63 protein-coding genes, 2 pseudogenes and 2 riboswitches (1 of these 67 running past the window's edge) are annotated in these 57,671 nt (G+C 31.1%); of the genes and pseudogenes, 55 read left to right on the top strand and 10 right to left on the bottom strand.

All coding sequences use genetic code 11. From position 1 onward, the window contains the following. From AC1RRU_RS06165 to gcvPB, 16 genes and pseudogenes are all read left to right on the top strand, one after another. Positions 1–364: the 3' portion of a 5-formyltetrahydrofolate cyclo-ligase gene (locus AC1RRU_RS06165; RefSeq protein WP_011275662.1), read on the top strand. 173 nt of this gene lie to the left of the window's left edge; the window shows 364 of its 537 coding nt (coding positions 174–537); its start codon lies beyond the left edge, outside the window; it ends in the stop codon at positions 362–364. Positions 365–379: 15 nt separating this feature from the next. Continuing rightward, the gene (locus AC1RRU_RS06160) at positions 380–1,837 is read left to right on the top strand and encodes a rhomboid family protein (RefSeq protein WP_011275663.1); all 1,458 of its coding nucleotides are present in this window, start codon (positions 380–382) and stop codon (positions 1,835–1,837) included. After that, positions 1,821–2,024 (top strand): YqgQ family protein, encoded by a 204-nt coding sequence (locus AC1RRU_RS06155; RefSeq protein ID WP_011275664.1) that lies wholly within the window; start codon positions 1,821–1,823, stop codon positions 2,022–2,024. Before AC1RRU_RS06160 ends, AC1RRU_RS06155 begins: the two co-directional genes overlap by 17 nt. Beyond that, positions 2,021–3,007: an ROK family glucokinase gene (locus AC1RRU_RS06150; protein ID WP_037558191.1), complete on the top strand. Its 987-nt coding sequence runs from the start codon at positions 2,021–2,023 to the stop codon at positions 3,005–3,007. The genes AC1RRU_RS06155 and AC1RRU_RS06150 overlap by 4 nt, the downstream gene beginning before the upstream one ends. Beyond that, on the top strand, positions 3,007–3,330 hold the full coding sequence (locus tag AC1RRU_RS06145; RefSeq protein WP_011275666.1) for an MTH1187 family thiamine-binding protein: 324 nt from the start codon (positions 3,007–3,009) through the stop codon (positions 3,328–3,330). The genes AC1RRU_RS06150 and AC1RRU_RS06145 overlap by 1 nt, the downstream gene beginning before the upstream one ends. Before the next feature lies 1 nt (position 3,331). Beyond that, positions 3,332–3,958: an MBL fold metallo-hydrolase gene (locus AC1RRU_RS06140; protein WP_011275667.1), complete on the top strand. Its 627-nt coding sequence runs from the start codon at positions 3,332–3,334 to the stop codon at positions 3,956–3,958. Between the two features lie 51 nt (positions 3,959–4,009). Next, on the top strand, positions 4,010–4,984 hold the full coding sequence (gene comGA / locus AC1RRU_RS06135; RefSeq protein WP_011275668.1) for a competence type IV pilus ATPase ComGA: 975 nt from the start codon (positions 4,010–4,012) through the stop codon (positions 4,982–4,984). Beyond that, positions 4,956–6,020, top strand: a pseudogene (comGB, locus tag AC1RRU_RS06130) (competence type IV pilus assembly protein ComGB). The gene comGA and the pseudogene comGB overlap by 29 nt, the downstream one beginning before the upstream one ends. A 13-nt stretch (positions 6,021–6,033) precedes the next feature. Then, positions 6,034–6,354: a competence type IV pilus major pilin ComGC gene (gene comGC / locus AC1RRU_RS06125; protein WP_037558197.1), complete on the top strand. Its 321-nt coding sequence runs from the start codon at positions 6,034–6,036 to the stop codon at positions 6,352–6,354. Continuing rightward, entirely contained in the window at positions 6,335–6,787 is a 453-nt protein-coding gene (gene comGD / locus AC1RRU_RS06120; RefSeq protein ID WP_370444504.1) for a competence type IV pilus minor pilin ComGD, read from the top strand. Before comGC ends, comGD begins: the two co-directional genes overlap by 20 nt. After that, positions 6,768–7,067: a hypothetical protein gene (locus tag AC1RRU_RS06115; protein ID WP_037558199.1), complete on the top strand. Its 300-nt coding sequence runs from the start codon at positions 6,768–6,770 to the stop codon at positions 7,065–7,067. The genes comGD and AC1RRU_RS06115 overlap by 20 nt, the downstream gene beginning before the upstream one ends. Continuing rightward, positions 6,985–7,476, top strand: a complete 492-nt coding sequence (locus tag AC1RRU_RS06110; protein WP_370741056.1) for a prepilin-type N-terminal cleavage/methylation domain-containing protein — start codon at positions 6,985–6,987, stop codon at positions 7,474–7,476. Before AC1RRU_RS06115 ends, AC1RRU_RS06110 begins: the two co-directional genes overlap by 83 nt. A gap of 159 nt (positions 7,477–7,635) precedes the next feature. Next, on the top strand, positions 7,636–8,154 hold the full coding sequence (locus tag AC1RRU_RS06105) for a shikimate kinase (RefSeq protein WP_037558203.1): 519 nt from the start codon (positions 7,636–7,638) through the stop codon (positions 8,152–8,154). Continuing rightward, a riboswitch (glycine riboswitch) is annotated at positions 8,151–8,266 on the top strand. It overlaps the preceding gene by 4 nt. Before the next feature lie 76 nt (positions 8,267–8,342). Continuing rightward, positions 8,343–9,434, top strand: coding sequence for a glycine cleavage system aminomethyltransferase GcvT (gene gcvT / locus AC1RRU_RS06100; protein WP_011275675.1), 1,092 nt, complete (start codon positions 8,343–8,345; stop codon positions 9,432–9,434). 16 nt (positions 9,435–9,450) lie between these two features. Then, a complete protein-coding gene (gcvPA, locus tag AC1RRU_RS06095) occupies positions 9,451–10,803 on the top strand; it encodes an aminomethyl-transferring glycine dehydrogenase subunit GcvPA (protein WP_046464806.1) in 1,353 nt (450 codons plus the stop codon). Next, entirely contained in the window at positions 10,790–12,268 is a 1,479-nt protein-coding gene (gcvPB, locus tag AC1RRU_RS06090; RefSeq protein WP_037536554.1) for an aminomethyl-transferring glycine dehydrogenase subunit GcvPB, read from the top strand. The genes gcvPA and gcvPB overlap by 14 nt, the downstream gene beginning before the upstream one ends. Before the next feature lie 176 nt (positions 12,269–12,444). On the opposite strand, the gene AC1RRU_RS06085 is transcribed toward gcvPB, so the two are convergent. Further along, positions 12,445–12,831 carry a rhodanese-like domain-containing protein gene (locus AC1RRU_RS06085; RefSeq protein WP_011275678.1) on the bottom strand — a complete coding sequence of 129 codons (387 nt, stop codon included), beginning with the start codon at positions 12,829–12,831 and terminating at the stop codon, positions 12,445–12,447. Positions 12,832–12,982: 151 nt separating this feature from the next. Between AC1RRU_RS06085 and AC1RRU_RS06080 the strand changes: the two genes are divergently transcribed. After that, positions 12,983–13,813: a lipoate--protein ligase family protein gene (locus tag AC1RRU_RS06080; protein WP_011275679.1), complete on the top strand. Its 831-nt coding sequence runs from the start codon at positions 12,983–12,985 to the stop codon at positions 13,811–13,813. 43 nt (positions 13,814–13,856) lie between these two features. Here AC1RRU_RS06080 and AC1RRU_RS06075 read toward each other — a convergent pair whose 3' ends face one another. Beyond that, positions 13,857–14,072: an SA1362 family protein gene (locus tag AC1RRU_RS06075; protein WP_011275680.1), complete on the bottom strand. Its 216-nt coding sequence runs from the start codon at positions 14,070–14,072 to the stop codon at positions 13,857–13,859. A gap of 14 nt (positions 14,073–14,086) precedes the next feature. Further along, on the bottom strand, positions 14,087–14,668 hold the full coding sequence (locus AC1RRU_RS06070) for a putative periplasmic lipoprotein (RefSeq protein ID WP_011275681.1): 582 nt from the start codon (positions 14,666–14,668) through the stop codon (positions 14,087–14,089). Positions 14,669–14,771: 103 nt separating this feature from the next. On the opposite strand from AC1RRU_RS06070, the gene AC1RRU_RS06065 reads away from it, so the two are divergent. From AC1RRU_RS06065 to AC1RRU_RS05980, 18 genes and pseudogenes are all read left to right on the top strand, one after another. After that, entirely contained in the window at positions 14,772–15,830 is a 1,059-nt protein-coding gene (locus AC1RRU_RS06065; protein WP_493196468.1) for a M24 family metallopeptidase, read from the top strand. A 27-nt stretch (positions 15,831–15,857) separates the two neighbouring features. Beyond that, positions 15,858–16,415 carry an elongation factor P gene (efp, locus tag AC1RRU_RS06060; RefSeq protein WP_011275683.1) on the top strand — a complete coding sequence of 186 codons (558 nt, stop codon included), beginning with the start codon at positions 15,858–15,860 and terminating at the stop codon, positions 16,413–16,415. A gap of 216 nt (positions 16,416–16,631) precedes the next feature. Further along, positions 16,632–17,117 carry an acetyl-CoA carboxylase biotin carboxyl carrier protein gene (accB, locus tag AC1RRU_RS06055; protein WP_011275684.1) on the top strand — a complete coding sequence of 162 codons (486 nt, stop codon included), beginning with the start codon at positions 16,632–16,634 and terminating at the stop codon, positions 17,115–17,117. Continuing rightward, positions 17,117–18,472, top strand: coding sequence for an acetyl-CoA carboxylase biotin carboxylase subunit (gene accC, locus AC1RRU_RS06050; protein ID WP_011275685.1), 1,356 nt, complete (start codon positions 17,117–17,119; stop codon positions 18,470–18,472). Before accB ends, accC begins: the two co-directional genes overlap by 1 nt. Positions 18,473–18,485: 13 nt before the next feature. Continuing rightward, the gene (locus tag AC1RRU_RS06045; RefSeq protein WP_011275686.1) at positions 18,486–18,845 is read left to right on the top strand and encodes an Asp23/Gls24 family envelope stress response protein; all 360 of its coding nucleotides are present in this window, start codon (positions 18,486–18,488) and stop codon (positions 18,843–18,845) included. Positions 18,846–18,876: 31 nt separating this feature from the next. Continuing rightward, the gene (gene nusB, locus AC1RRU_RS06040; protein ID WP_011275687.1) at positions 18,877–19,263 is read left to right on the top strand and encodes a transcription antitermination factor NusB; all 387 of its coding nucleotides are present in this window, start codon (positions 18,877–18,879) and stop codon (positions 19,261–19,263) included. An 18-nt stretch (positions 19,264–19,281) separates the two neighbouring features. Next, complete coding sequence (gene xseA, locus AC1RRU_RS06035) at positions 19,282–20,619, top strand: exodeoxyribonuclease VII large subunit (protein WP_037558207.1); 1,338 nt, start codon at positions 19,282–19,284, stop codon at positions 20,617–20,619. After that, positions 20,612–20,842, top strand: coding sequence for an exodeoxyribonuclease VII small subunit (locus tag AC1RRU_RS06030; protein WP_011275689.1), 231 nt, complete (start codon positions 20,612–20,614; stop codon positions 20,840–20,842). The genes xseA and AC1RRU_RS06030 overlap by 8 nt, the downstream gene beginning before the upstream one ends. Beyond that, entirely contained in the window at positions 20,820–21,701 is an 882-nt protein-coding gene (locus tag AC1RRU_RS06025; protein WP_011275690.1) for a polyprenyl synthetase family protein, read from the top strand. Before AC1RRU_RS06030 ends, AC1RRU_RS06025 begins: the two co-directional genes overlap by 23 nt. A gap of 296 nt (positions 21,702–21,997) precedes the next feature. Next, positions 21,998–22,450 carry a transcriptional regulator AhrC/ArgR gene (gene ahrC, locus AC1RRU_RS06020; RefSeq protein WP_011275691.1) on the top strand — a complete coding sequence of 151 codons (453 nt, stop codon included), beginning with the start codon at positions 21,998–22,000 and terminating at the stop codon, positions 22,448–22,450. A gap of 15 nt (positions 22,451–22,465) precedes the next feature. Continuing rightward, positions 22,466–24,151, top strand: coding sequence for a DNA repair protein RecN (recN, locus tag AC1RRU_RS06015; protein ID WP_011275692.1), 1,686 nt, complete (start codon positions 22,466–22,468; stop codon positions 24,149–24,151). A 176-nt stretch (positions 24,152–24,327) separates the two neighbouring features. Further along, positions 24,328–25,752, top strand: a complete 1,425-nt coding sequence (gene lpdA, locus AC1RRU_RS06010) for a dihydrolipoyl dehydrogenase (protein WP_011275693.1) — start codon at positions 24,328–24,330, stop codon at positions 25,750–25,752. A gap of 17 nt (positions 25,753–25,769) precedes the next feature. After that, entirely contained in the window at positions 25,770–26,771 is a 1,002-nt protein-coding gene (locus AC1RRU_RS06005) for a thiamine pyrophosphate-dependent dehydrogenase E1 component subunit alpha (RefSeq protein ID WP_011275694.1), read from the top strand. Further along, positions 26,764–27,747: an alpha-ketoacid dehydrogenase subunit beta gene (locus AC1RRU_RS06000; protein WP_011275695.1), complete on the top strand. Its 984-nt coding sequence runs from the start codon at positions 26,764–26,766 to the stop codon at positions 27,745–27,747. The genes AC1RRU_RS06005 and AC1RRU_RS06000 overlap by 8 nt, the downstream gene beginning before the upstream one ends. Before the next feature lie 12 nt (positions 27,748–27,759). Next, entirely contained in the window at positions 27,760–29,088 is a 1,329-nt protein-coding gene (locus AC1RRU_RS05995; protein WP_011275696.1) for a dihydrolipoamide acetyltransferase family protein, read from the top strand. A gap of 102 nt (positions 29,089–29,190) precedes the next feature. After that, positions 29,191–29,628 (top strand): bacilliredoxin BrxB, encoded by a 438-nt coding sequence (gene brxB, locus AC1RRU_RS05990; protein ID WP_011275697.1) that lies wholly within the window; start codon positions 29,191–29,193, stop codon positions 29,626–29,628. Positions 29,629–29,640: 12 nt separating this feature from the next. Next, positions 29,641–30,618: an aromatic acid exporter family protein gene (locus tag AC1RRU_RS05985; RefSeq protein ID WP_011275698.1), complete on the top strand. Its 978-nt coding sequence runs from the start codon at positions 29,641–29,643 to the stop codon at positions 30,616–30,618. 410 nt (positions 30,619–31,028) lie between these two features. Further along, positions 31,029–31,526: pseudogene (locus tag AC1RRU_RS05980) on the top strand (transposase); the annotation flags it as partial. A gap of 20 nt (positions 31,527–31,546) precedes the next feature. Here the strand turns inward: AC1RRU_RS05980 and prli42 are convergent. Then, complete coding sequence (gene prli42 / locus AC1RRU_RS05975; protein ID WP_011275700.1) at positions 31,547–31,642, bottom strand: stressosome-associated protein Prli42; 96 nt, start codon at positions 31,640–31,642, stop codon at positions 31,547–31,549. Between the two features lie 158 nt (positions 31,643–31,800). On the opposite strand from prli42, the gene AC1RRU_RS05970 reads away from it, so the two are divergent. The 5 genes from AC1RRU_RS05970 to AC1RRU_RS05950 all read left to right on the top strand — a co-directional run bounded on the left by AC1RRU_RS05970 (position 31,801) and on the right by AC1RRU_RS05950 (position 37,507). Further along, complete coding sequence (locus tag AC1RRU_RS05970) at positions 31,801–32,928, top strand: M20/M25/M40 family metallo-hydrolase (RefSeq protein ID WP_011275701.1); 1,128 nt, start codon at positions 31,801–31,803, stop codon at positions 32,926–32,928. Positions 32,929–33,001: 73 nt separating this feature from the next. Continuing rightward, entirely contained in the window at positions 33,002–34,408 is a 1,407-nt protein-coding gene (gene gnd / locus AC1RRU_RS05965; RefSeq protein WP_011275702.1) for an NADP-dependent phosphogluconate dehydrogenase, read from the top strand. 176 nt (positions 34,409–34,584) lie between these two features. Further along, positions 34,585–35,580 carry a LacI family DNA-binding transcriptional regulator gene (locus AC1RRU_RS05960; protein ID WP_029376657.1) on the top strand — a complete coding sequence of 332 codons (996 nt, stop codon included), beginning with the start codon at positions 34,585–34,587 and terminating at the stop codon, positions 35,578–35,580. 12 nt (positions 35,581–35,592) lie between these two features. Continuing rightward, a complete protein-coding gene (locus tag AC1RRU_RS05955) occupies positions 35,593–37,239 on the top strand; it encodes a glycoside hydrolase family 13 protein (protein WP_046464807.1) in 1,647 nt (548 codons plus the stop codon). Positions 37,240–37,411: 172 nt separating this feature from the next. Then, positions 37,412–37,507, top strand: coding sequence for a type I toxin-antitoxin system Fst family toxin (locus AC1RRU_RS05950; protein WP_011275705.1), 96 nt, complete (start codon positions 37,412–37,414; stop codon positions 37,505–37,507). A 161-nt stretch (positions 37,508–37,668) separates the two neighbouring features. Here the strand turns inward: AC1RRU_RS05950 and AC1RRU_RS05945 are convergent, their stop codons facing one another. After that, a complete protein-coding gene (locus tag AC1RRU_RS05945) occupies positions 37,669–38,532 on the bottom strand; it encodes an AraC family transcriptional regulator (RefSeq protein ID WP_011275706.1) in 864 nt (287 codons plus the stop codon). Between the two features lie 281 nt (positions 38,533–38,813). Then, on the bottom strand, positions 38,814–40,298 hold the full coding sequence (zwf, locus tag AC1RRU_RS05940; RefSeq protein ID WP_011275707.1) for a glucose-6-phosphate dehydrogenase: 1,485 nt from the start codon (positions 40,296–40,298) through the stop codon (positions 38,814–38,816). A gap of 235 nt (positions 40,299–40,533) precedes the next feature. On the opposite strand from zwf, the gene rnz reads away from it, so the two are divergent. Further along, positions 40,534–41,454, top strand: a complete 921-nt coding sequence (gene rnz / locus AC1RRU_RS05935; protein WP_011275708.1) for a ribonuclease Z — start codon at positions 40,534–40,536, stop codon at positions 41,452–41,454. Positions 41,455–41,567: 113 nt separating this feature from the next. Here rnz and proC read toward each other — a convergent pair whose 3' ends face one another. Continuing rightward, positions 41,568–42,383, bottom strand: coding sequence for a pyrroline-5-carboxylate reductase (proC, locus tag AC1RRU_RS05930; protein WP_493196467.1), 816 nt, complete (start codon positions 42,381–42,383; stop codon positions 41,568–41,570). A gap of 203 nt (positions 42,384–42,586) precedes the next feature. On the opposite strand from proC, the gene AC1RRU_RS05925 reads away from it, so the two are divergent. Continuing rightward, positions 42,587–43,342, top strand: a complete 756-nt coding sequence (locus AC1RRU_RS05925; RefSeq protein ID WP_011275710.1) for an SDR family NAD(P)-dependent oxidoreductase — start codon at positions 42,587–42,589, stop codon at positions 43,340–43,342. Between the two features lie 14 nt (positions 43,343–43,356). Continuing rightward, entirely contained in the window at positions 43,357–43,599 is a 243-nt protein-coding gene (locus AC1RRU_RS05920; protein WP_011275711.1) for a hypothetical protein, read from the top strand. A 98-nt stretch (positions 43,600–43,697) separates the two neighbouring features. Here the strand turns inward: AC1RRU_RS05920 and AC1RRU_RS05915 are convergent, their stop codons facing one another. Continuing rightward, positions 43,698–44,606, bottom strand: a complete 909-nt coding sequence (locus tag AC1RRU_RS05915) for an aldo/keto reductase (protein WP_016931103.1) — start codon at positions 44,604–44,606, stop codon at positions 43,698–43,700. A gap of 81 nt (positions 44,607–44,687) precedes the next feature. On the opposite strand from AC1RRU_RS05915, the gene AC1RRU_RS05910 reads away from it, so the two are divergent. The 3 genes from AC1RRU_RS05910 (at position 44,688) to xerD (ending at position 46,768) form a co-directional block, all read left to right on the top strand. Next, positions 44,688–45,230 carry an NUDIX hydrolase gene (locus AC1RRU_RS05910; RefSeq protein WP_016931102.1) on the top strand — a complete coding sequence of 181 codons (543 nt, stop codon included), beginning with the start codon at positions 44,688–44,690 and terminating at the stop codon, positions 45,228–45,230. Between the two features lie 104 nt (positions 45,231–45,334). Further along, complete coding sequence (gene fur / locus AC1RRU_RS05905) at positions 45,335–45,781, top strand: ferric iron uptake transcriptional regulator (RefSeq protein ID WP_011275714.1); 447 nt, start codon at positions 45,335–45,337, stop codon at positions 45,779–45,781. Positions 45,782–45,880: 99 nt separating this feature from the next. Next, on the top strand, positions 45,881–46,768 hold the full coding sequence (xerD, locus tag AC1RRU_RS05900) for a site-specific tyrosine recombinase XerD (RefSeq protein ID WP_070855455.1): 888 nt from the start codon (positions 45,881–45,883) through the stop codon (positions 46,766–46,768). 102 nt (positions 46,769–46,870) lie between these two features. Here the strand turns inward: xerD and AC1RRU_RS05895 are convergent, their stop codons facing one another. Beyond that, entirely contained in the window at positions 46,871–47,392 is a 522-nt protein-coding gene (locus AC1RRU_RS05895) for a DUF309 domain-containing protein (protein WP_016931100.1), read from the bottom strand. A 93-nt stretch (positions 47,393–47,485) separates the two neighbouring features. Here AC1RRU_RS05895 and AC1RRU_RS05890 point away from each other — a divergent pair, with 93 nt between their 5' ends. The 6 genes from AC1RRU_RS05890 to AC1RRU_RS05865 all read left to right on the top strand — a co-directional run bounded on the left by AC1RRU_RS05890 (position 47,486) and on the right by AC1RRU_RS05865 (position 52,980). Beyond that, positions 47,486–48,217, top strand: a complete 732-nt coding sequence (locus tag AC1RRU_RS05890) for a segregation and condensation protein A (RefSeq protein ID WP_011275717.1) — start codon at positions 47,486–47,488, stop codon at positions 48,215–48,217. Beyond that, positions 48,210–48,749 (top strand): SMC-Scp complex subunit ScpB, encoded by a 540-nt coding sequence (gene scpB / locus AC1RRU_RS05885; protein WP_016931099.1) that lies wholly within the window; start codon positions 48,210–48,212, stop codon positions 48,747–48,749. Before AC1RRU_RS05890 ends, scpB begins: the two co-directional genes overlap by 8 nt. Then, positions 48,746–49,483, top strand: coding sequence for a pseudouridine synthase (locus AC1RRU_RS05880; RefSeq protein WP_011275719.1), 738 nt, complete (start codon positions 48,746–48,748; stop codon positions 49,481–49,483). The genes scpB and AC1RRU_RS05880 overlap by 4 nt, the downstream gene beginning before the upstream one ends. A 151-nt stretch (positions 49,484–49,634) precedes the next feature. Beyond that, positions 49,635–50,360: a response regulator gene (locus tag AC1RRU_RS05875; protein ID WP_016931098.1), complete on the top strand. Its 726-nt coding sequence runs from the start codon at positions 49,635–49,637 to the stop codon at positions 50,358–50,360. Next, positions 50,341–52,098: an ATP-binding protein gene (locus tag AC1RRU_RS05870; RefSeq protein WP_016931097.1), complete on the top strand. Its 1,758-nt coding sequence runs from the start codon at positions 50,341–50,343 to the stop codon at positions 52,096–52,098. Before AC1RRU_RS05875 ends, AC1RRU_RS05870 begins: the two co-directional genes overlap by 20 nt. A 148-nt stretch (positions 52,099–52,246) precedes the next feature. Then, a riboswitch (FMN riboswitch) is annotated at positions 52,247–52,373 on the top strand. Positions 52,374–52,437: 64 nt separating this feature from the next. Then, complete coding sequence (locus AC1RRU_RS05865; RefSeq protein ID WP_016931096.1) at positions 52,438–52,980, top strand: ECF transporter S component; 543 nt, start codon at positions 52,438–52,440, stop codon at positions 52,978–52,980. Between the two features lie 71 nt (positions 52,981–53,051). On the opposite strand, the gene AC1RRU_RS05860 is transcribed toward AC1RRU_RS05865, so the two are convergent. Further along, a complete protein-coding gene (locus AC1RRU_RS05860; protein ID WP_002449743.1) occupies positions 53,052–53,300 on the bottom strand; it encodes a ferredoxin in 249 nt (82 codons plus the stop codon). A gap of 109 nt (positions 53,301–53,409) precedes the next feature. Between AC1RRU_RS05860 and AC1RRU_RS05855 the strand changes: the two genes are divergently transcribed. From AC1RRU_RS05855 to ebpS, 3 genes are all read left to right on the top strand, one after another. Then, complete coding sequence (locus AC1RRU_RS05855) at positions 53,410–54,363, top strand: YpbB family protein (RefSeq protein WP_011275724.1); 954 nt, start codon at positions 53,410–53,412, stop codon at positions 54,361–54,363. Further along, the gene (locus AC1RRU_RS05850) at positions 54,356–55,735 is read left to right on the top strand and encodes a RecQ family ATP-dependent DNA helicase (protein ID WP_016931095.1); all 1,380 of its coding nucleotides are present in this window, start codon (positions 54,356–54,358) and stop codon (positions 55,733–55,735) included. The genes AC1RRU_RS05855 and AC1RRU_RS05850 overlap by 8 nt, the downstream gene beginning before the upstream one ends. 143 nt (positions 55,736–55,878) lie before the next feature. Next, positions 55,879–57,492 carry an elastin-binding protein EbpS gene (ebpS, locus tag AC1RRU_RS05845; protein WP_016931094.1) on the top strand — a complete coding sequence of 538 codons (1,614 nt, stop codon included), beginning with the start codon at positions 55,879–55,881 and terminating at the stop codon, positions 57,490–57,492. Positions 57,493–57,671 lie beyond the last annotated feature (179 nt).

The raw sequence follows: 57,671 nt of genomic DNA, 5'->3' as shown, positions 1-57,671 counted from the left end.
TCCCATCATCGAAACGATGTTATCTGATGGTAAGAAAGTCTTTGTTCCTAATACAAACTACAAATTAAAAGAAATGAATTTTAAACAACTATTATCTTTAAACCGTCTTGAAAAAGATGAAAAAGGCTTATTATATGTTAATGATGACACTGAAATTACTGATCAATTAGATTTAATTGTTGTTCCTGGAGTTGCTTTTAGAGATGATGGTTATCGAATAGGTTATGGTGGAGGATATTATGATCGCTTCTTAAGTGATTCAAATGCCAATACTATTAGTTTAATTTATGACCTACAATTAACACAGTTTGAAATCGAATCCCATGATCAACCTGTTGAAAAATTAATAATTTTCAATACTTAAATTTTGGAGGAATTAATGGATACAGAAAAATACTTCTGGAAGTCAATCTATTATTTTATAAAATATCACAATTATCACATTGTAAATATTGATAAAAATGATAGTGAAATTTGGCTTATACATAAAAAGAAAAACAAGCTAGTGATATTTAGGAAAGATATCGCTTCGAACCAAGAAATTCAGTTTGATAAAGCTAAAATGTTGGATAATTATCAACAATATGAGGATGACCTCAATTTTAAATTGAAAAGCGTTAAATATTATTATTTCACAGATCAAATATTTGATAATATCAAATCCGCTGACTCTAGTCCCATTAAAATAGAAAGCATGTGTATTTCAAATAACAATGATTTACATAAATTGATTCATAATAATATATTAACTAAATTAATGTTTAGACAAGATAACAAACTATCAAATTACTATAAGCGACGTGTATTGTCACAAAATCCAATTGATAAACATATGTTGCGTTTTACACCTATGACATATGGGTTAATCATAATTAACGTTTTAATATGGCTAATAATGATTCTTTATCTAAATCATTTTTCCGATGTTAAATTGTTAGATTTAGGTGGATTAGTACACTTTAACGTCGTTCATGGCGAATGGTATCGTCTTATAACATCCATGTTTCTACACTTTAATTTTGAGCACATTCTAATGAATATGCTGTCATTATTTATTTTCGGTAAGATAGTCGAATCTATAGTCGGCCCATTAAGAATGTTAGGGATTTATGTGATTTCTGGTTTACTCGGAAATTTTATTTCACTATCATTTAATCTTCATACTGTATCTGTAGGTGCTAGTGGAGCTATTTTCGGGCTAATAGGCTCAATTTTTGCAATGATGTTTGTAAGTAAGACCTATTCTAAAAAAACAATTGGACAAATGTTAATCGCATTATTAGTGCTAATTGTTTTATCATTATTTATGTCTAATATTAATATTATGGCTCATCTAGGAGGATTTATTGGTGGTGTTTTAATCACTTTAATTGGTTATTATTTCACACACAATCGTAATTTATTTTGGATTTTCTTAATTATATTGCTTGTTTTGTTTGTTGCATTACAAGTAAGAATTTTTACTATTAAAGAAGAAAATATTTATGATAAATTAATTGAGGATGCTATATTAGACTATAATTATAAAGAGGCAAGTTCAATTGTAAACCATACAATTGACAAAGGTTATGATGACGATCGAACGTATTATTTAAAAGGGCTTATAACTGCAGCTACAAGTTCTAGAGCAGAGGGCATGGCGGATTGGGAACGTGGTTTAAAAAACCATCCAAATTCTGGTCTTTTGAACTATGAACTTGCAATTGCAAATAGAGCACTTGATGATAATGAAAAAGCACTCAAATATGTAAAAAAAGCTTTAACTATTAATTCTGACGATAATGATTATAAAAATTTAAAAAAAGAGTTGGATCAATCAAATGAATCGAGAAATTAAAAATTTCTATGATGTATTACAGCTTTTAAAGCGTTATGGATTTATTATCTATTTTAAAAATCCAAACGACATGTATGAAATGATGCTACAAGAAATAAAATCATTATATCATTATGAACTATTATCTAAAGATGAATACCTAAAATGTATTTTATTAATTAACCAAAGAAGGAATGAGGATAAATGAAAAATATTATTTTAGCAGCAGATATTGGTGGGACAACTTGTAAACTGGGAATATTCAATGGCGAACTCGAACAACTACACAAATGGTCTATTAAAACAGATACGTCTGACCACACGGGTAAAACATTATTAAAGAATATCTATGATTCATTTAACGAAACACTTTCAACTCACCAATTAAAAATTGATGATGTCATTGGCGTTGGAATTGGTGTACCAGGGCCTGTTGATTTTGAAACTGGCATTGTTAATGGGGCAGTTAATTTGCATTGGCCAGGTAGTGTAAATGTTCGACAAATATTTAGTGAATTTATTAACTGTCCTGTGTATGTTGATAATGATGCTAATGTAGCGGCATTAGGAGAAAAACATAAAGGTGCAGGTCAAGGTGCTGACGATGTAGTTGCTATAACATTAGGTACCGGTTTAGGCGGAGGTATTATCTCTAATGGTGAACTTGTCCATGGCCATAATGGATCAGGAGCAGAAATAGGTCACATCAGAACTGATTTTGATCAACGCTTTAATTGTAATTGTGGTAAATCAGGTTGTATAGAAACTGTTGCTTCAGCTACTGGTGTCGTTAATTTGGTTAATTTTTATTATCCAAAATTAACGTTTAAATCATCAATATTACCGTTAATAAAAGACAATAAAGTTACAGCTAAAGCCGTATTTGATGCCGCTAAAGCAGGTGATCAATTCTGTATCTTTATTACTGAAAAAGTGGCAAACCACATCGCTTATTTATGTAGTATTATTAGCGCAACAAGCAATCCCAAATACATCGTTTTAGGTGGAGGTATGTCAACAGCTGGTTTGATTTTAATCGAAAATATAAAAACTGAGTACCACAACTTAACATTCACTCCGGCTCAAAAAGATACTGAAATTGTTCAAGCTCAACTAGGTAATGATGCAGGAATAACTGGTGCAGCAGGGCTAATTAAAACATATATATTAGAAAAGGGTGGTGTTAAATAATGGCTATTGTTGATGTAGTTATTATTCCAGTTGGAACTGAAGGACCAAGTGTTAGTAAATATATTGCAGAGATACAAATGAAATTAGAAAGTTTTAAACAAGAAGGCAAAATTGATTATCAATTAACTCCAATGAATACTCTAATCGAAGGGGATTTAAAAGACTTATTCGAAGTAGTACAAGCAATCCATGAATTGCCGTTTAATAAAGGTATTGATAGAGTTTGCACAAACTTACGTATAGATGATAGACGCGATAAATCTCGTAAAATGAACGATAAACTAAAATCAGTTCAAAAACATATCGATAATCAAGGAGAATAATATGAAAATCTCAAGCTTAACTTTAGGATTGGTAGATACTAATGCATATTTTATTGAAAATGAAGAAAGTGTTATATTAATCGATCCAGCTGGTGAACCTGATAAGATTTTTAAAAAATTAAATCAAATTAACAAACCATTAAAAGCAATTTTATTAACACATGCGCACTTTGATCATATTGGTGCATTAGACGATGTCGTTAATAAATATGAAGTACCTTTATACATGAATAAAGAAGAGTTTAGTTTTCTAAAGGATCCTGATAAAAATGGTTCTGCTAAGTTTAAGCAATATGGTATGCCTTTAATTACTAGTGACGTTAAACCAAACCATTTAGATGAAGGTGAGTACAATATTGAAGGATTTGAATTCAATGTACTGCATACTCCTGGTCATTCTCCTGGAAGTTTGACGTATGTATTTGAGGATTTCGCTGTAGTCGGTGACACGTTATTTAACAATGGTATAGGTCGTACTGACTTATATCGCGGTGATTATGAAACACTGGTTGATTCTATTAAAGATAAATTATTTGAATTAGAAGGCGATTTACCATTATTCCCTGGCCATGGTCCTTATACAACAGTAGATGATGAGCAATTAAATCCATTTTTAGATGGCCAATAAAATAAAGTAAATTCTTCACCTCTTACGTTTATATATGTAGGAGGTGTTTTTTTGAAACTATTATTCAGAGAGATAGTTAATAAAGCTATTTCAAAAAATGCGAGTGACATACATTTTATTCCTACAGTTGATGAAGTTCATATTAAATTTAGAATTAATGATTACCTTGAACTTTATGAAATATTCAACTTAGATGTATATCAAAAATTATTAGTATTTATGAAGTTCAAATCAGGTTTGGACGTTTCATCTCATCAATCCGCTCAAAGTGGTCGTTATACTTATCAAGCTAAATCTACTTTTTATTTACGGATTTCAACATTACCTTTGTCTTTAGGTATAGAAAGTTGTGTAATTAGGATAATTCCTCAATATTTTCAAGCAAAAAAAGAATATAAAGAATTTAACGATTTTAAACACTTAGTAAATAAAAAACAGGGATTAATTCTATTAACTGGACCCACAGGATCCGGAAAAAGCACTCTGATGTATCAAATGGTTCTACATGCATATAAAGAATTAAATCTTAATGTCATCACTATCGAAAACCCAGTTGAGCAATTACTAAAGGGAATTACTCAAATATCAATTAATAAAAAAGCAGGTATCGACTACGTAAGTTCATTTAAAGCTATATTAAGATGTGATCCTGATATTATTTTAATAGGTGAAATAAGAGACGCAGAAGTTGCTAAATGTGTAATTCAAGCTAGTTTGAGTGGACATCTTGTATTATCAACTATGCATTCCACTAATTGTAGAGGTGCATTACTTCGATTACTTGAGATGGGAATTTCAATTCAAGAATTAACTCAATCGATCAATATCATTTCTAATCAAAGATTAATAACGACTACTCAGAATGAGCGTCGCTTAATTTGTGAAACAATAGATAAAAAGCAGATACAATTTTTCTTCGAGCATGAACAAACAATGCCACATAATTTTAATAATTTACAACAGCAATTAAATTTATTATCTAAAGAAGGAACAATTTGTGAAGATACTGCAAGTAAATATTTTTAAATTGTCATCTAAGAATTTAACGAGTGCACAAATGATTCACTTACTTGAAACACTGTCAAACTTATTAAAAAGTGGCTTCACACTTTTAGAGAGTTTTGAGTTCATCAACCTATATTTCAAATACAGAGATAAAGAATTAAAAAATAAAATCATAGCATCTATTAAGTCAGGTGAAACATGTTATGAAGTATTAAATTTGATAGGTTATCCAAATTCAATTACAACTCAAATCTATTTTTCACAAAAATATGGTAATTTAGAAAACGCTTTAGAGGAGTCCATTAAATATTTAAAGACAAATTTATCTGCAAAACAGCAAGTAATTAAAGCTGTTCAATATCCACTCTTATTATGCTGTATTTTTATGTGTATGATAGTAGTTTTAAACTATACTGTCATTCCACAATTTGAACAACTATACATTTCTATGGATGTAAATTTATCATTTTACCAGAAATTCTTAACCTCAATGATTACTTCTTTTCCCGCTTTTTTAATCTTTTTCATTACTATTTGAATTTTAATCTTTGTAATTTTAACCATAGTATTATTACGAATAGAAACTTCTAAAAAAATAATTATTTTATCATCAATACCTTTGTTTAATAGCTATTATAAAATTTTTAAAACTTATCAAATATCTAATGATTTAAGTCTATTTTATAAAAATGGCGTAAGTTTACAGGACATTGTTACAACATATATTAAACAAAATGATAATGAATATTTAAGGTTTCTAGGAGAATTTTTAATGGATAAAACTAATAGAGGTGAAACTTTAGCAAATAGTTTAGCTATGATGCCGTGTTTTCAAAAAGACTTAATTAAATTTATAAAGCAGGGAGAAAAAAGTGCCAAATTAGATATAGAACTTAAAATTTACTCAAGTATTTTAATTAATAGATTTAAAGAAAAATCACTTCTTCATACAAAAATCATTCAACCAATTATTTTTCTGTTTCTAGGCTTGTTCATTGTTAGTTTGTATTTAGTAATTATGTTACCAATGTTTCAGTTAATGCAAAATATTAAATGATAAGGAGTTTAATATGAAGAATCACTTTAAAAATTTAAAAAAGTTAAAAGCCTTTACTCTAATAGAAATGTTATTAGTATTACTAATTATCAGCGTATTACTAATATTAATTATTCCAAACATTGCAAAACAAACAGCTCATATCCAGTCCACAGGTTGTGAAGCTCAAGTCAAAATGATAAATAGTCAAATAGAAGCATATACATTAAAACATAATCGAACACCTTCTAATATAAATGATCTTATAAATGATGGCCTTATAAAAGAAGGACAAAAACAATGCAGATCGGGAGAAACAATTACAATATCTAATGGTGAGGCTATTGCGAACTAGTAAAATTAATGCGTTTACTCTTCTTGAAACATTGCTTACCTTATTAATTTTAATAATAATTATTATGATTTCCCCAAGCATTTATACAAAAACTAAATTAGATTTAATCGAAAGTGAATTAAAAGTAAAAAATATTATCACCCAATTAGAGTATATAAAATCAAAAGCAATTGCTGAGAACCAATCAATTACAATTGTATTTAGCAAACAAGCCACAGAAATGAATATTATTGAACAAAATGGAAATAAATACAAATTAGGATTATTTGGCACTAAAATTATTTCAGTTGCAAAAGTACACACCATAACATTCAATAATGAAGGTAAAATCAATCGTTTTGGATCAATCATTTTGAAAGCTAAAGAGAATATTTACAGAGTAATTTTTAACATTGATAAAGGAAGGATAAGATTTGTTAAATTATCAAATTAGGGGAAGTTTATTAATTGATAGTTTATTAGGCTTTATGATTATAACTATTATTACTTTAATTTTTTTACCTCTATTACAACAATTAAATTTCAATTTACGTAATCAATACGAAATTTTAGATATGAAAAGTGCTATCATCACAAGTCAAAAATATTATAATATTAAAGAATTAAAAAAGGGGATTACTATAGGAAAATATGAAATTAAAATTTATAAAAATGCGATATGCAATAATAATAGTTTATCCAAGAATAAGGTCTGTGTTCACCTCAGTAACTAAAGGATTTACTTTTATAGAAATGCTAATATCCTTATTAATTACTATAATTATTTTAACTATAATACCCCATCTATTTCGTTTGACTGATACTTACTTAAGTGCGGCCTATGAATTTGACCAATTAGAATATTCATTTTTTCAATTGGACCTTAATAAAATGACCAATTCTAAAGCAATATCTTTAAAATTAATTGATGAACATTCAATTTTACTCAAACAACAAAATCAAAATAGTTTCATTAAATATCAAAATCATAAAATTATTTTTGTAAGTAACAATAGAGGAAATATTACACTACTAAATAATGTTTTAAATGCGAAGTTCATTTCCAATCATAAAGGAATTATAGGAGTGTTTCTAAGGATTGGAAGTAGGGAGAATTACTATGACAAATCACTTTACTTATAATTATAAAGGTTTTATAAGCATATATACTATGCTCATATTTATCATATATTTATCAATCATCTCTTTTTATACAACTCAATATAGTTTAAAATTGAAGACAATTCATAACATTAATAGTTATTATGATTTGAAGATAAATCAACTATTTGAAAAAGGGTGATGCTATTGAACAAAAAAAATTCGCCAATAATTCTTATCGGCTTTATGGGCACAGGTAAAAGTACTATTGGAGAATACTTATCATTAGAAAAACAATTAAGTTTCATAGATTTAGATGTATACATAGAAATAAAGGAAAATAAAACAATACCAGAAATCTTTGAAGAAGTTGGAGAAATCGGTTTTAGGAAGATAGAATATAACTATTTAACTGAATGCACAAAAAAATACGATGTTATTGCAACAGGTGGTGGCGTTATCGAATATATTGAATCACTAAATTATTTGAAACAGTATAAATACATTTTTTGGCTAGATTGTGACATAGATGTCATCGTTAAGAGAGTAACAAACGACAAACATAGACCAAATGCAATTGATAAATCCAAAAAACAGTTAAATAACTTGTATTTATCAAGGATTTCAAGATATAATGAAATCGCATTCATGAAAGTGAATAGTGATAAAACAATCAGAGAAATTTATAATGAGATTATAAATTATCTTACTTGCGGTTGATCAGTATTAGAGAGAATAAAAATATTGTACTTAAATTTAAGTACAATGATTTTTATCGCCGAAGGTGCAAGTTAACTACTAAACTCTCAGGCAAAAGGATAATACTGCTACGCATTCCTGGATTAAGTGTATAAACAGGGTAGCTATTTGCTACTCTGTTTTTTATAAAAATTATAGGGGGTTTTCTAATGACAAGCGAATTAAAAAAAACACCATTGTATCAAAATTATGTTGACAGTGGTGCAAAAATAGTAGAATTCGGTGGATGGGCAATGCCTGTTCAATTTACAAGTATCAAAGAAGAACATAATGCTGTTAGATATGAAGTAGGTATGTTCGATGTAAGCCATATGGGAGAAATCTCTATAAAAGGCAATGATGCAAGTAAATTTGTCCAATACTTACTTTCAAACGATACTAACAACCTTACTGATACTAAAGCTCAATATACTGCTTTATGTAACGAAGAAGGCGGTATTATTGATGACTTAGTAACATACAAAATTGGCGACAATGATTATCTATTAATTGTTAACGCTGCAAATACAGATAAAGATTTTGCTTGGGTACAAAAACATGCACCTAAATTTGATGTTGAAGTATCAAATGTATCTAATCAATTCGGTCAGTTAGCTGTTCAAGGTCCTAAAGCAAGAGATTTGGTAAGCGGATTAGTTGATATAGATGTAAGTGAAATGAAACCATTTGATTTCCAACAAAACGTTACTCTATTTGGAAAAAATGTTATCTTATCTCAATCTGGTTATACAGGTGAAGACGGATTTGAAATCTATTGTGAAGCAAAAGACACAGTAGACATTTGGAACGGCTTCATTGAACATAATGTAGTTCCATGCGGTCTCGGTGCACGTGATACATTAAGATTAGAAGCTGGCCTACCATTACATGGTCAAGATTTAACAGAATCTATCACACCATATGAAGGCGGAATTGCTTTTGCTGCTAAACCACTGATTGAAGAAGACTTCATCGGTAAATCAGTGTTAAAAGACCAAAAAGAAAATGGTTCAGAACGTAGAACTGTTGGCTTAGAGTTACTTGATAAAGGTATTGCAAGAACTGGTTATCCTGTTTTAGACCTTGATGGTAATGAAATTGGGGAAGTTACTTCAGGAACACAAGCACCATCTTCAGGTAAATCAATCGCTATGGCAATTATTAAGCGAGATGAATTTGAAATGGGACGTGAATTATTAGTTCAAGTACGTAAAAGACAGCTTAAAGCTAAAATTGTTAAGAAAAACCAAATTGAAAAATAATTAAGGGGTGTGTATTGTGAGTCATCGTTATATACCATTAACTGAAAAAGATAAAAAAGAAATGCTAGATAAAATTGACGCAAGTTCAATTAATGAATTGTTCGGAGATGTGCCTAAAGATATTTTATTAAATAGAGATTTAAATATTGCTAGTGGTGAAGCTGAAACTTCTTTATTAAGAAGACTTAATACAGTTGCAAATAAAAACGTAACTAAAGAAACTCATGCATCTTTCCTAGGTGCTGGCATTTATGACCATTATGCTCCAGCTATTGTAGATGCAATGATTTCACGTTCTGAATTCTATACAGCATATACACCGTATCAACCAGAAATTTCACAAGGTGAATTACAAGCGATTTTTGAATTCCAAACATTGATTTGTGAATTAACAGATATGGATGTAGCTAACTCATCTATGTATGATGGTATTACTAGTTTTGCTGAAGCTTGTATCTTAGCATTCAATCATACTAAGAAAAATAAAATTGTAGTATCTAAAGGTCTTCATTATCAAGCACTTCAAGTGTTAAAAACTTACGTTAAAGTTAGAGAAGAATTTGAAATTGTTGAAGTTGATTTAGATGGAACAATTACAGACTTAGAAAAATTAGAACAGGCTGTAGACGATGAAACTGCTGCAGTAGCAGTTCAATATCCTAACTTCTATGGTTCAGTGGAAGACTTAGAAAAAATCCAATCATTTATTGAAGGCAAAAAAGCATTATTTATCGTTTATGCTAATCCATTAGCATTAGGCCTATTGACACCTCCAGGTTCATTTGGTGCTGATATTGTAGTAGGAGACACACAACCATTTGGTATACCAACACAATTTGGTGGACCACACTGTGGTTATTTCGCAACTACAAAAAAATTAATGCGTAAAGTGCCTGGTAGATTAGTAGGACAAACACAAGATGATGAAGGTAACCGTGGATTCGTTCTAACTTTACAAGCCCGTGAACAACATATTCGTCGTGATAAAGCCACTTCTAATATCTGTTCAAACCAAGCATTAAACGCACTTGCATCATCAATTGCTATGTCAGCTCTTGGTAAACAAGGTATTTACGACATTGCAGTTCAAAACTTAGAACACGCAAATTATGCTAAAAATCAATTTAAAGACAATGGTTTTGAAGTGCTTGATGGTACTTCATTCAATGAATTTGTTGTCAAATTCGATCAACCAATCAAAGATATAAATAAAAAATTAGCAGAACATGGATTTATTGGAGGCTTTGATTTAGGTGAAGCCTCAGCAGATTTCGAAAATCATATGTTAATTGCTGTTACTGAATTAAGAACTAAAGATGAAATTGATACATTTGTTAAGAAAGCTGGTGAGCTAAATGGTAGTAAGTAAGTCAAGTCCATTAATTTTTGAAAGATCTAGAGAAGGTAGATATGCATACTCATTACCTCAAAGCGATATAAAAACAGATTCAGTTGAAAGTATTCTTGATGATAAATTTATTCGTAAAAATAAAGCAGAGTTTCCTGAAGTTGCAGAATTAGATTTAGTTCGTCATTATACTGAATTATCAAATAAAAACTTTGGTGTAGATTCAGGGTTTTATCCACTCGGATCATGTACTATGAAATATAATCCTAAAATCAATGAAAAAGTTGCTCGCATACCTGGATTTGCAGAGTCACATCCTTTACAAGAAGAAGAGCAAGTTCAAGGTTCTTTAGAAATTGTGTATAGTTTACAAGAAGAACTTAAAGAAATTACTGGTATGGATGAAGTTACATTACAACCAGCTGCAGGTGCTCATGGTGAGTGGACTGCTTTAATGATTTTCAAAGCGTATCACTTAGATAATGGTGAAGGTCATCGTGATGAAGTTATTGTTCCTGACTCAGCTCATGGTACAAACCCTGCATCTGCGTCGTTTGCTGGTTTTAAAGCTGTTACAGTTAAATCAAATGAACGTGGTGAAGTTGATATTGAAGACTTAAAACGCGTTGTTAATGAAAATACTGCTGCAATTATGTTAACTAATCCTAACACTTTAGGTATTTTCGAGAAAAACATCATGGAAATCCGTGAAATTGTACATGAAGCAGGCGGATTATTATACTATGACGGTGCAAACTTAAATGCCATTATGGATAAAGTACGTCCTGGAGATATGGGATTTGATGCGGTTCATTTAAACTTACACAAAACATTCACTGGTCCTCACGGTGGCGGTGGTCCAGGTTCAGGTCCAGTTGGTGTAAAAAAAGAATTAGCTAGTTATTTACCAAAACCAATGGTAATCAAAGATGGAGATACTTTTAAATACGATAATGATATTAAAAACTCAATTGGACGTGTAAAACCATTCTACGGTAATTTTGGTATTTACTTAAGAGCATACACATATATAAGAACTATGGGTGCTGAAGGTTTAAGAGAGGTTTCTGAAGCAGCAGTTCTTAATGCTAATTATATTAAAGCTAGCTTAAAAGACCACTATGAAATTCCATATGAGCAATATTGTAAACATGAATTCGTATTAAGTGGTTCTAAACAAAAAGAACATGGAGTCCGTACCTTAGATATGGCAAAACGTTTATTAGACTTTGGTGTTCATCCACCAACAATTTATTTCCCACTTAACGTTGAGGAAGGTATGATGATTGAACCAACTGAAACAGAATCTAAAGAAACGTTAGATTACTTTATCGATGCTATGATTCAAATTGCTGAAGAAGCTAAAAATGATCCAGATAAAGTATTAGAAGCACCACATAGTACAATAATTGATAGATTAGATGAAACTACCGCAGCGCGTAAACCTGTTTTAAAATTTGATAATCTACATGAAGAAAAAGAATAATTTAAAACTTTGACCCTGTAACCAATTTAATTGATTACAGGGTCTTCCCTATTTTAAACTTAAGTGAAATATTTTATGTTTATTCTATTTTTAGAAAACGTTTCTAAATGATTTTCACATAAATAATTAAAAAACTCTTAAAGAACATCTTTAAGAGTTAGTAAGCAGACAAGAGATTATTTTTTAGTTTTAATCTTACCTGTCCATTTTTTGTATCCACCTTTTAACATATAAATATCTTTATAGCCATTTTTTTTAAGGATACGTGCTGCACGATACCCTGCGACACCGTTTGCATCACAAAGATAAATAGGTTGATCTTTACGTAAACCTTGATATCTTTGACTAAACATTGATATTGGAATGTTACGAGCGCCATTAATATGTCCGTAATCATAGTCTACTTTCTCACGAACATCAATCACTTGAGCTTTTCTTAAACCTTTGTGAAATTCATTCTGCTCAAGTTCAGTGACTGCTCGTTTATTCATAAACCAATTTCCAAGCATATATAAAATAATTATGACTATAATAGCTAAAGCTATAATCAAAGATACATTCATATTGCATCCTCCCTAATTAACCGATATTATAATTATAAGGCTGTTAGCTAAATTTATCAAAATTTTTTATTGGCTATTTTTATCAAAGATTTATATGTAAAATTTAATATTTTTCTATAGATAATTATATGTTGTGATTGGAGATTATTTTATGACAGAGACATGGAATTTTATAAATACAGGAAGCCATGATCCATATTATAATATGGCAATGGATGAAGCACTCTTAAACTTCGTATCAAGAGGGGAAATTGACCCTGTTGTCAGATTTTACACTTGGAATCCTGCAACGTTATCTGTAGGGTATTTTCAAAGATTAAAGAAAGAAATTGACATTGATAAAGTTAATGAAAAAGGATTTGGATTAGTAAGAAGACAAACTGGTGGTAGAGGGGTTCTTCATGATAAAGAATTAACATATAGTGTTATTGTTTCGGAAGAACATCCTAATATGCCTTCTACCGTAACTGAAGCATATCGTGTCATTTCAGAAGGATTACTTGAAGGATTTAAATTATTAGGTTTTGAAGCATATTTTGCGATTCCACGTTCCAAAGAAGAACGAGAAAAATTAAAACAACCTCGAAGTGCTGTTTGTTTTGATGCACCTAGTTGGTATGAATTAGTTGTTGAAGGTAGAAAAATTGCAGGAAGCGCTCAAACTAGACAAAAAGGCGTTATTTTACAACATGGTTCCTTATTACAAGATGTTAACGTTGATGAGCTTTTCGATATGTTCATTTTTAAAAATGATCGTCTAAAAGATAAGATGAAAAAAGCGTTTGTTGATAAAGCTGTAGCGATTAATGATATTTCTGATAGACATATATCAATTGAAGAAATGGAAAAAGCATTTGAAGAAGGATTTAAAAAGGGGTTAAACATAGAATTCAAACCACTTACTTTATCAGATGAACAAATAAAAGAAGTAAAAGAATTAGAAGAAAAATATCGTTCTGATGAATGGTTATATAAAAAATAAAAAATCATAGGATGGCTAATATTTGGTCATCCTATGATTTTTTTTATTTTCTATTTCTCTTTTTATATTTTCTTGCTGCTCTTCTATATTTACGTTGATCTTCAGTTAAGAAAAAGAAATAGTATATTAAATAAATAATTAACGCAATGATTAAAAAGGTGAAAATCGTTTTAGCAAAAGACATCATAAATACATTTAAATTCAAAATCAAGCCAATTGCAGCAATTAAAATTACTAAATAAAACAATATATTTTTCAAATCAAAAACTCCTATTATGAATTGTTAGACATGTTCACTTGAGATAGTTTAGTCTTGCCTTTATTCAACTTATTCGTATTATTATTTTCATATCCGCTCTTAATATCTTTAAATGCCGATTGTAACTCTTTGTTAATTTGTCTAATATTTTTATCTTCATTTTTATTTGCACTAGATAAATCTTTTTTAGTCACGGCACCCTTATACTTACCATAAGCATCATCAATACCATTAGCAATAGTATTTAATTTTTCAAGATTTTGCTTTTTGTCTTCTTTCTTATTTTTAGACAAATCCAACTGATTATAATTACTAATAACTTTAGTAATATCTTGATAATATTTAGACGAAGCATCTAAAAATTTAGCTTCTTTATTATTATCAACTGTTTTGGAAACATTTTTTTTATCTTTATTAAGAGCCTCAACTTGTGCTTTTTGATTACTTATATCTTGATTTAGCTGTTGAATATCTAACTTCAAGTTATGGTTTTGATCTCTTAATTTGGTTGTCTTATCTTCCAATGGTCCTAAATTTTGAGAGCCACAACCAACCAATAAACATGAAGCTCCAATAATAACGATTAATTTTTTCATTAAAATCTCCCTAAACCAAAATCTCTTTATTTCTAAAATAATTATGCTATTATTTTAATGTAAATAGAGCAAATGTACAAACGTTATACTTGGAGTGATTTGTATGAATAAATTAGCAAAAGTTCAAGACTTACTAGATGTTCAACAATTGGATGCTTTAGTTATTTTATCAGATTATAATCGTAGATATTTATCAGATTTCACTGGTACAAGTGGTGCATTAATAATTTCAAAAAATAACTATCAATTAATTACTGATTTTCGATATATTGAACAAGCAACTAATCAAGCAACTAAATTTAACATCATCAAACGCAGTGGTGGTTTAATTGAAGCGATTGTAGAAATTATTAATCATGAACAATTTAATCATGTTGGTTTTGAAGGACACTTAGTGAGTTATGATACATACCAAACATTAGATCAATCGAAAGCTAAATTAATCTCTATTGGAAATGAGATTGAAAAAATCAGAGAAATAAAGACACACGAAGAGATAGAAAAGATTAAATACGCTGCTAAAATAGTTGATGATACATATAACTATGTATTAGATATTGCAAAGGTTGGAATGACTGAAAGAGAATTAAAAAGTAAATTAGAAGCTAAAATGTTAGAATTAGGCGCAGATGGCCCTTCATTTGACACAATTGTAGCATCTGGTTATAGAGGCGCTTTACCTCATGGTGTAGCAAGTGATAAAGTCATAGAGCAAGGCGATATGATTACGCTTGATTTTGGGGCATACTATAGAGGATATTGCTCTGATATAACAAGAACATTTGCTATAGGGGAACCTGACTCTAAGATGAAAGATATTTATAACATTGTTCTCAATTCCCAAATTAAAGCAATCAACGAAATAAAAGCTGGAATGACTGTAGCTGAGGCTGACGCGTTATCAAGAGACTATATTGAATCTCATGGTTATCGGGAGGCATTCGGTCACTCTCTTGGACATGGAATTGGATTAGACATTCATGAAGGACCATTATTATCTAAAAATGCAAAGGGTATAATACAAGTAAATAATTGTGTTACTATTGAACCAGGTATTTATGTTGATGGTCTTGGTGGCGTACGTATAGAAGATGATATTTTAATAACTGAAAATGGTTGTGAAGTCTTTACTAAATGTACAAAAGACCTTATTATTTTATAGAAAGCGCATATTTGAGGAGGAAACTGAATGATTTCGGTTAATGATTTTAAAACAGGTTTAACAATTTCAGTAGATAATGGCATTTGGAAAGTTATCGATTTCCAACATGTAAAACCAGGTAAAGGTTCTGCATTTGTACGTTCTAAATTACGTAATTTAAGAACAGGTGCAATTCAAGAGAAGACATTTAGAGCTGGGGAAAAAGTTGAACAAGCAATGATTGAAAATCGTCGTATGCAATATTTATATGCTGATGGAGATAATCATGTATTCATGGATAATGAGACGTTTGATCAAACTGAATTATCAGCTGATTATTTAAAAGATGAATTAAAATATTTAAAAGCTAACATGGAAGTTCAAATCCAATCATATGAAGGTGAAACAATCGGAGTTGAACTACCTAAAACTGTTGAATTAGAAGTTACTGAAACTGAGCCAGGTATCAAAGGTGATACTGCCACTGGAGCAACTAAATCAGCTACAGTTGAAACAGGTTATACTTTAAATGTACCTTTATTCGTTAATGAAGGTGATGTATTAGTTATCAACACTAGCGACGGAAGCTATATCTCAAGAGCTTAGTTAACAGTAGCTAAAGTCTTTCTAATTACTAATTGGAAAGACTTTTTTTAATATCTAAATCATTATTTTATATAAATTACAAAAGTCCATTTATCAATAATAATAAGCATTAAATAGTAAGATGTAATTCCCTAAAATGACACATGCTTGAATTGGCAAGTTCAGTCAAGTAAAATAGATTGGTAGATGAAAACTAATTCGAGGAGTCAGTAACTTATGAATTTTAAAGAAATAAAAGAATTAATCGAAATTCTTGATCAATCAAGTTTAACTGAAATTAATATTGAAGATAACAAAGGTAGTGTAGTCAACCTAAAAAAACAGAAAGAGACAGAAATAATCACACCACAATATACACAACAAGCACCATTAGCACCAGCAACATCAACGATGGCAACACCAAATCAAAGTGCAACAGAATCACCTGTTCCACAAAATAATGATCAAATCGATAAAGATGATTCATCATATCAAACAATCAATGCACCTATGGTGGGTACATTTTATAAATCGCCATCTCCAGAAGAAGATGCATATGTTCAAGTCGGAGATAAAGTTACCAATGAATCTACAGTGTGCATCTTAGAAGCAATGAAATTATTTAATGAAATACAAGCTGAAGTTTCTGGAGAAATAGTTGAAATATTAGTAGAAGACGGACAAATGGTAGAGTATGGCCAACCGTTATTTAAGGTGAAATAATGAAAAAAATCTTAATCGCTAATCGTGGAGAAATTGCGGTTAGAATCATTAGAGCTTGTCATGATTTAGGCATACAAACTGTTGCCATTTATTCTGAGGGAGACAAAGACGCGTTACATACTCAAATTGCTGATGAAGCATATTGCGTTGGTCCAACTCAGTCTAAAGATTCTTATTTGAACATTCCAAATATATTATCAATTGCGACTTCAACTGGTTGTGATGGTATTCATCCAGGTTATGGCTTTTTAGCTGAGAATGGTGATTTTGCAGAGCTGTGTGAAGCATGCCAATTGAAATTTATCGGTCCTAGCTATGAGTCTATCCAAAAAATGGGCATCAAAGACATTGCAAAAGCAGAAATGATTGCAGCTAATGTCCCAGTTGTTCCAGGTAGTGATGGGCTAGTTACAACCATTTCGGATGCAAAACAAATTGCTAAAGAAATTGGATATCCAGTAATTATTAAAGCTACTGCAGGTGGTGGTGGAAAAGGTATACGAGTGGCTAGAACAGAGAAAGAGCTTGAGAATGGCTATCGTATGACTCAACAAGAAGCAGAAACTGCTTTTGGTAATGGCGGTCTTTACCTTGAAAAATTTATTGAGAACTTCCGTCACATTGAAATTCAAATTATTGGAGATCAACATGGAAATGTCATTCATCTCGGAGAAAGAGATTGTACGATTCAAAGACGCATGCAAAAGTTAGTCGAAGAATCTCCATCTCCTATTTTATCTGATGAACAACGTGAAGAGATGGGTAATGCAGCTATAAGAGCTGCAAAAGCAGTTAATTATGAAAATGCAGGTACTATTGAATTTATATATGATTTAAATGATAATCAATTTTATTTTATGGAAATGAATACACGTATTCAAGTTGAACATCCTGTCACTGAAATGGTTACTGGCATTGATTTAGTAAAATTACAACTAAAAGTTGCGATGGGTGAAGCACTCCCATACACTCAAGAAGATATTACTATCAATGGTCATGCAATAGAATACCGTATAAATGCTGAAAATCCATATAAGAACTTCATGCCATCTCCTGGTAAAATCACACAATACCTAGCTCCAGGCGGATATGGTGTAAGAATTGAATCAGCTTGTTATACAAATTATACAATTCCTCCATATTATGATTCTATGGTAGCTAAACTCATTGTTCATGAACCAACGCGTGATGAAGCAATTATGACTGGTCTTAGAGCATTAAGTGAGTATTTAATTTTAGGAATCGATACAACAATTCCTTTCCATTTAAAACTTATGAATAATGATATATTTAGAAGTGGATCTTTTAATACTAACTTCTTAGAACAATATAATATTATGGATGACGAGGAGTAGGAGGTTAAACCAAATGGTTAAAGTAGCAGATTATTCAAATTCAAACTTAGGTAAAATTGAAATTGCACCTGAAGTTATTTCTGTAGTTGCAAGTATAGCTGTTTCAGAGGTAGAAGGGGTAACTGGACATTTTTCAGAATTGAAAAATAGTAACATTGAAAAAATAAGTCGTAAAAACCTCAATAGAAATTTAAAAATTGATGTTAAAGAAGATGGCATTCAAATTGATGTATATTGCTCTATTAAGCACGGTATAAATATTTCAAAATTTGCAAGTAAAATTCAAACATCTATTTTCAACTCAATTAAAACAATGACTGCTATTGAGCCAAAAGAAATTAACGTTCACATCATGCATATTACTGTCGAATAATATATAGATTACATTTAACAAGGAGTTATTTATGAGTCGTAAAGAATCAAGAATGCAAGCATTTCAAACTTTGTTTCAGTTAGAAATGAAAGACACAGAATTAACAATCAATGAAGCCATTAATTTCATAAAAGATGATGAGCCTGAATTAGACTTTGATTTTATACATTGGTTAGTAACAGGTGTTAAAGATCATGAGCCAGTTCTAGATGATACTATTAAGCCACATCTTAAAGATTGGTCACTTCAACGTTTATTAAAAACAGACCGAATAATATTACGAATGGCTACATTTGAATTATTGCATAGTGATACACCACCAAAAGTAATCATTAATGAAGCTGTAGAATTAGCAAAGCAATTTAGCGACGATGAGCATTATAAATTTATAAATGGTGTGTTGAGTAACATAAAATAATTAATTTGAGTGATGACAATGTCTGAATACTTAAGCGTTACAACTTTAACGAAATATATTAAATATAAATTTGATCAGGACCCACATTTGCAATCTATCTTACTAAAAGGTGAGCTTTCTAACTTTAAAAAACATTCAAGTGGACATCTTTATTTCAACGTTAAAGATAAGGATAGTGTGATAAGTGCAATGATGTTTAAAGGTAATGCGAACCAGCTTACTTTTGAGCCAAAAGAAGGTGATGAAGTCCTTTTAGAAGCACGTGTTTCAGTATATGAACGACGTGGAAATTATCAAATTTATGTGAATAAAATGGAATTAGATGGTATAGGGAACTTGTATCAAAAGTTAGAACAATTAAAGCAAAAATTAAAAAAAGAAGGCTTTTTTAATAATGAACATAAAAAGCCTATTCCTCGATTCCCTAAAAAAATCGCAATCTTAACTGCTAGTACTGGTGCCGCAATTAGAGATATTCAATCTACAATAAATAGTAGATATCCTTTGGCCGAAAAAATCCAAATAAGTACTTTAGTACAAGGTACACAAGCCAAAGAGGATATTATAAAAAATATTAAATATGCTGATTCACTTGGCGTTGATACTATTATTGTAGGCCGTGGTGGTGGATCTATAGAAGATTTATGGAACTTTAATGAAGAAGATGTTGTTAAAGCGATTTTTGAGTGTCAAACACCCATTATTTCAGCTGTTGGACATGAAACCGATTTTACTCTCAGTGATTTCGTAGCAGATGTCAGAGCAGCAACACCAACACAAGCTGCAGTTATGGCGACTCCAGATCAGTATGAATTGATGCAACAAATTAAGCAATACCAATTTTCATTATCAAGGTATATTAAACAGTATCTTGAAAAACAATATAAACAACTAGATCATTTAGCATCTTATTATAAGTTTAAACAACCCTCATTATTATACGATCAACAGATACAACGCAAAGATGACTTAGAAAGACAACTAACTCAATTATTATTATCCAAAATTGAGAATAAAAAATATCAATTAAAAGTTCTTCATCAGAATTTTAATGTAAAAACATTAAATCAAACTATATTACAAAATAAAAGGCAACTAATGAATGTTAAAAATCGTTTATCAAATCTAACAATGAAAAACATTCATAATAATAAATTAGAGCTCAAAAATAAAGTTGAACTATTAAATAATTTAAGTCCTACTAATACTATGTTGAGAGGCTATTCTATTATTAATAAAGATGATAAAGTCATTACAAGTACACAGGATTTAAGTAAAGATGATGAAATTACATTAGCAATGAAAGATGGTAACGTAGATGCCATCGTTAAAAAGGTTAGGTGTGAACATGAGTAAAGATCAACAAAGTTTTGAAGAAATGATGCAAGAATTAGAAAATATCGTTCAAAAGTTAGATAATGAGACTGTATCATTAGAAGAATCATTAGAGTTATATCAACGTGGTATGAAACTTTCAGCAACATGTGATGCAACACTTAAAGATGCTGAAAAGAAAGTCAATCAACTTATTAAAGATGAAGCAGAGGATGAAGAAAATGGCAAAGAAGTCAATGAATGAATTAATTAATCAAATTAATAGCGCTCTTGACGGTGTAATCGAAACTTCACCACTAAATACGAATCTAGAAGAAAGTATGCAATATTCTCTCAATGCGGGTGGTAAAAGAATAAGACCACTTCTTGTATTTTTAACATTAGATGTATTAAATCAAGATTATAAAAAAGGTAAAAAAACTGCATTGGCATTGGAAATGATTCACACGTATTCTTTAATTCATGATGATCTTCCTGCGATGGATAATGATGATTACCGTCGTGGTAAACTTACCAATCACAAAGTCTATGGTGAATGGAAAGCTATTTTAGCAGGTGATGCACTACTAACTAAGGCATTTGAAATCATTGCTGATGATGAATTATTAGAATCTGACGTTAAAGTTAAAATACTTTCCAGATTAGCGCATAATAGTGGTCACTTAGGCATGGTCGGAGGACAAACATTAGACATGCAAAGTGAAGATAAACCTGTTGATTTGGATACGCTTGAACAGATACATAAAGCTAAAACAGGAGCATTACTTCAATTCGCAGTATTAAGTGCAGCTGATATTGCTAAAGTAGATAAGTCTACATCACAAGCTCTTGAAGATTTTAGTAATCATATGGGTTTGATGTTCCAAATTAAAGATGATTTGCTCGACGTATATGGTGATGAATCTAAATTAGGAAAAAAAGTTGGTAGTGACATCGAAAATCACAAAAGTACGTATGTTTCTTTATTAGGTAAAGATGGAGCTGAAGATAAATTAAATTTCCATAAAGATGCTGCCATAAAATCAATAGAACAACTTTCTTCACACTATGATATTAAACCTCTATTAGATATCGTTGAGCTTTTCTACACACGTGATCATTAATTATCATTAGTATTAACCCTTCAAAGCTACTGTTTAAAAACTGGCGTTGAAGGGTGTTTTAGTACACTATTTTAAATTGAGGCAATACATTTATATCATAATTTTAATTTACATATTTATTTATTTGTTTATACATTTTTACAATACAAATTAACTAATTGTACCTATTAGTATTTAAATAAAACAATTTACGATTATTGAGTTATCAGTTACGTATGCATAATAACAATAGTAGTAGTAAAAAAAATGATGTGTTAAAATCATTGTATAATTATTCGAAACTAGGAGTGTTCATAATGGCAAAAAAATCTGTGAGACACATAAAGATTAGAGAAATTATCTCAAGCGAACAAATAGAAACTCAAGACGAACTAGTAAAACGTCTTAATGAATACGACCTTAATGTTACGCAAGCTACCGTATCACGTGATATTAAAGAATTACAATTAATCAAAGTTCCTGCACCATCAGGTCAGTATGTATATAGCTTGCCTAATGATCGAAAATACCATCCATTAGAAAAATTGGGTCGTTATCTCATGGACTCATTTGTAAATATAGAAGGTACAGGTAATCTACTTGTGTTAAAAACCTTACCTGGTAACGCTCAATCTATCGGCGCTATTTTAGACCAAATCGATTGGGATGAAGTTCTCGGTACTATATGTGGTGATGATACTTGCCTTTTAATTTGTAAAGATGAAGACGCAAGTAATACAATTAAAACAAGAATTTTCAATTTATTATAAGGATGCGATGAATTCATGTTACAAACCTTATCAATAAAACAATTTGCAATTATTGATGAATTAGAAATTCATTTTTCAGATGGATTAACAGTTCTAAGTGGTGAAACGGGTTCAGGTAAATCAATCATCATAGATGCGATTGGCCAGTTAATTGGAATGCGTGCATCATCAGATTATGTTCGACATGGTGAAAAGAAAGCGATTATTGAAGGCATATTTGATATAGATGAAAGTAAAGATGTTATTCATATACTTCATAACCTTGATATAGAGATCGACGAGGACTTCTTATTAGTAAAAAGAGAAATATTTAGCACTGGTAAAAGTATTTGTAGGTTGAATAATCAAATTGTTACGCTTCAAGATTTGCGAAAAGTTATGCAAGAACTATTAGATATTCATGGTCAACATGAAACACAGACACTTCTTAAACAAAAGTATCATTTAAAATTATTAGATGATTATGCAGAAGACAAGTATTTATCAACTAAAGAAAAATATAAAAATGTGTTTAATCAGTATAAAAGTAAAACAAAGGAATTAGAAGAATTAGAGTCTGCCGACCAAGCATTACTTCAACGTTTGGATTTAATGAAATTTCAATATGAAGAATTAGAAGAAGCTTCTTTAAAAGAGGGCGAAATTGAGCAATTAGAAGTCGATATACGTAGAATTCAAAATTCCGAAAAACTAAGCATGGCGCTTAATAATGCGCATGTCACTTTGACTGATGAGCATGCAATTACAGATAGACTATATGAATTAAGTAATCATTTACAATCCATAGATGATATTTTGCCTGATAAATTTAGTAAATTAAAAGAGGATATTGATCAATTTTATTACACGCTTGAAGATGCTAAGCACGAGTTATATGATGAAATGTCAAACACTGAATTTGATGAGCAAATGCTAAATGAGCTAGAATCTCGAATGAATTTATTAAACAATCTTAAAAGGAAATATGGCAAAGACATTAATGAATTAATTACTTACAAAGATAAGCTTCAAAATGAAATAGACAAAATCGAAAATTATGAAGAAAGTACATCACAATTACGTGAGGAAATTAGTCAATTATATGATGAAGTGATGTCAAAAGGCAAATTGTTATCTAAAGAGCGTCGCACAGTAGCTCGAACATTAAGAGACCATATCGTTTCTGAAATACAAAATTTACAAATGAAAGATGCTAATTTAGAAATCTCATTCCAATTATTAGATAAACCAACAATTGATGGTATAGAATTTGTAGAGTTTTTAATCAGTCCGAATAAAGGTGAACCACTCAAAAGTTTAAATAAAATTGCATCTGGCGGTGAACTATCTCGTATTATGCTCGCTTTAAAAAGTATTTTTGTACAATCAAGGGGACAAACTGCAATTTTATTTGATGAGGTAGATTCAGGAGTGTCAGGACAAGCTGCTCAAAAAATGGCTGAAAAAATGAGAGATATAGCTGAATATATTCAAGTAATATGTATTTCGCACTTACCACAAGTTGCATCTATGAGTGATCATCATTTATTAATTAGTAAAGCATCCAATGATGATCGCACAACAACTCAAGTTAAAGAATTAGAAAATGATGATAAAATTGATGAAATCGCACGAATGATTTCTGGTGCTAGTGTTACTGAATTAACTAGAGAAAATGCAAAAGAAATGATTAGCCAAAATCAAAGAAAAAGTAGTAAGTAATTCATTGAATTTATTAATAATTATTTTTGCTGTAAAATAATTATTAACATTATAAAATGAATATTTTAATTTTATATGTAACCTACTCATTAAGTTACTAAATGCATTTAAAATTTAAAGTCACTTACACATTAACGTTATTAAATCCAATCGCAAAGCAAGTTAGGAGTAAAATTATGAGTGAAAATCAATATGACCTAGTCATCTTAGGTGGAGGAACCGCTGGTTATGTAGCGGCAATTCGAGCATCTCAATTAGGTAATAAAGTAGCTATAGTAGAGAAATCTTTGTTAGGTGGCACTTGTCTTCACAAAGGATGTATTCCTACAAAAGCTTTATTAAAATCTGCTGAAGTTTTAAGAACAGTTAAAGATTCAGTTCATTTCGGAGTGAATGTTGGTCAATATTCATTTGACTTAAAATCCATGATGAAACGTAAAGACAAAATTGTTAATCAAATGCATCAAGGTATTGAAAGTTTAATGCAGAAAAATCACATAGATATATTTAATGGCACAGGTAGAATTATGGGGACATCTATTTTCTCACCTCAAAGTGGTACCATTTCAGTTGAATATGATAATGTAGAATCTGAATTATTACCTAATCAGAATGTACTGATAGCTACAGGTTCACTACCAACTCAATTACCATTCTTGCCTTTCAATCACAATACAGTTCTATCTAGTAATGACATATTGCAACTCACTGATTTACCTGCAAGCATAGCAATCATTGGCGGTGGAGTGATAGGTCTTGAATTTGCTTCTTTATTAATTGACTTAGGTGTAAATGTTAGTGTGATAGAGGCTGGTGAACGAATCTTGCCTAATGAGAGTGCTCAAATTGCAAATTTTCTAAAAACATCACTTATAGCAAGAGGAGTAACGTTCTATGAAAATTGCGCATTAAATGAATCTGCAGTTAAAGTCAACTCTAATTCTGTAACTATTCAAGTAAATAAAGATAAAACTATAGAAGTTGAAAAAGTTTTAGTATCAATTGGTCGCAAGCCTAATACTGATGATATAGGATTAAATAATACTAAAATTAAAACTGATGATAATGGTAATATACTTGTTAATGACTTTTTACAAACCGAAGATAAGCATATTTATGCTGCAGGTGATTGCATAGGTAAGCTTCAATTAGCACATGTATCTTCTAAAGAGGCAATACTTGCTGTTGAACACATGTTTAATGGCAATGGACTACCTCTAAATTATGACAAGATGCCGAAATGCATATATACACACCCAGAAGTTGCTTCAATTGGTTATAATAAAGAATCAGCCGAAGCCAAAAACATTAAGACCAAATCATTTAAAGTAAGCTTTAATGCAATTGGTAAAGCAGTAATAGAGGAAACTACTAATGATAGAGGATTTTGTGAAATGATAATTAATGATGAAACTAATGAAATTATCGGTATTAATATGATAGGCCCTCAGGTTACTGAATTAATCAACGAAGCCTCATTATTGCAATTTATGAATGGTTCAGCAATTGAGTTAGGTCTGACAACACATGCACATCCTTCTATATCAGAAGTACTTATGGAATTGGGATTGAAAGTAGAAAATAGAGCAATACACGTTTAACAGGAGGAACATAAAAGATGATTGATTATAAATCTGTCGGACTTTCAGAAGAAGACCTTAAAGAAATCTATAAATGGATGGATTTAGGTAGAAAAGTAGATGAACGATTATGGTTATTAAACCGCGCTGGTAAAATTCCATTTGTTGTTAGTGGACAAGGACAAGAGGCTACTCAAATAGGAATGGCTTACGCTATGAAAGAAGGAGATATTTCATCTCCATATTATAGAGATTTAGCATTTGTTACTTTTATGGGGATTTCCCCATATGATACAATGCTAGCTTCATTTGGAAAAAAAGATGATATTAATTCCGGAGGAAAACAAATGCCTTCCCACTTTAGTCATCGTGAAAAGGGCATATTATCACAAAGTTCTCCAGTTGCTACACAAATACCACACTCAGTTGGAGCTGCATTAGCTTTAAAAATGGATAAAAAACCAAATATTGCTACGGCAACTGTCGGTGAGGGAAGTTCAAATCAAGGAGATTTTCATGAGGGTTTAAACTTTGCAGGCGTTCATAAATTACCATTTGTTTGTGTCATCATCAATAATAAATATGCGATATCTGTGCCTAATACTTTACAATACGCTGCAGAAAAACTTTCTGATAGAGCCTTAGGATATGGCATATATGGTGAGACAGTAGATGGGGATGATCCGATAGCAATGTATAAAGCTATGAAAGAAGCTAGAGAACGTGCACTAAATGGTGAGGGTGCCACTCTAATTGAAGCTATCACACATCGTATGACGCCACATTCTTCAGATGATGATGATACATATCGTACGAAAGAAGAAAGAGAAGCATTAAAAACTTATGATTGTAATCTTAAGTTTAAAGATTATTTATTAGAAAAAGAGATTATTAATCAAGAATGGTTAGACAATATAGAGCAAGAGCATAAAGAAATTATTAATAAAGCCACTAAAGATGCAGAAAAAGCGCCATATCCATCTGTAGAAGAAACATATCAATTTGTTTATGATCCAGAAGGAGGTATGGGCAATGAGTAAAATGAGTTATATTGAAGCAATACAACAAGCGCAAGACCTAGCCATGGAACATGATAATAACGTATTTATATTAGGTGAAGATGTAGGACGTAAAGGTGGCGTTTTTGGTGCAACTAGAGGTCTTCAAGACAAATATGGTGTTGAAAGAGTAATAGATACACCTTTGGCTGAATCTAATATTGTAGGAACTGCTATTGGAGCAGCAATGATTGGTAAACGACCAATTGCAGAAATTCAATTCGCAGATTTTATACTTCCTGCAGTTAATCAAATTATTAGTGAAGCAGCTAAAATGCGCTATCGTTCAAATAATGACTGGCAATGTCCTATCACAATCAGAGCACCCTTTGGTGGTGGGGTACATGGTGGTTTATATCATTCTCAAAGTATCGAGAGCATCTTTGCGTCTACACCGGGGTTAACTATTGTCATACCTTCATCCCCTTATGATGCTAAAGGATTATTATTATCCTCTATTGAGTCAAACGATCCAGTATTATTCTTTGAACATAAAAAAGCATATCGCTTCTTGAAAGAAGAAGTGCCAGAAGATTATTATACAGTTCCTCTCGGAAAAGCTGATGTAAAACGTGAAGGGAAGGACATAACTGTATTTACATATGGATTGTGTGTAAATTATTGTATGCAAGCTGCTGATATTTTAGCAGCAGATGGTATTAGTGTTGAAATAGTTGATTTGAGAACTGTTTATCCTCTAGATAAAGAAACAATTATTGAACGTGCTAAAATGAATGGCAAGATTTTATTAATAACTGAAGATAATCTTGAGGGCAGTGTCATGTCAGAAGTCTCTGCTATCATAGCTGAAAACTGTTTATTTGAACTTGATGCACCTATTATGAGATTAGCAGGACCAGATGTTCCTTCAATGCCATTTTCTCCTAATCTTGAAAATGAAGTTATGATGAATCCTGATAAAATCTTAGAAAAAATGCGAGAACTTGCACAATTTTAAGGAGGAAAAGTTATGGATATAAAAATGCCAAAACTAGGCGAAAGTGTTCATGAAGGTACTATTGAGCAATGGCTTATTTCAGTTGGTGACTATGTTGATGAATATGAACCCTTATGTGAGGTAATTACTGATAAAGTAACTGCTGAAGTACCTTCAACTGTATCTGGTACTATCACTGAAATTTTAGTTTCAGAAGGTGAAACAGTTCAAATAGATCATGTTATTTGTAAAATTGAAACTTCTGAAACAGATAATTCTACCAACACTAAAAATACCGATATTGAAACCGTTAAGGATTCAACAGATTTAAATATAAATGGTAATGATACTTTAACAGTCGAAACGTCAGCATCAGCTTCAAAAAATACTTCTGATAAAGAAGTAAGTCATTCTGTTAAATCAAATGCACATACACAAGCATCATTACTTAATAACGGTCGATATTCACCAGTAGTTTTTAAAATTGCATCTGAAAATGATATTGATTTATCATCAGTTCCTGGCACGGGTTTCGAAGGACGTGTGACTAAAAAAGATATTGAAAATTATATTAATTCAAGTCATCAGAAACCGAAAATAAATAACAATTCACAATCTAATTTTGAACATACGAAATCCAACGTGTATTCTACTCAGAGTCAGATTGGTCAATCTATACCAGTCAAAGGTGTTCGTAAAGCAATAGCTCAAAACATGGTGACAAGTGTAACTGAAATCCCTCATGGTTGGATGATGCTTGAAGTAGATGCAACTAACTTAGTAAAAACTAGAAATCATCATAAAAATTCGTTCAAAGAGAACGAAGGTTATAATTTAACTTTCTTTGCATTCTTTGTAAAAGCTGTTGCTGAAGCATTAAAATCAAACCCACTATTAAATAGTAGTTGGGATGGAGAAGAAATTATTCTTCATAAAGATATTAATATTTCAATTGCTGTAGCAGATGAAGATAAATTATATGTGCCTGTTATTAAACACGCTGATGAAAAATCAATCAAAGGGATTGCTCGAGAGATAAATGAACTAGCACTTAAAGCAAGAAATAAACAATTATCACAAGAAGATATGTCTGGTGGAACATTTACTGTTAATAATACCGGTACATTTGGGTCCGTTTCATCAATGGGAATTATAAATCATCCACAAGCAGCGATTTTACAAGTAGAATCTATTGTAAAAAAACCAGTCGTTATTGATGATATGATTGCAATTAGAAGCATGGTTAATTTGTGTATTTCGATTGATCATAGAATACTTGATGGTGTTCAAACAGGGCGCTTCATGTCTCAAGTTAAAGAACGTATTGAACAATTCACAATAGAAAATACAAGTATTTACTAGTTTAAAATGATATATCATATTCCCTGGACAAGCTATTTGAACTCTAACACTTATATTTAGTAGAATAGCATTGAATAAATAAAAGATTGAAAGGTGATTTAAATGGATTTAAATTTTGATTTATATATGAATGGCGTGGTTGAACAAGCTCGTAATGAAATTGAAAATGCGGGATATGAACAGTTAACAACTGCAGATGAAGTTGACAAAGTATTACAACAAAATGGAACTTCATTAGTAATGGTTAATTCAGTTTGTGGATGTGCGGGAGGAATTGCACGTCCAGCAGCATCACATGCGTTACACTATGATAAACTACCTGATAGACTTGTTACAGTATTTGCTGGACAAGATAAAGAGGCTACGCAACAGGCTAGAGACTATTTTGAGGGTTATGCACCTTCAAGTCCATCATTTGCATTAATTAAAGATGGTAAAATCACTGAAATGATTGAACGTCATCAAATTGAAGGCCATGATGTAATGGATGTTATTAATCAGTTACAAGGCCTATTTGATAAATATTGCGACGAAAGATAAGAGGATTTACTAATGTTAAAGTTAAATCCTTATAAGATTGGATTTAGAACGCTTAAAACAGCAGTAGGTATCACATTAGGTGTTATTTTAGCTAAATGGATAGGGCTTGATAATTATGCATCAAGTGCTATCCTCATTGTATTATGTATTAAACATACTAAAGTTCACTCAGTACAAGCTATCGTATCAAGATTTGTATCTTGTATACTAATTCTACTGTTTGGTTCATTGGTTTTTAGCTTATTAGGTCAGAATGCGCTTGTTTTGGGATTGATTGTATTATTATTTATTCCGATAACTGTTATGTTGAAAGTTCAAGAGGGTGTTGTAACTAGTTGTGTTATATTATTACATGTTTTCAATGCAACAACGATTAATTTACATTTAATCATTAATGAATTACTCTTATTAACTATTGGATTAGGAATCGCATTCATTATGAATTTAATTATGCCAAGTTTAGACAAAACATTAGTTTCTTTTAAGAAAGATATAGAAAAAGGCTTTAAAGAAATCTTTATGACATATAGCGAAGCTTGCTCAAATTATAATAATGATTTTACTTTATCTTTCGAAAAACTTCAATTAGACATTCGAAAGGCCAAATCTATCGCATTTAGAGATGTTAAAAATCATTTTATTAGAAATGAAAATTCATATTATCACTATTTTGATATGAGACAAGAACAACTTGAATTATTGCGTAGAATTAAACCGTTATTAAATCAAGTCACTGTCGATGACCCATTATTGACTGATGTATCTCATTTAATGTCAGAAATTGGTAATAACGTAAATAGTAATGATTATACTGCTTTACGATTACATTCACTGTATGAAATCCGTTTATCACTAGACGAATTACCACTTCCTAAATCTCATCAATCTTTAAAATCACGTTCAAGTATGATGCAAATATTAAATGAACTAGAAGAGTATTTAAACATTAAATCTCAATTTGGATCACTACGATTACACAATGAAATATAATTAGTACTTAAATAAAAAGAGGCTAGTACATAATTCCTAGCAAAATAGCCAGTAAATGAGTTTTTATAAATTCATTTACTGGCTTCTTTATTTACAATACTTCGTATTGTTGGCTCGCTTTCTTAGGGGACAGCTTCAGCCTGTAGTCTTCAGCTTGTCCTGTTTCCTCAAGAGTCTCGCCAAAATACTTTGTATTTATATGTAATTTTACATTCAAATACTTTAAAAAATAAGGCACTTTCGTATAATTTAATAAACTTCACTAAACTAAATTAACGAGGTGGCTTATGTATAAAGATTATAACATGACTCAACTTACTCTACCTATGGAAACTTCAGTTCTTATCTCAACAAATGATATTTCAAGAAATGTAAATGATATTGTTGAAACAATCCCTGAGACCGAATTCGATGAATTCAATTGTCCGAACAATAAAAGAATAGGATTCAAAAGATATGCCTATCGCCATGATAAGAATGTTTTTAAACGAGACTTTAAATTATATGAATGTGATGATTGTTCAGAATGTCCGCTGAAACAACAATGTATGAACTTCAATTTAAAAACAAATAAAAAAATAATGAAGGACTATAATTGGGAATATTTTAAAGCCCAAATTAATAAAAAGCTTTCAGAACCAATAACAAAAACCAACTACAGTCAAAGAAAAATTGATGTGGAGCCTTTTTTTAGATTTATGAAAGCTATTTGGGGTTTCCCTCGAATTTCCGTTCGAGGGATAAATAAAACCAAAAGAAAACTAGGATTTGCGCTAATGGCACTTACTATAAGAAAAGTAGCAGCTCAACGAGCTGAAATTAATCAAAAACATTATAAAAAAGACAATTTCTATATAATTCCAATAGAAATTGTCTTTATTTACTTATCCTGGAAATTTATGTCCTGAACTCTTTTTTATTGCGAAGATTAATGCATTAGTGGCACTAAACTTGTGAGTAGTAATGCTGCAACAATTGCAATCAACATTACAATTATTATAATTCTTAATACTTTATTATTCACTATTTAACGCTCCTTATTTAAAAACACTTACATAATACACTTTACTTAATATATAAATTAACCATAAATGATTTTTATACAAATGGCAATCAATTTATTTTTGATATTGTAGAAAATTAGTTAAAATAGAAATCAAATGAGAAAGGGGTTTTGTCATAATGATAAACAGTCAACGATTACTTGAAACATTTTTAGAATTAGTCCAAATAAATTCTGAAACAGGACATGAGGAAGTCATTCAACCCATTTTAAAAAAGAAATTTGAAGAACTAGGTTTAAATGTAACTGAAGATCATGCATCAGAAAAGTCATGGTTAGGTGCTAATAATCTTATCTGTACTTTACCAGCCACTAGTGCGAAAGAAGATGTGTCTAAAATTTACTTCACAAGTCACATGGACACTGTTGTACCTGGAATAAATATTAAACCTCAAATTAAAGAGGATGGTTATATTTATTCTGATGGTAGTACCATTCTAGGTGCTGATGATAAGGCGGGATTAGCAGCAATAATTGAAACCATTCAATATCTTAATGAAAATGAAATTCCACATGGCCAAATCCAATTTATAATTACTGTTGGTGAGGAATCTGGTCTTAAAGGGGTTAAAGAACTAGATTCAACATACATTGACGCTGAGTTTGGTTATGCAGTTGATGCTAGTCAACCCGTTGGCACAACAGTAGTAGGAGCACCAACTCAAATGGTCATAAACACGACTATTTTAGGGAAAACAGCTCATGCTAGTACACCTTCAGAAGGAATTAGTGCAATAAACATTGCTGCAAAAGCTATTAGTCGCATGAAGTTAGGACAAATTGATGACTATACTACTGCTAATATAGGTAAATTTCATGGCGGCTCTGCTACAAATATCGTTGCTGATGAAGTAGTTTTAGAAGCTGAGGCACGCTCACATGATAATCAAAGTATTGAACAACAAGTTATTCATATGAAGGAAACATTCGAGACTACCGCACAAGAATTAGGTGGTGAAGCAAAAGTTATCATTGAGAAGAGCTACCCTGGTTTTAAATTAGAAAATGATGACAAAGTAACTCAATTTGCTATCAATAGTGCTAGAGAACTTGGATTAGCAGGGGATACTGTTATTGCTGGAGGCGGCTCAGATGGCAGTATTATTAATACATTTGGAATCCCTACAGTCATTTTAGGTGTGGGCTACGAACATATTCACACGACATCTGAACGTATTTCAGTAAATTCACTTAATCAATTGGCTAAACAAATTGTCAAAATTATTGACTTAGTAGCTAAATCGTAATTTAGTTTAGTGAAGTACTTTCAAGTTTTATGATACAATACTATTGAAAAATTGAATGAGAGAGGTAAGTAATATGACTCAACAAATAGGTGTAGTAGGTTTAGCAGTAATGGGTAAAAACCTCGCTTGGAATATTGAATCACGCGGTTATAGCGTTTCTGTATATAACCGTTCAAGCGAAAAAACAGATGAAATGGTTAATGAATCTAAAGGTAAACAAATCCACCCAACATATTCTTTGGAAGAATTTGTTAATTCATTAGAAAAACCACGTAAAATTTTATTAATGGTTAAAGCAGGTCCTGCAACAGATGCAACAATTGACAGTTTACTTCCATTGTTAGACGATGATGACATTTTAATTGATGGTGGTAACACTAATTATCAAGATACTATCCGTCGTAATAAAGCCTTAGCTGAAAGTGGTATTAACTTTATTGGCATGGGTGTATCTGGTGGTGAAGTAGGTGCCCTTACTGGTCCTTCATTAATGCCAGGTGGTCAAGAAGCAGCTTATAATAAAGTGAGCGATATATTAGATGCAATTGCTGCTAAAGCAAAAGATGGTGCATCATGTGTAGAATATATTGGACCAAATGGTGCTGGACATTACGTTAAAATGGTTCATAATGGCATTGAATATGCAGATATGCAACTTATTGCAGAGAGCTATGCGATGATGAAAGATTTATTAGGTATGTCACATGAAGACATTTCTAAGACATTTAAAGAATGGAATGCTGGTGAGTTAGAAAGTTATTTAATTGAAATCACTGGTGATATCTTTACTAAATTAGATGATGACAATGAAGCACTTGTCGAAAAGATTTTAGACACTGCGGGTCAAAAAGGTACAGGTAAATGGACTTCTATCAATGCCTTAGAATTAGGTATTCCTTTAACGATTATTACTGAATCAGTATTTGCTCGTTTCATTTCATCAATTAAACAAGAACGTGTGAATGCTTCTAAGGAATTAAACGGTCCTAAAGCAGAATTTACTGGTAATAAAGAGGAATTCTTAGAAAAAATCCGTAAAGCTTTATATATGAGTAAAATTTGTTCATACGCACAAGGATTTGCGCAAATGCGTAAAGCTAGTGAAGAAAATGAATGGAATTTAAAATTAGGCGATTTAGCAATGATATGGCGTGAAGGTTGTATTATTCGTGCTCAATTCTTACAAAAAATTAAAGACGCTTATGATAACAACTCAGAATTACAAAACCTTTTATTAGATCCTTATTTCAAAGGTATTGTTACAGAATATCAAGATGCATTGAGAGATGTAGTAGCAACAGGTGTACGTAACGGCGTACCAACACCTGGATTCTCTGCCAGCGTAAACTACTATGATAGTTACCGCTCTGAAAATTTACCAGCGAACTTAATTCAAGCACAACGTGACTATTTCGGTGCACATACGTATGAACGTAAAGATAAAGAAGGTATCTTCCATACTCAATGGGTTGAAGAGTAATCGCATACTAGTTACAGAAGTAAACCAATTCAATGGTTTACTTCTTTTTTAAAAAATTATGCAAACGATTGCATTAAATGATTGACTTCCTAATATGAATTCTATACCATGAAAATATAAGTTAATTGAAAGCGTTTACTAAAGTTTTAAGATTGAGGTGATATGCAACGGTTACAATTAAAGATGTTGCCAAAGAGGCAAATGTAGCTACATCAACAGTATCGAGGGTGATACGGAACAATGCGAAAATTAGTGAGTCAACTTCAAATAAAGTCAAAGCAGCTATGTCCAAATTAGGATACATACCTAATCAAGCTGCAAGAACATTAATAACAAATAAAACATTGACCATTGGATTAATACAGAAAAGTTCCGCCCCTGAAATACGTCAAAATCCATTTAATAGTGATGTTCTTAATGGTATTAATCAGGCATGTAATGTAAGAGGCTATTCAACTAGAATGACTGTGTCGGAAAATAGCGGGGACTTATATCATGAAGTAAAAACAATGATTCAATCTAAAAGTGTGGATGGATTTATTCTTTTATATTCACTGAAAGATGATCCTATTGAGCACCTACTTAATGAGTTTAAAGTTCCTTATCTTATAGTTGGGAAATCTTTGAACTACGAAAATATAATACATATTGATAATGATAATATCGATGCAGCTTATCAATTAACACAATATTTATATCATTTAGGACACCGACATATATTATTTTTACAAGAATCTGGACATTATGCAGTTACAGAAGACAGATCAGTAGGATTTAAACAATACTGCGACGACGTTAAAATTTCAAATGACTGTGTCGTAATAAAGTCCATGAATGATTTACGTGATTTTATAAAGCAATATTGTATTGATGCTAGTCATATGCCTTCAGTGATTATAACGTCTGATGTTATGTTAAATATGCAATTATTAAATGTGCTTTATGAATATCAACTACGCATTCCAGAGGATATACAAACTGCCACGTTTAATACATCTTTTCTCACTGAAAATGCAACACCATCTCAAACAAGCGTAAACATTAACCCAGATGTATTAGGCTTCACAGCAGGGAATACAATCATTGATGTATTAAGAAATGAAACTATTTCTTTTAGAGAAAAATTGATTTCAACACAAATAGTTGAAAGGGTATCAACTACAAAAATATAAAGGAGCATAATTATGAATAAAAATTGGTGGAAAGAAGTAGTAGCGTATCAAGTTTATCCAAGAAGTTTTAATGATAGTAATAATGATGGTATTGGTGATTTACCAGGTGTAATCGAAAAATTAGACTATTTTAAAGACTTAGGTATTGATGTTATTTGGCTAAGTCCAATGTATAAATCACCTAATGATGATAATGGATATGATATCAGTGATTATCAAGATATTATGGATGAATTTGGTACAATGGAAGATTTTGATTGTCTATTAAAAGGTGTACATGACCGTGGTATGAAACTAATATTAGATTTAGTCGTTAACCATACATCTGATGAGCATCCTTGGTTTATTGAATCAAAATCTAGTAAAGATAACCCAAAAAGAGACTGGTACATATGGGCAGACCCTAAGGATGATGGTTCTGAACCAAATAATTGGGAGAGCATTTTTAATGGTTCAACATGGCAATTTGATGAAACCACTAATCAATATTACTTCCATTTATTTAGTAAAAAACAACCAGATTTAAATTGGGATAATCCTGAAGTACGTGAATCAGTATTTAACATGATGAATTGGTGGTTTGAAAAGGGTATTGATGGATTCCGTGTCGATGCTATAACCCATATTAAGAAAACATTTGAAGCTGGTGACCTACCTGTACCAGAAGGAAAAAAATATGCTCCAGCCTTTGATGTAGATATGAATCAACCTGGTATTCAGAATTGGCTACAAGAAATGAAAGATGAGTCACTAAGCCAATATGATATTATGACTGTTGGAGAAGCGAATGGTGTAAATCCAGATAATGCAGAAGAGTGGGTTGGAGAAGATAAAGGTAAATTCAATATGATCTTCCAATTTGAACATTTAGGTTTATGGAGTACAGGTGATTCTCAATTTGACGTTAAATCATATAAAGAGGTGTTAAACCGCTGGCAAAAGAGACTAGAAGGAATTGGTTGGAATGCACTTTTCATAGAAAACCATGATCAACCTCGTCGTGTATCAACTTGGGGTAACGATAAAGATTACTGGTTTGAATCTGCTACAAGCCACGCCGTTGTGTATTTCTTACAGCAAGGTACACCGTTTATCTATCAAGGACAAGAAATTGGTATGACCAATTATCCTTTTGAAAGTATTGAAACGTTTAATGATGTTGCGGTTAGAAATGAATATCAAATTGTAAAAGAACAAGGTGGAGACGTTGATCAATTATTAGATAAGTATAGAATGGAAAATCGTGATAATTCTCGTACACCTATGCAATGGAATAATTCTACAAATGGTGGCTTCACAGAGGGAAAACCTTGGTTCCCAGTTAATCCAAATTATAAAGATATTAATGTAGCTCATCAATTAGAAGACGAGCATTCTGTACTTAATTTTTACAAAAAATTGATTCAATTAAAAAAATCGCATGATATATATATGTATGGACAGTTTGATTTAATTGATGCAGAAAATGAAAATGTGTTTGCTTATACTAGACAATTAGAAGGCAAAACTGTAGTGGTTGCAGGTAATTTAACTGATAAACAAAGTTCATTAACATTACCTTTTGATATCGAAGAGGATGCAATCAAATTACATAACTACAATAGTCAATTAGATGCAACATCACTTAAGCCATTCGAAGCATTTGTAGCAGAAATATAATTTATAAGCAAAGTTAGGACATACTATTTTTGTCCTAACCTCTTTTTCATTGGAAGAATAAAAAATCATTTTACAGCCATAAATAATACATGACTCATATATTAGAGATGATATAATAAATAAGTCGCCTATCTCTCAGGCGTTTATCTATACGCAGGGAGGGGGTGCTAAAATGGCAGATATTCTTGTGCACATCATAGCCACAGTAACAAGTGGTTGTATTGTTACGTTATTTTCGTATTGGCTTCGAAACCGTAACAATAAGTAAATAGGCGACAAGCCACACCAAAAAATCCCCTCACTACTGGCATAGTGAGGGGATTGGTGCATAAAATGCAGATATTCTTGTTAGTTAAATTATAACATTTATCGTTATAGATTTGCAAAAAGATATGGTGTTTTGATTAGAGAATGTATTTCTTTGATTTTTTACAAATCATAATTTTCTTGTTCAATTGGCAACCATAATTGAATTTTAGTGAATGGGTCCTCAAATGAGATATCAAAGGGATATATTTCAACATATAAGCTATCTCTTTCATAAGGTAAAGTAAGTTGTAAACTTGATTCGATATAATACCAAGCTTCATTAACCGCATAGTCTATTTCACCTTGGAGATTAAATTTCGCATAATGTCTTCCAGGTAATATTCTACTTTCTAAATGAGATGGATATCTATCACTTGGAACACCAATAAATAATTCCAATCCATTATCTAATGGACAAGTGATTACAAATAACTCATATGGACTTATATTATTATACCTTTTTAAATCTTTAATTTTACCATCAAGAATTAAATCTTCTAAAAAATCAGGAACTTTATAAGGATTAGATAAATTATTTGATTCAATATAACGTACATAACCTACTAATGCTATATCTTCCGTGGTATCTAGTCTATATGGATAAGGTGCTCGTTCAGTAGTTGTCAACTTTATATATAAACGTTCTTGTAATTTTAATTCATCTTTTTTCGTAGATGCTTGAATTGGTGAAATCCCATGAAAATCACTAAAATCATTCGCAAAATCATTTGAACTATGATAGTTATACTTTTTTGCGACATCTACTAACCTCGAAGAACTTTGAACCATTTCTTTAGCAGCTGCAGTCATTTTTCTTGCGTGTGCGTACTGTTCAGGTGATTGTCCAACAATCATTTTAAATGATTGATCAAGATGGTAAGGAGAAAGACCAACGTAATCACTCAAATCTTGCAAATTAAACGGCTCTAATAAACGATCTTCGATAAATACAATTGCCTGTTGTATCTGCTTGATAACGTCCAAAACTCTCACTCCAATAAATTTACAATCATTAACTTTTATTTTACCTTATTTTTAGAAAATATACATCTTAACATGTGCCATATTGAAAATTTTTTAATAAAAAAGGGTGGTAGGACAGAATTTAAAATCAATTCATTGTCCCACCACCATAAGAATGAATATAGTTGATAGAGGATGGCTATGAGCACATGCTCAATTTAGGTAGCGACTATTAAAATAATACTAACTCAAAATATTACTTTAGTCCAAAAGGCTTCACTATAGGCTCATCAATTCTCTGTTTACTGAATATCATCCCACCAATGATTACCATCTCTACTTAATAGTAAATCACTTTCTAATGGTCCATTTGTACCTGACTCATAGTTAGGGAAGTTAGGTTCATTCATTGTCCATTCATCTTGTATAACATCAACAAACTTCCATGTAGATTTTAATTCTTCCCAATGTGTAAAGTTTGTAGCATCACCTTTTAAACAATCGAATAGTAAATTTTCATAGGCATCAACAGTGTTCATCTTATCTTGAGCACTCATTGCATATGATAATTGAACGGGTTCTGTATCAATACCTTGGATGTTCTTTTTCGCGTTTAAATGAAGTGATATACCCTCATTAGGTTGAATATTAATAACTAATAAGTTTGAATCCAACAATTTATCGGTCTGATAGTATAAGTTCATTGGTACTTCTTTGAACTCAACTACAACTTGAATCGATTTAGATTTCATACGTTTTCCCGTTCTAATATAAAAAGGTACGCCAGCCCAACGGAAGTTATCAATTGTTAGTCGGCCTGATACAAAAGTTGGAGTATTTGAATCTTCGGCTACTCGATCTTCATCTCGATAAGCAATGACTTTTTCACCTTCAACAAATCCTTCATCATACTGTCCACGTACAAAATTTTGTTTTACTTCTTGAGGATCAAGCTGTCTAAGTGATTTCAATACTTTAACTTTCTCAGCACGTATATCTTCACTATTTAAGCTGATTGGCGCTTCCATAGCTAAAAGGGCAACCATTTGTAACATATGATTTTGTACCATATCTTTTAATGCGCCACTAGATTCATAATAACCTCCACGGTCCTCAACACCTAATACTTCTGAAGACGTTACTTGAATGTTTGAAATGTATTTATTATTCCATAATGGTTCAAACATCGCATTTGAAAAGCGCAAGACTTCTATATTTTGAACCATATCTTTACCTAAATAATGATCAATTCTGTATATTTCTTCTTCTTTAAATGAGCGTCTTAATTGATTGTTTAATTGCTCAGCCGATTTTAAATCACTGCCAAATGGTTTTTCAATAACTAATCGTTTAAAACCAGTAGTATCGGTTAAACCAGATGATTTTAAGTAATCCGAAATAATACCAAAGAATTGAGGTGCCATTGCTAAATAAAACAAGCGATTTCCTTTTAACTGATATTGTGAATCTAATTCATTTGAAAAACTCAATAATGAATCATAACTTTGTTCATCACTTACATCATGTTTAAAATAATAGACATGTTCCATAAATGCATCAATTTGATCCGTATCTTTGACATGCTTTTGGATAGAACTTTTAACTTGTTCACGAAAGACTTCGTTCGTGTAATCTCTACGTCCAATTCCAATTATTGCAATATGTTCATCTAAATTATCTTGTTGAAATAAGTGGAATAGTGATGGAAATAATTTTCTATGACTTAAATCTCCGGTAGCACCGAAAATAGTAATTAAACAAGGAATATGTTTAGAATGTTTACTCAAGTTCAAAACCTCAATTCTATTAATACTATGATTGTATTATTATAAATTATATTTGCACCGCTTCAAACTTATTTGCCTAATTTTTCTTATTTTGCTAGGGCACTTATATAATGGAATGATGCACAATTTAATATCATTATAACTCAAAATGTATCTCATGCATTTAATTTATGTCTTTTTATAGCAAAAATAACCACATATGATAAAATATAATGAAGGAAAAGGAGGCATATGCATGGAAGTTACATTCTTCGGAACAAGTGCTGGGTTACCTACTAAAGAGAGAAATACTCAAGCTATAGCTTTAAACCTTGAGCCTTTTTCGAATAGTATATGGCTATTTGATGTCGGAGAAGGCACACAACATCAAATATTACATCATTCAATTAAGCTAGGAAAAGTTGACCATATTTTTATAACGCATATGCATGGAGATCATATTTTTGGATTGCCTGGACTACTAACAAGCCGTTCTTTTCAAGGTGGAGAAGACAAACCACTGACAGTTATTGGTCCTAGAGGTTTACAACAATTTATTGAGACTACTCTAAGATTATCTGAATCTCATCTAAACTATCCGATTACTTATATAGAAATTGATAATCATTTCACATATCATCATAAAGGATTCTCAATTAGTGCACATTTGTTAAATCATGGTATCCCTTCTTATGGTTATCGCATTGAATCTCCGACAACACCAGGAACAATTGATGTTGAGGCACTTAAATCAATTGGTTTATATCCTGGACCAAAATATCAAGAAGTAAAATCTTATGATAATTTTGAACATGAAGGACAAGTATATAATTCGGATGATTTTAAAGGACCAGCTAAACCCGGACCAATTATATCCATCTTTGGTGATACAAAACCATGTCAGTCAGAATTGAGCATTGCTAAAGATTCTGATGTAATGATTCATGAAGCTACATACATTGAAGGCGAAAAAACATTAGCAAATAATTATCACCATAGTCATATTGAAGATGTTTTTGAATTAATAAAGCAAGCTAATGTTAAAAGATGCTTAATCACACATTTAAGTAATCGCTATAATCACGAGAATATTCAACTTATTAAACAACAATTAAAAACACATGAGGATGTTCCAAATTTTGAATTTGTTAAAGATTTTGATACGTTTATAATTTAAATACTACTAATACTTTAACTTTTTAAAATAAGTATAATTAAAATTACAAAGTAAGAGACTAGGATTTAGAATTCACATAGAAATCATTATCCTAGTCTCTTTTACATTAAAATTTAATTATCTTCATTTTTAGATAATTCAACGCTACGACGAACTGCCGCATTCAAACAATCCTTAAAGATTGCTTCAATATCATGTTGAGCTAATGCATTTAAACCCGCTTGAGTTGTTCCACCTTTAGAAGTAATATTTTTACGCAACTGTTCCATACTTAAATCTGATCTTTCAATCATCTTACTTGTACCAATAATTAAATTTTTAATTGATTCTTCAACTTGATCTTTCTCAAGACCTAAATCTGTACCTGCTTTAACATATTGTTCAAAGACATGATATAAAAATGCAGGACCGCTTCCTGTAATCGCAGTTACTTGATGTAAGTGGTCTTCATCCACCTCAATTACTGAACCAAAAGCATTTACTAAATCGTTAACCTCTTCTTTTGATTTAGGTCCAAAATTTCCTGAAAAGCTAATACCTGTTACAGAATGACCAACTTGTGCATTTGTATTAGGCATAATTCGAGCGATAGGATTTTCAACTTGTAATTGTTCCTGAATATAATTGATAGGTAAACCAGCCATAATAGAAATAAAGCGATTGTTTTCATTGATGTATGGTTGAATTCTTTGTGCTACTTTTTCGAAATCATAAGGTTTAGAACCTAAAAAGACATAATCTGCGTCTTGTAATAATTTTTCATCATCGTAGCTGTATTCAACACCTAATTCCTCAGCGAAATTTTTTAAAGCTTCTTCATTCGATTTATTCGTTAAGTAAATATCATGTGACTTTAATTTTTTTGAATTAATTATACCTTTGAAGATTGCTTGTGCCATATTTCCTGCACCATAAAATACTAATTTCATTGACAACATCATCCTCACTCTTTAATTTATAAAACCATAGTAACATATAAGTAGCACTTCTTTTTATAAAAGTTAGTGCTACTATACGCATGAGCTTTAGCTCAGGTGGTCCCTGGGCACTTCTTTTTATATCAATAGATAACTTTATGAATGAAATGATTTAAGTTATTATAATCTTAATCATAATTAAAGAGGGTATTACTATGTTAGGTAAACATTATATCGTTACTGGAGGCACTAGTGGATTAGGGCTTGAAATCACTAAGCGACTTATCAAAAAAGGGGCTCATGTTACAATTCTTGCTAGGAACAAAGAAAAGTATAAACAAATCAACTTCAAACCATTTGAAAAGAGAGTACAAATGCTAACTTGTGATTTGCAAGATAAAAATGCTATTAGCATGTTACCACAATATATCGATACTCAAATTGACGGTATCATTTATAGTGCTGGGCTTGGGTATTTTAAATCGATAAGTCAACATTCCACTAATGAAATGTTAGAAACTTACGAAGTTAATATCATCGGTTTTAATTTATTACTGCATGCTTTACTGCCATATTTATCCAAACATGCGAGTATTGTAGGAATTTCGAGTCAAGCAGCATTCATCACACAAGCAAATGCGGCTCATTATGGTGCATCTAAAGCGGCTTTTAATGCAGTTCTAAATGCACTTCGTTTAGAACATCCATCTTACCATGTCATGTCAGTTAATCCCGGACCTGTTCGAACGCCTTTTCACGAAAAAGCAGACCCAAGTCTTGCATATGCACACAAGTATGACGCAATGATGTTAGATCCAACTTTATTAGCTAAAGATATTATTGACGGTATTATTAAACGTAAATGTGAAATCAATCAACCTAAATGGATGCACTCCACTTTAAAATTTTATCAAATATTTCCTAGATTTATTGAATCGCTTTTTCCATTTTTATTTAAAAACAAACAGTAAATAGGAGTGATGGTATGTTATGTTGTGTGAACCGAGATGTTAAACAATGTATTGAGAATGTGAATGCACTATCACCACAATCAATTTTTACTATTACAGATTTATTAGGGCAAGACTATTATGATTCATTAGATTCTGCCGAACAATCATTTATAGATTTTAAATTTCATGAGCTAATATTAAGAGGGGAAATCATGAATGTAGTCATTAAAGAAGAAAGTGAACATGATAAACATAGATATTTAAAGCAGTATTAAATTAATTCAAATTGAAACAAAAAGGTGTTTAGGACAAGTTTTTAATTTAATGTCCCAAACACCTAAGTGATTATTTAAAAATTAATTAAGCATGTTATCTATTTTAAATGTTGAGTATATTCTAAGTTCTTAACTCTTTCTCGAGCTGCCTTCACTTGATCAAGACTTACTTTTTTATTGTAATTATTAACGTTTTCTTCTAATTGTTGTGGCGAACTAGCGCCAACGATAATTGCGCCAAGTGCATCATGAGATTTTAAATATTCAAAAGATAAAGCACTAAGATTACTTTCTATTTCTTTAACAGAGGCAATAGTTTCTCCTAAATCATGATGTGTATACTCAAATATGCCCTCACTAAATTTATGATCTAAAGCATCAATACTATTGGAAGTTAACAACCCTTTAAATACAGGTCCGCGTGCTAACACTTTAACGCCTTTCGCATGGATGTCATTCAATAATTGTTCTGGACGATTATCAATTAAATTAAATTGTGACATAATTGTCTCGATTTCACTATGTTTTAAATAATAATCAATAACATTTGGGCGTATTGAAGAAATACCATATGCCTTAATGATACCTTCTTGCTTTAATTCATTAAATGCACTAATCGTTTCATCCAATGGATCATCTATTGTACCACCATGCAATTGATATAGATCTATATGATTTAGTCCTAATCGTTTTAATGATCCCTTTACACTTTCTTTAATATATTTCTTAGAAGGGTCCCATGTTGTACCTCCATCTTCAGTAGGACGATTTCCAACTTTTGTTCCAATTACAATATCATCACGATTTTGATATTTTTTTAAAGCTTTGCCCACAATTTCTTCATTAGTCCCTTTATCATAAATATCAGCAGTATCAAAATAAGTGATACCACTTTCGATCGCTTTTTCAATGATAGGTTCAGCATTAGCATACTCTGTACCTAAACTCATACAACCTAACCCTAATTCTGAAATTTCGATGCCACTCTTTAAAATATTCTTTTGCATGTCCAATCTCCTTTCGATACACTTTAGGTAACGCATTCATCTTACCAATTTATATAATGAATTAAAAGGGACGTGAATTTAATGGAATTTAATGAAAAGACGTTTGATAGAACAGTAATTTATAATGGCAAAATTATAGATTTAGAAATTCATGATGTGGAGTTGCCTGATGGCAATACATCCAGAAGGGAATTAGTCTACCATAACGGTGCAGTGGCAGTCTGTGCAATAACGTCTAATGACGAAGTATTACTTGTTAAGCAATTTCGTAAACCAGTTGAAAAATTTTTGTTAGAAATACCCGCTGGAAAATTAGAACAAGATGAAGTTCGTGAAGAGGCTGCCAAACGAGAATTAGAAGAAGAAACAGGTTATGTGGCAAATAATTTAAAATTTATAACAGACATGTATGGTTGTCCTGGATTCACTAATGAAAAACTCACTATATACTTCAGCAATAATCTAAGCGAAGGGCAACTTAACCTAGATGAAGATGAATTTGTTGAATTGCATAAAGTACCGATTTCAGATATAAAATCATTGCTTGATAATCATGAAATAGAAGATGCTAAAACCATAATTGGTTTACAATATATATTACTAAATTATAATCATTCTAATTAAGTGCTGTAAATCTCTTGCATTTAATTGAAAATATTGGTAGTTTAGTAATTGAAATATTTTCAATTTAAAATGATTATAATTATTGATAGAGGAGTGTCGCTCCCATGGAAGAACGATTAAATCGAGTTAAACAACAATTACAACAATCTTCATATAAATTAACACCACAAAGAGAAGCCACAGTACGAGTTCTAATTGAAAATGAAAAGGATCACCTAAGCGCGGAAGATGTTTATTTAAAAGTGAAAGACAAAGCACCTGAAATAGGACTAGCCACTGTTTATAGAACATTAGAGCTTTTAGCTGAAATAAAAGTAGTTGACAAAATTAATTTTGGTGATGGTGTTGCACGCTTTGATTTAAGAAAAGAGGGTGCTAAACACTTCCATCACCATTTAGTGTGTATGGAATGTGGTAAAGTTGATGAAATTCATGAAGACTTATTACCTCAAGTTGAAGAAAGAGTAGAAACAGAATATAACTTTAAAATTCTTGATCACAGATTAACTTTTCACGGCGTTTGCGCTGAATGCCAAGCTAAAGGAAAATAGATTAACTAATAGGCTAGGACAATTTTAAATCATTGTCTTAGTCTTTCTTAATACTATTACATGAAAATGATTTGAGTTTATTCAAATAGAGGTGTTGTCATGGAAACAATTATCGAGGAATATTTAAAATTTATACAAATTGAAAAAGGGTTAAGTGAAAATACGATTGGCGCTTATCGCAGAGATTTGAAAAAATATCAATTATATATGCAAGAACAAAAAATTGCTCATATTGGTTTTATAGATAGACAAACAATACAAGAATGCCTTGGTTCTCTAATAGATCAAGGTGCTTCCGCAAAATCCATTGCAAGATTTATTTCAACAATACGTAGTTTTCATCAATTTGCTTTACGCGAAAAATATGCTACTAAAGATCCTACCGTTTTAATTGAAACACCTAAGTACGAGAAAAAACTTCCAGATGTTTTAGATGTTGAAGAAGTAATTCAGTTACTAGAAACACCGGATTTAACTAAAAATAATGGATATCGCGATCGTACAATTTTAGAGTTATTATACGCAACAGGCATGCGTGTTACTGAATTAATACAAATCGAGATAGATGATGTCAACTTAATTATGGGATTTGTTAAAGTTTTCGGTAAAGGGAACAAAGAGAGAATCATTCCATTAGGTGACACTGTCATTGAATATTTAGATACTTATATCAATAATGTTAGACCTCAATTACTTAAAAAAACGGTAACGAATGTACTGTTTTTGAACTTGCATGGTCGACCTTTGACACGTCAAGGTATATGGAAGCTAATTAAACAATATGGTTTAAGAGCGAATATTAATAAAACTTTGACCCCACACACATTAAGACACTCGTTTGCTACACATTTACTAGAAAATGGCGCAGATTTACGAGCAGTTCAGGAGATGTTAGGTCATTCTGATATTTCTACTACTCAGTTATATACACATGTTTCTAAAACTCAAATCAGACAGATGTATAACCAATTTCATCCAAGAGCCTAGTCCACAAATAAATACTCTTAAATTGGGAGTGGATTAAGAGTACTTTCATAAAAGTTTCCAAAAGATATTTTATAATTAATGTAAGTCGAGCTACACTACATTTTATTTTAAATCTTTTCCACTCCTAATATTTTGTTTTTTAATCATCGCTTGATGTCTTGCACTGATTACATCACTTCTATCTCGATTTTTATGATGATTAACTATATATTCATCTTGAGTTGAAAGTGTTGTAAATTTGTAATCTGGATAAGTATTAATAATCTGTTTTTCAAAAACATTATTTACCGGTATGTATACAGGTTTAAATGATTTTGAATCTTCAATGGATTTAATTTGACTTAAAATTAATGTTTTATAATCTTGCTCATTAAGTTGCAACAACGCTTTATCCTTTGCTTTTTCAAACGTGCTCAATGACTTTTTCAAAGTTACAAGTGCACCTTTTGTATTACCTCTTCTATAATGATACATAGCAGTTGAAAATAAAATTAAACTCACTATGCCATCCTTTTTAGAAAAATTTATATTTGATTTCCATGCTTCTTCCAAAATATCATGACATAAGAAATAATGTTGCTGTTTGTGAAAATAATAATAAAAATCGATTAAGGCTCTGTCCAATCCATCTCATCCTTAATTTAATGTTTGTATTATTCATGCTATAATATTTTAGTAAATTATGCACGATAGAGATTCAAAATGAGGACGATTAATATGTATGAAGTAAAATTAGATGCCTTTAATGGCCCGTTAGATTTGCTACTCCACTTAATTCAAAAATATGAAATTGATATTTATGATATACCAATGAAATCATTAACAGAACAATATATGCAATATGTCCACGCTATGAAGCAACTAGAAATTAATGTAGCTAGTGAATATTTAGTTATGGCTTCAGAGCTATTAATGATAAAAAGTAAATTATTACTCCCTCAACATGATGTAGACGATAACCTTGAAGAAGATCCACGTGAAGATTTGGTAGGTCGATTAATTGAATATCAAAATTATAAAGAATACACACAATTGTTAACTGAGAAAAAAGAAGAGCGAGAGCACTATTTTACTAAACACCCAACTGACTTATCCCATCTTGAGAAAAACGTCACATGGGATGAATGCCAAACCTTAGATTTAACGGATTTAATTGTTGCTTATCAACGTGTTAAAAGCAGATTAGCTCTTAATAAGCCTAAGACAGTTGAAATAATTAAAGAAAGCTTCACTATTCAACAAGCTACTGAAAAGGTAACGACACAATTAAGGCATCATACATCTTTTAACTTCTTCAGTTTATTTACTTTTAGCGAGCCAATAGAACAGGTGGTTACTCACTTTTTAGCTATATTGGAAATGTCTAAATCAGGAGTAATCAACATTGAACAAGTTAGAAGTTTTGATGATATACGTATCATTAGAGGAGTGAATTTTAATATTGGATAATCACGGAATCATAGAATCATTACTTTACACAGCTGGGGATGAAGGGCTTGACGAAAAACAGTTATTAGAAATTCTCGAGATTAATCAAGCTAAACTATCTGAATTAATTTCATCATACACCTCTAGTGGTTTAATAATTCAAAAATTTGGTTCAACATATATTTTAACTTCAAAAAAAGAAGCTTCACCTTATATTGAACAATTAATTGAACAAAAATCTAATATGAAATTATCTCAAGCCGCAATGGAAACATTATCAATTATTGCATATAATCAGCCATTGAGTCGTAGTGACATAGAATTAATTAGAGGAATTAATTCTGATGGTGCAGTTAGAACATTAATTGCACGTGGATTAATTGAAGCTAAAGATGTAGAAAATTCTCGTAGTCATGCTTTACAAACAACGGATTTGTTTTTAAATGTATTTGGAATAGAAAAAATTGAAGATTTACCAACAACTGAAGAAGATGAAGAAGAAATGGATGATTTCTTTAGTAATTTAGTGAATCAAAAAGGAGATACAAAATGAGTAAAGAATTAGAAAGGCTTCAAAAACGAATTGCTAATAGTGGATACACATCACGAAGAAAAGCTGAAACTTTAATTACCGAAGGCAAAGTTAAAGTTAATGGGCAAACCGTTACTGAATTAGGTACTAAAGTAAAAAGTTCTGATACAGTTGAGGTTGAAGGAATTAAAATTGAACAAGAAGACAAAATGTATATTTTGTTCTATAAACCAACTCAAGTTATTACAAGTGTGTCTGACGATAGAGGACGAACTGTAGTTACTGACTACTTTAAAGATTTAGAGACAAGAATTTATCCTGTTGGTAGATTAGACTATGATACATCAGGATTATTGTTACTTACTAATGATGGCGAATTTACAAACTTAATGACTCACCCAAGATATCATATTCAAAAAAAATATGTGGCTAAATTAAAAGGTTACCTCATGAGAGAAGAAGTTAAAGCTTTAGAAAATGGGATTGAACTTGAAGATGGTTTTACGCAACCAGCTCAAGTCAAAGTAAAAAAACAAGATAAAGATAAAAATATTACACTTGTAGAAATCACTATTAGTGAAGGACGAAATCGACAAGTTCGTCGTATGTTCGAGCATTTTGGACATCAAGTTGATAAATTAACAAGAATTGAGTTCGGCAACTTGAACCTTAAAGGATTAAATGCAGGTGAGGGCAGAGTACTTACACCTCATGAAGTTAAAGTACTAAGACATATGGCAGAAAATGGAAAATAAATGAAGTATATTTTACAATAGCAAGAGAAATTAAATGATATTAATTTCTCTTGCTATTTTTTTCACAAAGTTAACTTTAAAGTAAAGCTTTCAATCATGCTGTATGCTATAATAATGAGTGTATTGAGCATGTGTAGGAGGTATAAACAAAATGACAAATGAAATATTAATTGTAGACGATGAGGATAGAATCAGAAGATTATTAAAACTATACCTAGAGAGAGAATCGTTTACGATTCATGAAGCAAGTAATGGCAAAGAAGCTTATAATCTTGCTATAGAAAATGACTATGCGTGCATACTTTTAGACTTGATGTTACCAGAAATGGATGGTATTGAAGTAGCATCCAAGTTACGTGAACATAAAGACACACCTATTATTATGCTTACAGCTAAAGGCGAAGAAACGAATAGGGTAGAAGGATTTGAGTCTGGCGCAGATGATTATATCGTCAAACCATTCTCACCAAGAGAGGTTGTTTTAAGAGTAAAAGCATTATTACGTAGAACGCAATCTTCTAAACCTGAACAAAGTGAACCTCATGCAAGAGATGTTATTGAACTTAATCATTTAATTATTGATAATGATGCGCATCGTGTATTAGCAGATAACCAACAAGTTAATTTAACTCCTAAAGAGTACGAATTACTTATTTATTTAGCTAAGACACCTAATAAAGTGTTTGATCGTGAACAACTTTTAAAAGAAGTATGGCATTATGAATTTTATGGTGATTTAAGAACAGTAGACACTCATGTTAAACGCCTGCGTGAGAAACTAAATCGTGTATCAGAAGATGCTGCACATATGATTCAAACTGTTTGGGGTGTTGGTTACAAATTCGAGGTAAAGTCTAATGACGAACCGACTAAATAGTGTGGTAATAAAACTGTGGTTAACTATACTTTTCATAGTAACGACAGTTTTAATTTTATTAAGTGCGGCATTAATTACTTTTATACAATACTACTACACACAACAAACTGAAAATGCTATAAGAGAAGATGCGTCTAGAATCAGCCACTTAGTTGAACAAGCTGATAATAAAACTTTAGCCATAGAACACAGCCAACAATTAATAGATGGATCAGGTGGCGTTATTATAATGGCTAATAAGTCTTCAAGTATTAAAAGTTCAAATAGCAATACTAAAGACAAAATGCTTGAAGAGATACACAAGAATTCGCAATTCCAACGCGTCTTTTCTCAAGGAAAGTCTACCACTCAAAATATAACAATAAGTAAGAATGGTAATTCCCATTCTTATATTTTGTTAGGCTATCCTATGAAAGCGCAAGAAAATGCAAATTCAAAATATAGTGCAGTATTCATTTATCAAGATTTAAAGTCTATTGAAGATACTAATAATGCAATTACCATTATCATTTTAATCACCGCCATTATATTTATCGCTGTTTCAACAGTATTTGCATTCTTTTTATCAAATAGAATTACTAAACCTTTACGACAACTTAGAACTCAAGCTATTAATATTTCTAAAGGTGATTATTCAAAACAGACAAGTGTCTCAACTAAAGATGAGATAGGCGAATTATCACATACGTTTAATAATATGAGTTCTGAAATACAAGAGAATATAGAGGCACTTTCAACTCAAAAAAATATAAGAGATAGTTTGATTAATTCTATGATTGAAGGTGTATTGGGTCTAAATGATAAGAGGGAAGTTATTCTTTCAAATAAAATGGCTGACGATATTATTAAATCAATAGACAAAACTGTATATAAAGAAATTGAAAAGCAAATTGAAGCTACATTTGTTTCAAAAGACACCGAATTCCAAGAATATGAGATTAACAATAAATATTACGTCATTATCATGAGTTATGTAGAGAGAATTCAACAAGATGGCCGTAGTGGAATTGTAGTCATTATAAGAGATATGACTAATGAACATAATTTAGATCAGATGAAGAAAGATTTCATTGCCAATGTTTCACATGAATTACGTACACCTATTTCGTTATTACAAGGTTACACTGAATCAATTGTAGATGGTATTGTCACTGAACCAGAAGAAATTCGAGATTCTTTATCAATTGTATTAGATGAAACGAAACGTTTAAATCGATTAGTAAATGAATTATTAAATGTGGCTCGCATGGATGCAGAGGGTTTAATTGTTAATAAAGAAAAACAACCTATTAAACCTTTACTATCTAAAATGCAAATGAAATATAGACAACAGGCTGAGGATTTAGAATTGAATATGTCATTAGAACCAAACATCGATGATGAATTGTGGGAATACGATGCCGATCGCATAGACCAAGTTCTAACAAATTTAATTGACAATGCCACACGTTATACTCAACCAGGTGATTCAATATCAATTACAACAACTACGGATGATTCCTATCAAACGTTGTACATTAAAGATACTGGTAGTGGCATATCTCCAGAGCATCTTGAACTCGTATTCGACAGATTTTATAAAGTAGAGGCTTCAAGAACTAGAGGTAAACAGGGAACTGGTTTAGGACTATTTATCTGTAAAATGATAATCGAAGAACATGGTGGTACTATTAAAGTTGAAAGTAAAGTAAACAAAGGTACAACATTCATAATTAAGTTACCAAAGCCTAAAAATTAATATGCCTATTAATATATTTATTTTAACTAAGAGCAAACATCATCAACTTAAGAATGGTGTATTGCTCTTTTTTAAATAAGTCTAAGCACCATTATTGCGCAATGCTTTCATATAAGGTAATATTAAAATTAAATTAATCAATTATATAATTCATCTTCGGGGTAGGGTGCAATTCCCAACCGGCAGTAAATTAAGCCTGCGACCCGCTTCTTTGAAGTGGCTGATTCAGTGGAAATCTGAAGCCGACAGTATAGTCTGGATGGGAGAAGATGGAGGTTTTTTTGTTGTGCAAAATTATCTCCTATTCTATGTAAGATGAATGGAAGGAGAAAATTAAATATGCAACAAAACAAACGTCTTATCACTATTAGCATGTTAAGTGCCATAGCGTTTATTTTAACATTCATTAAATTTCCGCTACCTTTTTTACCACCATACTTAACATTAGACTTTAGTGATGTTCCAACTTTATTAGCAACATTTCTTTTAGGTCCCGTTGCTGGTATTTTAGTAGCACTTATCAAAAATATACTTAATTTTTTATTCAATATGGGAGATCCGGTTGGTCCAGTTGCCAATTTTTTAGCAGGTGTTAGTTTCTTGTTATCCGCTTATTATGTAACTAAGCGTCAGGGAGATACACCACGTTCATTGGTTGTGGGGCTAGCAATAGGTACTATAGTGATGACTATCGTACTTAGTATACTAAATTACTTTGTTTTACTTCCATTATATGGAATGATTTTTAATTTAGGTGATGTCTTTAATAATCTAAAAATTATCATTTTATCAGGTGTTATACCTTTCAATATTATAAAAGGTATCGTGATTTCAATTATATTTGCGCTTTTATACAGAAGATTAAAACGCGTATTATCATAAAAAACCTCCTAATGTTGAACTTATTATTCAACATTAGGAGGTTTCATTATTGATTCACTCATAATAAGTGACTATTCAAATTTAAGAGCATCACCATCAAATGGTTCTTCTTCAATCTTAATTGAATCAGTTGGACAACCTTCAAGTGCATCTTCCATATCTTCATATAATTCTTCTGGTACTTCTGCAGTACCTTGATTATCATCAAGGATTACGAAAGCAATACCTTCGTCGTCATAATCGTAAATGTCAGGTGCGGCAGCACCACATGCTCCACAAGCAATACATGTATCCATATCAACGATTGTATACTTTGCCAAATTCTTCGCCTCCTTTGATAAAAATGCTACACTAGTATAACAAATGTTTAATAACACTTCGATTAATTTATTTACTATTCTATTAGTTATATAAAGTGAGGATTCATTAATGCATTCAATTATTACATATGCATCAAATCATTCATTCGATTATAAAACCAATAAAAGTATTTATAACATTTTGAATGGAAAAAAATCACATCAAACATTTTTTGATGCATGTTCCCAACAACTTTTATCATTATATCATAGTTTACCTAAATTAAAATATCCGTCTTTTGAGCGATTTTTAGATACCTATGATAATCAAAATACTGACATTTCAATACATCCAAGATATACATACGATAGTATGATTCAAACTTTTAGTTGTATTCAATTACTAATACAAACTATAACCCATTTTAAAAACAACCACTTGAACTTTATACCAATTACACAACAAATAACTGTTCAAAGTAGAGTGAAACAAATCTATTCAAAAATACTGGAACAAAATTTAGTTGATGATTTTGAAAAAGAAATCGAGCAAATCTTTCATTTTATTGATGAAAAATGTAGTAACAACTGTTTAATCCATTATTACCTACAAGGTTATGAAGAACCTATGTATACGCGACAGCAGGTTTCATTAATAGAAGGTATACCTGTAACTAAGTTATTTGTACTTGAACTCAATAATTTAGTGCAGATGATGTTTGCATTAGAAAATGATAAACAATTTCCTATATTAACTCAAACCATCATATTACCGACTTTGTTAAATAAAACGACAATTACGTATCATCAATTACTCAAAGGGCTTTCTATGGATGAGGTTGCAGTGACCCAAAATGTTAAAATTAACACAATCGAAGATCACGTTCTTGAATTATTTATAAAAGGATATTTTTCAGAATACCAAACCTTTGTTAATGGCCCACAAACAAGTGAATTTATAGCATTTTATGATCAAAACAGAGGACAAAGATTAAAATTATATAAAGAAGAATTTGATCAATTAACTTATTTTCAAATTAAATTGTTAATAGTCGGTATTGAAAGAGGTGAATTGATTGCTTGAAGAAAAATTGAAAGAATGGTTCGGATTCTCATCATTTAATCCTGGTCAAAAAGAAATAATCGAAAGTGTAGTTAATAAGAAAGATACTCTAGGTATTCTTCCTACGGGGAGTGGTAAAAGCTTATGTTACCAAATGCCAACCTATATGAAAGGAAAGCCAACATTAATAATATCTCCCTTAATTTCTCTTATGGATGACCAAGTGATGCAATTGAAAGCTCAAGGTGAGAAATTTGTTACTTCTATTCATTCAGGCATGGATGAAAATGAAAAACAACAAAATATAAATTCGTTACACAAAAGTCGCTTTGTTTTTTTAAGTCCAGAATTTATTTTACAAACACAAAACTTTAAATTAATTAGGAATATTGACTTCGGATTAATTGTACTTGATGAGGCGCATTGTTTATCTGAATGGGGTTATGATTTCCGACCTCATTATGCATTAATAGGGGAGATAACATCTCATTATAAAAATGCATCGATACTGGCTTTAACAGCTACAGCACCACCTCATTTAGAAAATGACTTAAATCTTATCTTATCTAGGAAATTAAATGTAATTAAGACTTCAATGAATAGAGAGAATATATCTTTTTCTCATCTCAATTTTGAAAATGATGCTGAGAAAATTAAGTGGCTGTTAAACTTTTTAGATCAATCTGGGCCAACTATTATTTATGTTTCATCTAAAAAGGTCTGTTTAGAATTAGCCAATATGATATACCACCATGGTTATTTAACCGGTATTTATCATGGTGATTTATCTTATCAAGAACGACATACTGTACAAAATCAATTTATGGAGAACTTTATACCCGTCATCGTGGCTACTAGTGCTTTTGGCATGGGCGTTAATAAAAAAGACATTAGAACAGTCATCCATTTTCATTTATCAACAAGTCCTTCAAATTACTTACAAGAAATTGGTAGAGCCGGGAGAGATAATTTGCAAAGCCAAGCAATTAGTCTATATCAACCAGACGATAGCTATATATTAGAGACATTATTGTTTAGTGATGCGATAACTACTGAAGACATCGATGCTTTTGATATAGGTGCTTTTTTACCTCCTCAAAAGCAAGAAATACTAACCATATTGAGCCAAAGATATTCATCCAACGTACTCAAAACAATTTTTGATAATTCATTAATTCGAAAAAAATTAGGTTATCAAAGAATGATCGGTTATACATCCCTAGATCAATGTAGACGTCGTTATTTATTAGAATTTTTTGGTGATAATCCAACTCAACCTCAACAATGTTGTGATATAGATTCTAATTTGATGACTATAAAAGTTACCAATAGAAAAAAAGTTAAAAGAAAATTAAGTTATACTGAAAAGTTAAAATATTTATTTAAAGTATAGTTGCTTTTCTTTACTAAATTTATTTTAAGAGGATATAATTATAATACTTAAAGTTTTTCAAGAAATATTTAAATACTATACATATTTCACGCTTTGTGGGGTATATGGTATGTGATATTTAAATAATTATTTAAGAGAGGATGATGAACGTGTCTAAAAATAATTTTAGAGATGATTTCGAAAAAAATCGTCAGTCTATTAATTCTGATGATCAATTCGAAGATAATACAAACGAGTTTGATGAAAATTCAAATGAGTCCAATGATTTTGATAATCAATCAGACCAACAATTCCCACCTAGAAACGCACAAAGACGTCAAAGAAGACGTAACCAAGCTACTAATAAAAACAGAAAATTTGATAATCAAAATTCTGATTCAAATGCTAATGGTTCACTTGATGATCGACACGATGAAGACTCTTTCAATGAGTTACAACACAATCAACAAGAAGATCATTTAGATAACGAGCCAATACATAAGGATGATAAACGTTCTTCTGAAAAAGACTTTAATAATGATGCTTCACGTAGAAATAATCGTCATGAAGCATCAAACAGAAAACATGATAAAGACTATGATAATGATAGTTTGAATGATGATGATCGTCATCGTCGTAATCATGAAGAAGGTATCGATGAGCGTCAAGATAATCGAAATCACAAAGATCAACAAAACAAAAAGTCTCGACATGGCAAAGACGCTGCAATAGCTGGAGGTGCCGGAGTCGCTGGAGCTGCTGGTGCTAAAGCTGCAAAAGACAAACGTAAAAAAGATGAACATCATGACTCAAAATACAACGAACATAAAGATTATCGTGATTTAAATAACGATAATCAATTTGATCAAAACAGAAAACATGATAAAGACCTTCATGACGACCATCGTGACGCTAAAGATAACCATTCTAAAGAAGAACCAAAAAAAGGTAATAAAGGTAAAAAAGCAGCAGTTGGTGCAGGTGCGGCTGGCGCAGCTGGAGTAGCTGGAGTAGCAGCTGCAAAACATAAAAAAGACCATAAAAATAATAATCATAAAGATAATCATAGCCATAACAGAGATCATCAAGACGATCATAGAAATCATAAACATGAAGATGGTAATGATGGATTCCAAGCTCACAATGGTAAAAAGAAACGTGGTCTAGCTGGTATTTTACTTCCACTTATAGCTTTATTACTTATTCTAGCAGCACTTGCTATCTTTATTGGAATGTATTTAAACAACGATAAAAAAGATAGTAACCAAGCTGATAACAAAACAGAACAAACTGCTAACAAAGATAGTAAAGACAAAGCTAGTAATGATAGCGACAAAGACAAAGCAAGCAGTGACAAAGATAAAGATAAAGCAACTAATGATGACGACTCAAATGACAAAGCTACAACAGACAATGATTCATCTAGTAATTCAAGTGATGATAATAGTAGCTCTTCAGATAATAGTACTTCTTCAAATTCATCTGATAACAGTTCATCATCAGATAATAATGGTAATAACTCAAATAGTGACAATAATAATGGTAACTCTCAAGCTACTTCAAACAATAGCAGTCAAAGTAACAGCAATAATAATCAATCAAATAGCTCTAATTCAGGACAACAAACTCACGTAGTATCAGGTAATGAAAACTTATACCGTATCGCTATTCAATACTACGGAGAAGGTACTGTTGAAAATGTAAATAAACTTAAACAAGCTAATGGCTTATCAAGTAATAACATTTCTAATGGTCAAAAATTAATAATCCCACAATAACTTAGTTATCATTCAAAGAGTCTGGGACATAAACCCTAGAGAAATAGCCAGTAAATGAATTTTAACAAATTCATTTACTGGCTTCTTTATTTACAATACGGAGTATTGTTGGCTCGCTTTCTTAGGGGACAGCTTCAGCCTGTAGTCTTCAGCTTGTCCTGTTCCCTCAAGAGTCTCGC

This window comes from Staphylococcus sp. GW821-FHT11H10 (genome assembly GCF_058807855.1).
The sequence above is the reverse complement of the archived record's forward strand: the minus strand, read 5'-3'. Positions and strand labels throughout refer to the sequence as shown.

Bases quoted from the DNA above. Each gene is read 5' to 3' on its own strand.
- AC1RRU_RS06160 (WP_011275663.1), top strand. From the start codon at position 380: ATGGATACAGAAAAATACTTCTGGAAGTCAATCTATTATTTTATAAAA.
- AC1RRU_RS06155 (WP_011275664.1), top strand. From the start codon at position 1,821: ATGAATCGAGAAATTAAAAATTTCTATGATGTATTACAGCTTTTAAAG.
- AC1RRU_RS06150 (WP_037558191.1), top strand. From the start codon at position 2,021: ATGAAAAATATTATTTTAGCAGCAGATATTGGTGGGACAACTTGTAAA.
- AC1RRU_RS06145 (WP_011275666.1), top strand. From the start codon at position 3,007: ATGGCTATTGTTGATGTAGTTATTATTCCAGTTGGAACTGAAGGACCA.
- AC1RRU_RS06140 (WP_011275667.1), top strand. From the start codon at position 3,332: ATGAAAATCTCAAGCTTAACTTTAGGATTGGTAGATACTAATGCATAT.
- comGC (WP_037558197.1), top strand. From the start codon at position 6,034: ATGAAGAATCACTTTAAAAATTTAAAAAAGTTAAAAGCCTTTACTCTA.
- AC1RRU_RS06110 (WP_370741056.1), top strand. From the start codon at position 6,985: ATGAAATTAAAATTTATAAAAATGCGATATGCAATAATAATAGTTTAT.
- AC1RRU_RS06105 (WP_037558203.1), top strand. From the start codon at position 7,636: ATGCTATTGAACAAAAAAAATTCGCCAATAATTCTTATCGGCTTTATG.
- gcvT (WP_011275675.1), top strand. From the start codon at position 8,343: ATGACAAGCGAATTAAAAAAAACACCATTGTATCAAAATTATGTTGAC.
- gcvPB (WP_037536554.1), top strand. From the start codon at position 10,790: ATGGTAGTAAGTAAGTCAAGTCCATTAATTTTTGAAAGATCTAGAGAA.
- AC1RRU_RS06085 (WP_011275678.1), bottom strand. From the start codon at position 12,831: ATGAATGTATCTTTGATTATAGCTTTAGCTATTATAGTCATAATTATT.
- AC1RRU_RS06080 (WP_011275679.1), top strand. From the start codon at position 12,983: ATGACAGAGACATGGAATTTTATAAATACAGGAAGCCATGATCCATAT.
- AC1RRU_RS06070 (WP_011275681.1), bottom strand. From the start codon at position 14,668: ATGAAAAAATTAATCGTTATTATTGGAGCTTCATGTTTATTGGTTGGT.
- AC1RRU_RS06065 (WP_493196468.1), top strand. From the start codon at position 14,772: ATGAATAAATTAGCAAAAGTTCAAGACTTACTAGATGTTCAACAATTG.
- efp (WP_011275683.1), top strand. From the start codon at position 15,858: ATGATTTCGGTTAATGATTTTAAAACAGGTTTAACAATTTCAGTAGAT.
- accB (WP_011275684.1), top strand. From the start codon at position 16,632: ATGAATTTTAAAGAAATAAAAGAATTAATCGAAATTCTTGATCAATCA.
- accC (WP_011275685.1), top strand. From the start codon at position 17,117: ATGAAAAAAATCTTAATCGCTAATCGTGGAGAAATTGCGGTTAGAATC.
- AC1RRU_RS06045 (WP_011275686.1), top strand. From the start codon at position 18,486: ATGGTTAAAGTAGCAGATTATTCAAATTCAAACTTAGGTAAAATTGAA.
- nusB (WP_011275687.1), top strand. From the start codon at position 18,877: ATGAGTCGTAAAGAATCAAGAATGCAAGCATTTCAAACTTTGTTTCAG.
- xseA (WP_037558207.1), top strand. From the start codon at position 19,282: ATGTCTGAATACTTAAGCGTTACAACTTTAACGAAATATATTAAATAT.
- AC1RRU_RS06030 (WP_011275689.1), top strand. From the start codon at position 20,612: ATGAGTAAAGATCAACAAAGTTTTGAAGAAATGATGCAAGAATTAGAA.
- AC1RRU_RS06025 (WP_011275690.1), top strand. From the start codon at position 20,820: ATGGCAAAGAAGTCAATGAATGAATTAATTAATCAAATTAATAGCGCT.
- ahrC (WP_011275691.1), top strand. From the start codon at position 21,998: ATGGCAAAAAAATCTGTGAGACACATAAAGATTAGAGAAATTATCTCA.
- recN (WP_011275692.1), top strand. From the start codon at position 22,466: ATGTTACAAACCTTATCAATAAAACAATTTGCAATTATTGATGAATTA.
- lpdA (WP_011275693.1), top strand. From the start codon at position 24,328: ATGAGTGAAAATCAATATGACCTAGTCATCTTAGGTGGAGGAACCGCT.
- AC1RRU_RS06005 (WP_011275694.1), top strand. From the start codon at position 25,770: ATGATTGATTATAAATCTGTCGGACTTTCAGAAGAAGACCTTAAAGAA.
- AC1RRU_RS06000 (WP_011275695.1), top strand. From the start codon at position 26,764: ATGAGTAAAATGAGTTATATTGAAGCAATACAACAAGCGCAAGACCTA.
- AC1RRU_RS05995 (WP_011275696.1), top strand. From the start codon at position 27,760: ATGGATATAAAAATGCCAAAACTAGGCGAAAGTGTTCATGAAGGTACT.
- brxB (WP_011275697.1), top strand. From the start codon at position 29,191: ATGGATTTAAATTTTGATTTATATATGAATGGCGTGGTTGAACAAGCT.
- AC1RRU_RS05985 (WP_011275698.1), top strand. From the start codon at position 29,641: ATGTTAAAGTTAAATCCTTATAAGATTGGATTTAGAACGCTTAAAACA.
- AC1RRU_RS05970 (WP_011275701.1), top strand. From the start codon at position 31,801: ATGATAAACAGTCAACGATTACTTGAAACATTTTTAGAATTAGTCCAA.
- gnd (WP_011275702.1), top strand. From the start codon at position 33,002: ATGACTCAACAAATAGGTGTAGTAGGTTTAGCAGTAATGGGTAAAAAC.
- AC1RRU_RS05955 (WP_046464807.1), top strand. From the start codon at position 35,593: ATGAATAAAAATTGGTGGAAAGAAGTAGTAGCGTATCAAGTTTATCCA.
- AC1RRU_RS05950 (WP_011275705.1), top strand. From the start codon at position 37,412: ATGGCAGATATTCTTGTGCACATCATAGCCACAGTAACAAGTGGTTGT.
- rnz (WP_011275708.1), top strand. From the start codon at position 40,534: ATGGAAGTTACATTCTTCGGAACAAGTGCTGGGTTACCTACTAAAGAG.
- proC (WP_493196467.1), bottom strand. From the start codon at position 42,383: ATGAAATTAGTATTTTATGGTGCAGGAAATATGGCACAAGCAATCTTC.
- AC1RRU_RS05925 (WP_011275710.1), top strand. From the start codon at position 42,587: ATGTTAGGTAAACATTATATCGTTACTGGAGGCACTAGTGGATTAGGG.
- AC1RRU_RS05920 (WP_011275711.1), top strand. From the start codon at position 43,357: ATGTTATGTTGTGTGAACCGAGATGTTAAACAATGTATTGAGAATGTG.
- AC1RRU_RS05915 (WP_016931103.1), bottom strand. From the start codon at position 44,606: ATGCAAAAGAATATTTTAAAGAGTGGCATCGAAATTTCAGAATTAGGG.
- AC1RRU_RS05910 (WP_016931102.1), top strand. From the start codon at position 44,688: ATGGAATTTAATGAAAAGACGTTTGATAGAACAGTAATTTATAATGGC.
- fur (WP_011275714.1), top strand. From the start codon at position 45,335: ATGGAAGAACGATTAAATCGAGTTAAACAACAATTACAACAATCTTCA.
- xerD (WP_070855455.1), top strand. From the start codon at position 45,881: ATGGAAACAATTATCGAGGAATATTTAAAATTTATACAAATTGAAAAA.
- AC1RRU_RS05890 (WP_011275717.1), top strand. From the start codon at position 47,486: ATGTATGAAGTAAAATTAGATGCCTTTAATGGCCCGTTAGATTTGCTA.
- AC1RRU_RS05880 (WP_011275719.1), top strand. From the start codon at position 48,746: ATGAGTAAAGAATTAGAAAGGCTTCAAAAACGAATTGCTAATAGTGGA.
- AC1RRU_RS05875 (WP_016931098.1), top strand. From the start codon at position 49,635: ATGACAAATGAAATATTAATTGTAGACGATGAGGATAGAATCAGAAGA.
- AC1RRU_RS05870 (WP_016931097.1), top strand. From the start codon at position 50,341: ATGACGAACCGACTAAATAGTGTGGTAATAAAACTGTGGTTAACTATA.
- AC1RRU_RS05865 (WP_016931096.1), top strand. From the start codon at position 52,438: ATGCAACAAAACAAACGTCTTATCACTATTAGCATGTTAAGTGCCATA.
- AC1RRU_RS05855 (WP_011275724.1), top strand. From the start codon at position 53,410: ATGCATTCAATTATTACATATGCATCAAATCATTCATTCGATTATAAA.
- ebpS (WP_016931094.1), top strand. From the start codon at position 55,879: ATGAACGTGTCTAAAAATAATTTTAGAGATGATTTCGAAAAAAATCGT.